54 protein-coding genes, 9 tRNA genes, 2 rRNA genes and 3 pseudogenes (1 of these 68 running past the window's edge) are annotated in these 57,671 nt (G+C 35.1%); 47 read left to right on the forward strand and 21 right to left on the reverse strand.

All coding sequences use genetic code 11. The features are described from left to right. The 22 genes from D2K40_RS11440 to D2K40_RS11545 all read left to right on the forward strand — a co-directional run. Positions 1–127 (forward strand): 23S ribosomal RNA (locus tag D2K40_RS11440); the annotation flags it as partial. 66 nt (positions 128–193) lie between these two features. Further along, positions 194–309: ribosomal RNA gene (gene rrf, locus D2K40_RS11445) — 5S ribosomal RNA — on the forward strand. 64 nt (positions 310–373) lie between these two features. Beyond that, positions 374–448: transfer RNA gene (locus D2K40_RS11450), tRNA-Asn, on the forward strand. Between the two features lie 4 nt (positions 449–452). Beyond that, positions 453–524, forward strand: a tRNA-Thr gene (locus D2K40_RS11455). 19 nt (positions 525–543) lie between these two features. Beyond that, positions 544–618, forward strand: a tRNA-Glu gene (locus D2K40_RS11460). A 3-nt stretch (positions 619–621) separates the two neighbouring features. Next, positions 622–697 (forward strand) — tRNA-Val (locus tag D2K40_RS11465). A gap of 3 nt (positions 698–700) precedes the next feature. Continuing rightward, positions 701–776, forward strand: a tRNA-Thr gene (locus tag D2K40_RS11470). Positions 777–785: 9 nt separating this feature from the next. Further along, positions 786–871 (forward strand) — tRNA-Tyr (locus D2K40_RS11475). A gap of 53 nt (positions 872–924) precedes the next feature. Next, a tRNA-Gln gene (locus D2K40_RS11480) sits at positions 925–999 on the forward strand. A gap of 6 nt (positions 1,000–1,005) precedes the next feature. After that, positions 1,006–1,078, forward strand: a tRNA-Lys gene (locus D2K40_RS11485). Between the two features lie 48 nt (positions 1,079–1,126). Further along, positions 1,127–1,202: transfer RNA gene (locus D2K40_RS11490), tRNA-Ala, on the forward strand. 234 nt (positions 1,203–1,436) lie between these two features. After that, a complete protein-coding gene (sigW, locus tag D2K40_RS11495) occupies positions 1,437–2,000 on the forward strand; it encodes an RNA polymerase sigma factor SigW (protein WP_117156069.1) in 564 nt (187 codons plus the stop codon). Positions 2,001–2,015: 15 nt separating this feature from the next. Next, positions 2,016–2,627 (forward strand): anti-sigma factor family protein, encoded by a 612-nt coding sequence (locus D2K40_RS11500; protein WP_117156071.1) that lies wholly within the window; start codon positions 2,016–2,018, stop codon positions 2,625–2,627. A 217-nt stretch (positions 2,628–2,844) separates the two neighbouring features. Beyond that, positions 2,845–3,669 carry a diadenylate cyclase CdaA gene (gene cdaA, locus D2K40_RS11505; protein ID WP_117156073.1) on the forward strand — a complete coding sequence of 275 codons (825 nt, stop codon included), beginning with the start codon at positions 2,845–2,847 and terminating at the stop codon, positions 3,667–3,669. Next, positions 3,662–4,903, forward strand: coding sequence for a CdaR family protein (locus D2K40_RS11510; RefSeq protein ID WP_117156075.1), 1,242 nt, complete (start codon positions 3,662–3,664; stop codon positions 4,901–4,903). Before cdaA ends, D2K40_RS11510 begins: the two co-directional genes overlap by 8 nt. 119 nt (positions 4,904–5,022) lie before the next feature. Then, positions 5,023–6,369 carry a phosphoglucosamine mutase gene (gene glmM, locus D2K40_RS11515; protein WP_117156077.1) on the forward strand — a complete coding sequence of 449 codons (1,347 nt, stop codon included), beginning with the start codon at positions 5,023–5,025 and terminating at the stop codon, positions 6,367–6,369. Positions 6,370–6,953: 584 nt separating this feature from the next. Continuing rightward, positions 6,954–8,756: a glutamine--fructose-6-phosphate transaminase (isomerizing) gene (gene glmS / locus D2K40_RS11520; protein WP_117156079.1), complete on the forward strand. Its 1,803-nt coding sequence runs from the start codon at positions 6,954–6,956 to the stop codon at positions 8,754–8,756. Between the two features lie 256 nt (positions 8,757–9,012). Beyond that, positions 9,013–9,765, forward strand: a complete 753-nt coding sequence (locus tag D2K40_RS11525; protein WP_162879200.1) for a TnsA endonuclease N-terminal domain-containing protein — start codon at positions 9,013–9,015, stop codon at positions 9,763–9,765. Further along, on the forward strand, positions 9,762–11,861 hold the full coding sequence (locus tag D2K40_RS11530) for a Mu transposase C-terminal domain-containing protein (RefSeq protein ID WP_117156083.1): 2,100 nt from the start codon (positions 9,762–9,764) through the stop codon (positions 11,859–11,861). Before D2K40_RS11525 ends, D2K40_RS11530 begins: the two co-directional genes overlap by 4 nt. Next, positions 11,851–12,783, forward strand: coding sequence for a TniB family NTP-binding protein (locus D2K40_RS11535; protein ID WP_117156085.1), 933 nt, complete (start codon positions 11,851–11,853; stop codon positions 12,781–12,783). The genes D2K40_RS11530 and D2K40_RS11535 overlap by 11 nt, the downstream gene beginning before the upstream one ends. 227 nt (positions 12,784–13,010) lie before the next feature. After that, complete coding sequence (locus D2K40_RS11540) at positions 13,011–14,822, forward strand: TniQ family protein (RefSeq protein WP_117156087.1); 1,812 nt, start codon at positions 13,011–13,013, stop codon at positions 14,820–14,822. Positions 14,823–14,825: 3 nt separating this feature from the next. Further along, positions 14,826–16,895 (forward strand): TniQ family protein, encoded by a 2,070-nt coding sequence (locus tag D2K40_RS11545; RefSeq protein WP_162879201.1) that lies wholly within the window; start codon positions 14,826–14,828, stop codon positions 16,893–16,895. Between the two features lie 284 nt (positions 16,896–17,179). Here the strand turns inward: D2K40_RS11545 and D2K40_RS11550 are convergent, their stop codons facing one another. After that, positions 17,180–18,445: a hypothetical protein gene (locus D2K40_RS11550; RefSeq protein ID WP_117156091.1), complete on the reverse strand. Its 1,266-nt coding sequence runs from the start codon at positions 18,443–18,445 to the stop codon at positions 17,180–17,182. 850 nt (positions 18,446–19,295) lie between these two features. On the opposite strand from D2K40_RS11550, the pseudogene D2K40_RS16865 reads away from it, so the two are divergent. The 3 genes and pseudogenes from D2K40_RS16865 to D2K40_RS11565 form a co-directional block, all read left to right on the forward strand. After that, positions 19,296–19,530: pseudogene (locus D2K40_RS16865) on the forward strand (HNH endonuclease signature motif containing protein); the annotation flags it as partial. A gap of 317 nt (positions 19,531–19,847) precedes the next feature. Further along, positions 19,848–20,381: an RNA polymerase sigma factor gene (locus tag D2K40_RS11560; protein ID WP_117156093.1), complete on the forward strand. Its 534-nt coding sequence runs from the start codon at positions 19,848–19,850 to the stop codon at positions 20,379–20,381. Next, on the forward strand, positions 20,365–21,012 hold the full coding sequence (locus D2K40_RS11565; protein ID WP_117156095.1) for a hypothetical protein: 648 nt from the start codon (positions 20,365–20,367) through the stop codon (positions 21,010–21,012). The genes D2K40_RS11560 and D2K40_RS11565 overlap by 17 nt, the downstream gene beginning before the upstream one ends. Positions 21,013–21,692: 680 nt before the next feature. On the opposite strand, the gene D2K40_RS11570 is transcribed toward D2K40_RS11565, so the two are convergent. The 3 genes from D2K40_RS11570 to D2K40_RS16840 all read right to left on the reverse strand — a co-directional run bounded on the left by D2K40_RS11570 (position 21,693) and on the right by D2K40_RS16840 (position 23,606). Next, positions 21,693–22,478 carry a peptidoglycan-binding protein gene (locus tag D2K40_RS11570; RefSeq protein WP_117156097.1) on the reverse strand — a complete coding sequence of 262 codons (786 nt, stop codon included), beginning with the start codon at positions 22,476–22,478 and terminating at the stop codon, positions 21,693–21,695. Between the two features lie 10 nt (positions 22,479–22,488). Then, complete coding sequence (locus tag D2K40_RS11575) at positions 22,489–23,022, reverse strand: hypothetical protein (RefSeq protein ID WP_117156099.1); 534 nt, start codon at positions 23,020–23,022, stop codon at positions 22,489–22,491. A gap of 428 nt (positions 23,023–23,450) precedes the next feature. Next, a complete protein-coding gene (locus D2K40_RS16840) occupies positions 23,451–23,606 on the reverse strand; it encodes an IS3 family transposase (RefSeq protein ID WP_117156101.1) in 156 nt (51 codons plus the stop codon). 310 nt (positions 23,607–23,916) lie between these two features. Here D2K40_RS16840 and D2K40_RS11585 point away from each other — a divergent pair. Further along, positions 23,917–24,057 (forward strand): annotated as a pseudogene (locus D2K40_RS11585) (IS3 family transposase); the annotation flags it as partial. 781 nt (positions 24,058–24,838) lie between these two features. Here D2K40_RS11585 and D2K40_RS11590 read toward each other — a convergent pair. Continuing rightward, positions 24,839–25,261: pseudogene (locus D2K40_RS11590) on the reverse strand (sugar O-acetyltransferase); the annotation flags it as partial. 74 nt (positions 25,262–25,335) lie between these two features. Between D2K40_RS11590 and D2K40_RS11595 the strand changes: the two are divergent. Beyond that, entirely contained in the window at positions 25,336–25,773 is a 438-nt protein-coding gene (locus tag D2K40_RS11595) for an Hsp20/alpha crystallin family protein (protein ID WP_117156107.1), read from the forward strand. Positions 25,774–25,921: 148 nt separating this feature from the next. On the opposite strand, the gene D2K40_RS11600 is transcribed toward D2K40_RS11595, so the two are convergent. From D2K40_RS11600 to D2K40_RS11620, 5 genes are all read right to left on the reverse strand, one after another. Then, positions 25,922–26,341, reverse strand: coding sequence for a VOC family protein (locus D2K40_RS11600; RefSeq protein ID WP_117156109.1), 420 nt, complete (start codon positions 26,339–26,341; stop codon positions 25,922–25,924). A gap of 290 nt (positions 26,342–26,631) precedes the next feature. Further along, a complete protein-coding gene (phnE, locus tag D2K40_RS11605; RefSeq protein ID WP_117156111.1) occupies positions 26,632–27,429 on the reverse strand; it encodes a phosphonate ABC transporter, permease protein PhnE in 798 nt (265 codons plus the stop codon). After that, positions 27,429–28,226 (reverse strand): phosphonate ABC transporter, permease protein PhnE, encoded by a 798-nt coding sequence (phnE, locus tag D2K40_RS11610; RefSeq protein WP_117156113.1) that lies wholly within the window; start codon positions 28,224–28,226, stop codon positions 27,429–27,431. The genes phnE (D2K40_RS11605) and phnE (D2K40_RS11610) overlap by 1 nt, the downstream gene beginning before the upstream one ends. Beyond that, the gene (gene phnC, locus D2K40_RS11615) at positions 28,219–28,995 is read right to left on the reverse strand and encodes a phosphonate ABC transporter ATP-binding protein (protein WP_117156115.1); all 777 of its coding nucleotides are present in this window, start codon (positions 28,993–28,995) and stop codon (positions 28,219–28,221) included. The genes phnE (D2K40_RS11610) and phnC overlap by 8 nt, the downstream gene beginning before the upstream one ends. Before the next feature lie 147 nt (positions 28,996–29,142). Further along, positions 29,143–30,018 (reverse strand): phosphate/phosphite/phosphonate ABC transporter substrate-binding protein, encoded by an 876-nt coding sequence (locus tag D2K40_RS11620; protein ID WP_117156116.1) that lies wholly within the window; start codon positions 30,016–30,018, stop codon positions 29,143–29,145. A 436-nt stretch (positions 30,019–30,454) separates the two neighbouring features. On the opposite strand from D2K40_RS11620, the gene D2K40_RS11625 reads away from it, so the two are divergent. Beyond that, positions 30,455–32,026, forward strand: a complete 1,572-nt coding sequence (locus tag D2K40_RS11625; RefSeq protein ID WP_117156118.1) for a bifunctional metallophosphatase/5'-nucleotidase — start codon at positions 30,455–30,457, stop codon at positions 32,024–32,026. Between the two features lie 215 nt (positions 32,027–32,241). Here the strand turns inward: D2K40_RS11625 and D2K40_RS11630 are convergent, their stop codons facing one another. The 6 genes from D2K40_RS11630 to D2K40_RS11655 form a co-directional block, all read right to left on the reverse strand. Further along, positions 32,242–32,856: a DUF421 domain-containing protein gene (locus D2K40_RS11630; RefSeq protein WP_117156180.1), complete on the reverse strand. Its 615-nt coding sequence runs from the start codon at positions 32,854–32,856 to the stop codon at positions 32,242–32,244. A 122-nt stretch (positions 32,857–32,978) separates the two neighbouring features. Further along, positions 32,979–33,839 (reverse strand): DUF421 domain-containing protein, encoded by an 861-nt coding sequence (locus tag D2K40_RS11635; protein ID WP_117156120.1) that lies wholly within the window; start codon positions 33,837–33,839, stop codon positions 32,979–32,981. Positions 33,840–33,866: 27 nt separating this feature from the next. Next, positions 33,867–34,073, reverse strand: coding sequence for a DUF1657 domain-containing protein (locus D2K40_RS11640; protein ID WP_117156122.1), 207 nt, complete (start codon positions 34,071–34,073; stop codon positions 33,867–33,869). A gap of 30 nt (positions 34,074–34,103) precedes the next feature. Beyond that, on the reverse strand, positions 34,104–35,114 hold the full coding sequence (spoVAD, locus tag D2K40_RS11645; protein WP_117156124.1) for a stage V sporulation protein AD: 1,011 nt from the start codon (positions 35,112–35,114) through the stop codon (positions 34,104–34,106). Continuing rightward, positions 35,114–35,593 (reverse strand): stage V sporulation protein AC, encoded by a 480-nt coding sequence (spoVAC, locus tag D2K40_RS11650; protein WP_117156126.1) that lies wholly within the window; start codon positions 35,591–35,593, stop codon positions 35,114–35,116. The genes spoVAD and spoVAC overlap by 1 nt, the downstream gene beginning before the upstream one ends. 77 nt (positions 35,594–35,670) lie before the next feature. After that, the gene (locus tag D2K40_RS11655; protein WP_117156128.1) at positions 35,671–35,874 is read right to left on the reverse strand and encodes a DUF1657 domain-containing protein; all 204 of its coding nucleotides are present in this window, start codon (positions 35,872–35,874) and stop codon (positions 35,671–35,673) included. A 211-nt stretch (positions 35,875–36,085) separates the two neighbouring features. On the opposite strand from D2K40_RS11655, the gene D2K40_RS11660 reads away from it, so the two are divergent. The 9 genes from D2K40_RS11660 to deoC all read left to right on the forward strand — a co-directional run bounded on the left by D2K40_RS11660 (position 36,086) and on the right by deoC (position 44,028). After that, complete coding sequence (locus D2K40_RS11660) at positions 36,086–36,727, forward strand: pentapeptide repeat-containing protein (protein WP_162879202.1); 642 nt, start codon at positions 36,086–36,088, stop codon at positions 36,725–36,727. 153 nt (positions 36,728–36,880) lie between these two features. Continuing rightward, positions 36,881–37,606, forward strand: coding sequence for a GntR family transcriptional regulator (locus D2K40_RS11665; protein ID WP_117156132.1), 726 nt, complete (start codon positions 36,881–36,883; stop codon positions 37,604–37,606). 506 nt (positions 37,607–38,112) lie between these two features. Beyond that, a complete protein-coding gene (locus D2K40_RS11670; protein WP_117156134.1) occupies positions 38,113–39,309 on the forward strand; it encodes a NupC/NupG family nucleoside CNT transporter in 1,197 nt (398 codons plus the stop codon). 20 nt (positions 39,310–39,329) lie between these two features. Beyond that, positions 39,330–40,634 carry a pyrimidine-nucleoside phosphorylase gene (locus D2K40_RS11675; RefSeq protein ID WP_117156136.1) on the forward strand — a complete coding sequence of 435 codons (1,305 nt, stop codon included), beginning with the start codon at positions 39,330–39,332 and terminating at the stop codon, positions 40,632–40,634. Between the two features lie 40 nt (positions 40,635–40,674). Continuing rightward, complete coding sequence (locus D2K40_RS11680; protein WP_117156138.1) at positions 40,675–40,839, forward strand: XapX domain-containing protein; 165 nt, start codon at positions 40,675–40,677, stop codon at positions 40,837–40,839. Positions 40,840–40,876: 37 nt separating this feature from the next. After that, the gene (gene deoB / locus D2K40_RS11685) at positions 40,877–42,061 is read left to right on the forward strand and encodes a phosphopentomutase (protein WP_117156140.1); all 1,185 of its coding nucleotides are present in this window, start codon (positions 40,877–40,879) and stop codon (positions 42,059–42,061) included. A 12-nt stretch (positions 42,062–42,073) separates the two neighbouring features. Continuing rightward, positions 42,074–42,907 (forward strand): purine-nucleoside phosphorylase, encoded by an 834-nt coding sequence (locus D2K40_RS11690; protein ID WP_117156142.1) that lies wholly within the window; start codon positions 42,074–42,076, stop codon positions 42,905–42,907. Between the two features lie 30 nt (positions 42,908–42,937). Then, the gene (locus tag D2K40_RS11695; protein ID WP_117156144.1) at positions 42,938–43,342 is read left to right on the forward strand and encodes a cytidine deaminase; all 405 of its coding nucleotides are present in this window, start codon (positions 42,938–42,940) and stop codon (positions 43,340–43,342) included. 14 nt (positions 43,343–43,356) lie between these two features. Continuing rightward, entirely contained in the window at positions 43,357–44,028 is a 672-nt protein-coding gene (gene deoC / locus D2K40_RS11700; RefSeq protein ID WP_117156146.1) for a deoxyribose-phosphate aldolase, read from the forward strand. A 229-nt stretch (positions 44,029–44,257) separates the two neighbouring features. Here deoC and D2K40_RS11705 read toward each other — a convergent pair whose 3' ends face one another. After that, positions 44,258–44,710: a DUF2188 domain-containing protein gene (locus D2K40_RS11705; RefSeq protein WP_117156148.1), complete on the reverse strand. Its 453-nt coding sequence runs from the start codon at positions 44,708–44,710 to the stop codon at positions 44,258–44,260. Between the two features lie 292 nt (positions 44,711–45,002). Here D2K40_RS11705 and desA point away from each other — a divergent pair, with 292 nt between their 5' ends. From desA to D2K40_RS11740, 7 genes are all read left to right on the forward strand, one after another. Continuing rightward, positions 45,003–46,025, forward strand: a complete 1,023-nt coding sequence (desA, locus tag D2K40_RS11710) for a Delta(5) desaturase DesA (RefSeq protein WP_117156150.1) — start codon at positions 45,003–45,005, stop codon at positions 46,023–46,025. A 112-nt stretch (positions 46,026–46,137) separates the two neighbouring features. After that, positions 46,138–47,259 (forward strand): sensor histidine kinase, encoded by a 1,122-nt coding sequence (locus D2K40_RS11715; protein ID WP_117156152.1) that lies wholly within the window; start codon positions 46,138–46,140, stop codon positions 47,257–47,259. A gap of 12 nt (positions 47,260–47,271) precedes the next feature. Next, entirely contained in the window at positions 47,272–47,871 is a 600-nt protein-coding gene (locus tag D2K40_RS11720; protein WP_117156154.1) for a response regulator transcription factor, read from the forward strand. Positions 47,872–48,495: 624 nt separating this feature from the next. Beyond that, on the forward strand, positions 48,496–49,440 hold the full coding sequence (mvk, locus tag D2K40_RS11725) for a mevalonate kinase (RefSeq protein ID WP_117156156.1): 945 nt from the start codon (positions 48,496–48,498) through the stop codon (positions 49,438–49,440). 38 nt (positions 49,441–49,478) lie between these two features. Then, entirely contained in the window at positions 49,479–50,465 is a 987-nt protein-coding gene (gene mvaD, locus D2K40_RS11730; RefSeq protein WP_117156158.1) for a diphosphomevalonate decarboxylase, read from the forward strand. A gap of 28 nt (positions 50,466–50,493) precedes the next feature. Continuing rightward, the gene (locus D2K40_RS11735; RefSeq protein WP_117156160.1) at positions 50,494–51,597 is read left to right on the forward strand and encodes a phosphomevalonate kinase; all 1,104 of its coding nucleotides are present in this window, start codon (positions 50,494–50,496) and stop codon (positions 51,595–51,597) included. Positions 51,598–51,666: 69 nt separating this feature from the next. Continuing rightward, positions 51,667–52,197 (forward strand): hypothetical protein, encoded by a 531-nt coding sequence (locus D2K40_RS11740; RefSeq protein ID WP_117156162.1) that lies wholly within the window; start codon positions 51,667–51,669, stop codon positions 52,195–52,197. Between the two features lie 153 nt (positions 52,198–52,350). Here the strand turns inward: D2K40_RS11740 and D2K40_RS11745 are convergent, their stop codons facing one another. Together D2K40_RS11745 and D2K40_RS11750 are read right to left on the reverse strand one after the other, a co-directional pair. Continuing rightward, positions 52,351–52,758, reverse strand: a complete 408-nt coding sequence (locus tag D2K40_RS11745; RefSeq protein ID WP_117156164.1) for a potassium channel family protein — start codon at positions 52,756–52,758, stop codon at positions 52,351–52,353. A 51-nt stretch (positions 52,759–52,809) separates the two neighbouring features. Then, complete coding sequence (locus D2K40_RS11750) at positions 52,810–54,180, reverse strand: aldehyde dehydrogenase (protein ID WP_117156166.1); 1,371 nt, start codon at positions 54,178–54,180, stop codon at positions 52,810–52,812. A 255-nt stretch (positions 54,181–54,435) separates the two neighbouring features. Between D2K40_RS11750 and D2K40_RS11755 the strand changes: the two genes are divergently transcribed. From D2K40_RS11755 to D2K40_RS11765, 3 genes are all read left to right on the forward strand, one after another. Then, positions 54,436–55,413, forward strand: coding sequence for a ring-cleaving dioxygenase (locus D2K40_RS11755; RefSeq protein ID WP_117156182.1), 978 nt, complete (start codon positions 54,436–54,438; stop codon positions 55,411–55,413). 133 nt (positions 55,414–55,546) lie between these two features. Continuing rightward, complete coding sequence (locus tag D2K40_RS11760) at positions 55,547–56,068, forward strand: sigma-70 family RNA polymerase sigma factor (RefSeq protein WP_162879203.1); 522 nt, start codon at positions 55,547–55,549, stop codon at positions 56,066–56,068. After that, positions 56,061–56,780, forward strand: coding sequence for a hypothetical protein (locus D2K40_RS11765; protein WP_117156170.1), 720 nt, complete (start codon positions 56,061–56,063; stop codon positions 56,778–56,780). Before D2K40_RS11760 ends, D2K40_RS11765 begins: the two co-directional genes overlap by 8 nt. Positions 56,781–56,822: 42 nt before the next feature. Here the strand turns inward: D2K40_RS11765 and D2K40_RS11770 are convergent, their stop codons facing one another. Next, entirely contained in the window at positions 56,823–57,446 is a 624-nt protein-coding gene (locus tag D2K40_RS11770) for a YczE/YyaS/YitT family protein (RefSeq protein WP_117156172.1), read from the reverse strand. A 19-nt stretch (positions 57,447–57,465) separates the two neighbouring features. After that, on the reverse strand, positions 57,466–57,671 hold the final stretch of the coding sequence (locus D2K40_RS11775) for a GNAT family N-acetyltransferase (protein ID WP_117156174.1). It continues 226 nt past the right edge of the window; the window shows 206 of its 432 coding nt (coding positions 227–432); its start codon lies off the right edge, out of view; its stop codon occupies positions 57,466–57,468.

The following is a 57,671-nucleotide window of genomic DNA, read 5'->3' on the forward strand; positions in this document are numbered from 1 at the left end:
CCCTCAAGATGAGACTTCTCATCATTTAGAGTAAGATCCCTCAGAGACGATGAGGTTGATAGGTTCGAGGTGGAAGCGTGGTGACACGTGTAGCTGACGAATACTAATAGATCGAGGACTTAACTATAATATTTATGTTGTCTTGTTGTACTTCTTATCTAGTTTTGAAGGTACAAACCTTCAAAAACCTTGATTTAGTGACAATAGCGAAGAGGTCACACCTGTTCCCATGCCGAACACAGTAGTTAAGCTCTTCAGCGCCCATGGTAGTTGGGGCTTTGCCCCTGCGAGAGTAGGACGTCGCTAAGCTGGTTTAAGAAAGTTTAAAAATAGCTTTGTGAAGCAGTAAGATATTTGCTTAGTCTAATATTGTTCCACAGTAGCTCAGTGGTAGAGCTATCGGCTGTTAACCGATCGGTCGTAGGTTCGAATCCTACCTGTGGAGCCATTATGCTTCCATAGCTCAGCGGTAGAGCACTTCCATGGTAAGGAAGGGGTCGCCGGTTCAAGTCCGGCTGGAAGCTCTGTAGCAAATTATAAACTGGCCCGTTGGTCAAGCGGTTAAGACACCGCCCTTTCACGGCGGTAACACGGGTTCGAATCCCGTACGGGTCACCATATGGAGGATTAGCTCAGCTGGGAGAGCACCTGCCTTACAAGCAGGGGGTCGCAGGTTCGAGCCCTGCATCCTCCACCATAAGCCGGCCTAGCTCAATTGGTAGAGCAACTGACTTGTAATCAGTAGGTTGGGGGTTCAAGTCCTCTGGCCGGCACCATTTTTAAATGGAGGGATAGCGAAGTTGGCCAAACGCGGCGGACTGTAAATCCGCTCCCATCGGGTTCGTAGGTTCGAGTCCTACTCCCTCCACCATTTTTTTAATAGAAGTTAATTTATCTAGCAGTGTATAATCACTGTTATTTTATTGGGCTATAGCCAAGCGGTAAGGCAACGGTTTTTGGTATCGTCATGCGCTGGTTCGAATCCAGCTAGCCCAGCCATTTTTTGAGCCATTAGCTCAGCCGGTAGAGCATCTGACTTTTAATCAGAGGGTCGAAGGTTCAAGTCCTTCATGGCTCATCAAGTAACATAAAAAGTGGATTTCATACATGTTTTCCACCTTTTCCTGGGGCCTTAGCTCAGCTGGGAGAGCGCCTGCTTTGCACGCAGGAGGTCAGCGGTTCGATCCCGCTAGGCTCCACCATACATATAATAACAAAAGGATTGAACGTTAATTTAATGTTTAATCCTTTTTTTTGTATTTTAGCAAGGGGTTAAAATGGAAGATAATATTTTAATTGTTAAATATGAAAAAATTTAAAATAAATGGAAAAATCTATTGTACACTTTTAAAAAAACTTTATAATAAAAAATGAAACCATTTAAGTAATTGGTTCGTACATAAATTAACCGCAATTATAGCGGAGGTATTTAGAAAATGGATGAAAAAATTAGACTGAAAATAAGACAAGTGAAAAAGGGAGATCAGTCCGCGTTTGAAGATGTGGTTACCTTTTATCAAGATAAGGTGTATCAAATTTGTTATCGAATGGTTGGTAATGCGTATGAAGCTGAAGATTTAGCGCAAGAAGCCTTTATTCGTGCTTATGTTAACATACACTCTTTTGATGATAAACGTAAATTTTCAACGTGGTTGTTTCGCATCGCTACCAATTTGACTATCGATCGAATTCGTAAAAAGAAACCTGATTACTTTCTAGATGCCGAAGTTCGAGGGACTGATGGATTAGATATGTATTCCCAATTAGCTAATGAGAACCCTTTACCTGAGGAGGAATTGGAGAGTTTAGAATTGCAATCTTATATTCAACAGCAAATTATGAGCTTGCCAACAAAATATAGAAGTATAATTGCATTACGGTTTGTTGATGAAAGGTCGCTTGCTGAGATAAGTGAAATTTTAAATATTCCAATTGGAACAGTAAAGACTAGAATTCATCGGGGAAGGGAAGCACTTCGTAAAAAGCTTCGGGATGTATAAAGGGGTGTGTGATCTATGAGTTGTAATAAAGAAATTATAAAGTTGATGCATAAATATTTAGACGAAGAACTGTCAATTACAGAAGAGAAAAAATTACGCTCACATTTACAATCATGTCAAGGTTGTCAAGACCACTTTCGTGAGTTAACACGTACTGTTGCTTTATTGAAAAGTTCAAGTAACATGCAACCTTCTACAAGTTTTACAGCAAATGTGATGTCCAATTTACCTAAAGAAAAGAAACACTTAAGTTATATAAGGTGGTTTAAATCACATTCATTTATAACTGCTGCAGCAATTTTTTTCTTGTTTATGTTAGGGAGTATATTTTCAATATGGGATGAAGATGGACAATTATCGGTCTCAAAGGATCATAATGTAATTATAAACGACTATACTGTAATTGTTCCTGAAGGTGTTATAATTGATGGAGATTTAGTTGTAAAAAATGGTGATTTGAAAATAGATGGGGCAGTCAATGGCAATGTTACTCTGATAAATGGTGAACACTTAATGGCATCTGCTGGTAATATTAGTGGTGAGATTGAACAGGTTAATCAAGTTTTTGAGTGGATGTGGTATCACTTAAAGAGGATAGGAAAAAGTGTGTTTGATTTAACGAATTAGATAGCTAAGCTTAAAAAAGAGTAATGGTACTATATTGTCACCGTTACTCTTTTTTTGAGAATTAAGTAGTAAATAATATTTATTACAGCTTCACTTTTATAAAATTTGAAGTGGAGAATATAAAGCAATATTAACTGATTGGAAATTATGATATAATAACTAAAGTGATTATTTTACAGATGGGAAGAAAAATTCATGGACAGAAGGAAGTGTAATCATGCTTGATGGGGGATTGGATTTGTTTAATCTATTACGTATAGGAGTAGATATTGCCCTTATCTGGTATGTTTTGTATAAACTTACTATGCTCATAAGAGGGACAAAAGCAATTCAGTTATTAAAGGGGATTTTTGTAGTATTAGGTATATATCTTATTAGTTATTTATTTAATCTACAGACGGTTCAGGTACTTATTGAACAAGTGATTGTTTGGGGTCCACTTGCAATTATTATCTTATTCCAACCTGAATTACGAAGGGCACTTGAGCAAATTGGTAGAGGGAGTTTCTTTACTAGAAATAGAAACTCTGAAGAAGAGATATTAAATCAATCAATTGAGGCAATTGTCAAGTCATGTAATTATATGGCTAAACGCCGAATTGGTGCTTTGATTACAATTGAGCGGGACACGAATATGGGAGACTTTATTGAAACAGGTATTCCAATTCACGGCCAATTAACAAATCAATTATTAACAAATATATTTATACCGAATACACCACTACATGATGGAGCAGTTATTATTAAACAGAATGAAATTGTTGCTGCTGCTTGTTACTTACCGCTATCTGAAAGTCCATTTATTTCTAAAGAACTAGGTACGCGTCATAGAGCAGCATTGGGTATTAGTGAGGTAACTGATGCGCTGACAATAACTGTTTCTGAGGAAACTGGTCAAATTTCTTGTGCCAAAAATGGTAAGTTACATAGAGATTTAGATCAAGATAAGTTAATGGATATTCTAAAGAATGATCTAGAAAGTTATTTTATGAAAGCCCCTATGTTAAAAAGTTGGAACTGGAGGGGGAAGAAAAATGAATGATTGGCTAAACAACCCCTGGGTCATCCGAATTATTACTTTGTTTTTGGCTATATTAATTTTCATGGTAGTAACATTTGATAATCAAGATAATCAAGCTGATGATGTAGGTTTTGAATTCCCTTTTAGCAGCTCACAGGAAACACAGGTAGTGGAGGATGTACTAGTAAATATCGAGATAGACAGAGATAGATATGTAGTAAGTGGTGTTCCGAAAAGTGTTTCTGTCACTTTAGAAGGAACCGTCAGTATTGTACAATCAACAGCTACACAACAGAATTTTGATGTGTTTATTGACTTAGAAGATTTTGGTCCAGGAACCTATACCGTTCCTTTACAGTATGATGGAATCTCTGATCGTCTAGATGTCAGTGTTGACCCAAGTGAAATTGAAGTGACAATAGAAGAACGCTCAGACGTAGAATTTGAGGTTAAAGCAGATTATATTAACGAAGATAAATTGGAAGCTGGCTATGAGTTAACTGAAGCTTCAATTGATCCTTCTACAGTTGTAATAACAAGTTCTAAGGGTGTGACCGATAGGATTGCTGTTGTCAAAGCTGTAGTAGATGTGGAAGGAATAGGTGAATCGCTCGAAATAGAAGATGTTCCGGTTCGTGTATATGATAGTGAAGGTAATGAATTAAATGTCCGTGTAGAACCGTCCACAGTGGATGTTACTGTGAACGTTGACAATCCAAATGAAAATATCCCGGTAGAAGTTGATACAATAGGACAACTACCGGATAATATAAGAATGGTATCCATTTCTGCTGAAACAGAAGAAGTACAAGTCTTTGCTGCACAATCAGAGCTGGATGATATATCGGAGATTATGACTGAAGCTATTGATCTATCAGAAATTACGGAAGACACCACTGTGGAAGTTGGACTTAACTCCCCAGAGAATGTTCGGCTTATTGAACCATCAACGGTCACAGTTAACATAGATGTAGAGCAAACAATTGAAGAAACTATTGAAAGTGTTGCAATAACAACCGAAAATTTGGACAATTCCTATACTGCTAGTTTTGTAACTCCATTTGATGGAGAAGTTGACGTAAGTGTGAAAGGCTTCGAGTCAGACATAGAGGATATCGGGTTAGAAGACTTTCAACTAACGATAGATGCATCTGGATTGGAGCCAGGAGAACATCAAGTTCCAATCTCTGTTACTAGTCCGAGTGATTTAAATGCTGTTCCATCAGTTGAAATTGCAACTATACGTATTGAATAAGACTAAATGTGTAAAAATAGTAAGTAAATGTGATTATATTTAATTAGTAAATTAAGAAAATATTAGATCGATAAATTAGATGTCTAGATTTTAACTAGGAAACAAAGGAGAGGTACATTATGGGCAAATATTTCGGAACAGACGGGGTGAGAGGAATTGCGAATCAGCAATTGACTCCTGAATTAGCATTTAAGCTGGGCCGACTCGGAGGATATGTACTAACCAAAGAAACTACAAAACCGAAAGTATTAATAGGTCGTGACACAAGAATCTCAGGAAATATGTTAGAAGGAGCGCTAACTGCTGGCCTACTATCAATTGGTGCTGAAGTAATGCGATTAGGAGTTATCACAACACCTGGTGTTGCTTACCTAACGAAAGCTACGAGTGCAGAGGCTGGTGTAATGATTTCAGCTTCACATAATCCAGTAGAAGATAACGGTATTAAGTTTTTCGGGCCAGATGGGTTTAAATTAACAGATGCACAAGAAAAGGAAATTGAAGCATTGTTAGATGAAAAAACAGATGATCTACCACGACCAATTGGAGCAGATATAGGACAAAGTAACGATTATTTTGAAGGTGGACAAAAATACATTCAATATTTAAAACAAACGGTTGATAATGACTTTGAAGGCCTACATATCGCATTAGATTGTGCGCACGGTTCGACATCATCTTTAGCAACACACCTTTTTGCAGATTTAGAAGCAGATATCTCTACCATCGGTGCCTCACCAGATGGATTAAATATTAATGATGGGGTTGGATCAACACATCCAGAAACACTGCAAGCTTTTGTAATAGATAAACAAGCAGATATAGGTCTTGCTTTTGACGGTGATGGCGATCGGTTAATTGCTGTAGACGAATTAGGTCAAATAGTTGATGGCGATCAAATCATGTATATTTGTGCAAAGCATATGAATGATAAAGGATTATTGCGTCATTCAACGGTTGTTTCTACGATAATGAGTAATATAGGTTTCTATAAAGCAGTTGAAGCACAAGGGATGAAGAGTGATAAAACAGCTGTTGGTGACCGTTATGTTATGGAAGAAATGCGCAAGGGTGACTATAATCTAGGTGGAGAACAATCTGGACATATTATATTCCTGGATTATATAACAACAGGTGATGGTATGCTATCAGCTCTACAACTTGTTAATGTAATGAAAGAGACAGGGAAAAAACTATCTGAATTAGCAGGAGAGATGGAAAAATTCCCGCAAGTTTTAAAAAATGTAAAAGTAATTGATAAGCATCAGGCACTTGTTCATCCTCGCATTCAAGAAGTAATAGAAAAAGTGGATGCTGAAATGGGGGACAATGGTCGTGTACTTGTGCGACCGTCTGGAACGGAATCACTTGTACGTGTCATGGTTGAAGCCCCAACATTGGAAAGATGTAATGAAGCAGTTGACGAAGTAGTTAATGTGATAGACGAATTATTAGGAATGAAATAAAAATAAAAGTGGTGCTTCTAATGAAGCATCACTTTTTTAGTAGGTATGAAAGCAGATGATCATCATATACTTATCCCGATTAACGGACAGTTATCCCCCTCGCTTATTAAAGTTTCATCTTATGACACCTACTTTTATTCACCCCTGTTAAGATAATGACATATGGTGAAGTACCGAGGAAATCAATGAAACCACTTGAAAATGGAAATTCAATTAAAAAAGGATTGCTAGATGGTATGTTCTCGGGTAAAATAGAAAGAGTCCTTATTCAGTAAGGACATTTATTCAAGAATGGAAAGGTGGGGAGAAGTCACTAGTAGTAAAAGCGCCAGGGCTATTTTTCGAGCGGTGAAAAATAGTTGACGAGGTGGAGGTTTATCGAATTAGTTCGGCGGATGCCTCCCGGTTGCACACATCTCCAACCGAAAAATTTTTATTCGAAAACAAAGAGGCGACTTTTTGAACAAGAATAAAAACCTGATGATGATAAAAAATCACGAGAAAGGGGCAAATGGACGCCCCTAAAATCAATTATAGATATAGGTATCGTTTGTTTGCCTCTTTCCTTTAGGAGGAAACAAAATATGTGTGGAATTGTAGGATATATTGGACAGAATGATACGAATGAAGTTTTATTAAACGGCTTAGAAAAATTAGAATATCGTGGGTACGATTCAGCAGGAATTGCAACGCTAAATGATGATGGATTGAATCTGTTTAAAGTAAAAGGTCGTATCGCTGTATTACGTGAAAAAGTAGATAAAAACGTAAAAGCAACAATGGGAATAGGCCATACCCGCTGGGCGACACATGGGGAACCGAGTGAAGATAATGCCCATCCGCACCAAAGCGCGTCTGGAAGATTCACACTTGTTCATAATGGCGTTATCGAGAACTATTACGAACTTCGTGATGAGTATTTAAATGATGTAGCATTAGTAAGTGAAACAGACACGGAAATTGTTGTACAGTTAATGGAAATCTTATTTAACAAATACAATGATGTAGCAGAAGCGTTTCGCCAAACGGTTGCTTTATTAAAAGGCTCTTACGCAATTGCTTTAATTGATGCCGAAAATCAGGAAACGATTTACGTGGCAAAAAATAAAAGTCCATTATTAGTTGGTCTTGGTGATGGTTTTAATTTAGTTGCAAGTGATGCGATGGCAACATTAAGAGAAACAGATCGCTATCTTGAAATTAATGATAAAGAAATTGTTATTGTGAACCGCGATTTCGTTGAGATTCAAAAACTTGATGGAGCAGCAGTAGAGCGCGAACCGTTTACTGCAGAAATCGATGCTACCGATACTGAAAAAGGCACCTATGATCACTTTATGTTAAAAGAAATTGATGAGCAGCCTTTTGTAATAAGAAAAATCATTCAAGAATACCAAGATGAAAATGATAATATCAAATTAGACCCAGCTGTTCGCCAAGCAATGATGCGTTCAGATCGTATTTATATTATTGCAGCTGGAACTAGTTATAATGCTGGTTTAGTAGGAAAGCAATTTATTGAAAAGATAGCTGATATCCCTGTTGAAGTGCATATTGCAAGTGAATTCTCGTACAACATGCCACTTTTATCTAAAAAACCACTATTTATCTTTATTTCGCAAAGTGGTGAAACTGCAGATAGTCGTTCTGTATTAGTTCGCATTAAAGATTTAGGTCATCCGGCGCTAACGATTACAAATGTTCCGGGATCTACCCTTTCTCGTGAAGCAGATTATACATTACGCTTACATGCAGGCCCTGAAATAGCAGTAGCATCAACAAAAGCTTACACCGCACAAATTGCTGTATTGTTTATTTTGGCTGTAGATATAGCACAAGCAAAGAAATTAAATTTAGATTTTGATCCATTACAAGAATTAGGTATTGTATCTAGTGTAATGGAATCATTAACAGATCAAAAAGAAGAATATGAAAAAATTGCAAAAGAATTTTTTACAGACACACGTAATGCATTTTTTATTGGACGTGGAGTAGACTATTTCGTCGTGCAAGAAGCAGCATTGAAGTTAAAAGAAATCTCATATATTCAAGCAGAAGGATTTGCTGGTGGAGAATTGAAGCATGGGACAATAGCTTTAATTGAAGAAGGTACGCCTGTTATTGCCATTTCAACACAAGAGAATGTTAATTATTCAATCCGCGGTAATGTTCAGGAAGTTGCTGCACGTGGTGCAAAAACTTGTATTTTAAGTATAAAGGGATTAGAACAAGACAGTGATACAGTTGTATTACCACATGTGCATGAACTTCTAACACCACTAATTAGTGTGGTACCAATGCAATTACTTGCTTACTATGCAGCATTACACCGTGATTGTGACGTAGATAAGCCGCGTAACTTAGCTAAGAGTGTTACTGTGGAGTAAAGGTGAGTTTGTAGTTTTTTTAAAATGTGAATTTTAATATAATTTGTCACAATCTTGAACATAATTTGTCATAGAATTTTAATATAAAATGTCATAGATCAGTAATAGCTTAAACTTTGCTATTACTGACTTTTTAGTTTGTCATGAAAATAATTTGTAATATTATCAAGATGAAATAGACAAGCTATTATAAACAATGATAACATGAAATTAATCTTAATATAAAATGTCATTTCTTGTAGTGAGGAGGGTGACTTTGGATTGGTCAAAGAAAACATGGGGAACAGAGGACTCTGAATTTGCTCCAAAGCGCGAAATAAGTAATAAGGGCAGTAAATATTTTCATCATTTAAGTGGTTATTTTTATAGTCCAAAAATGAAAAGGCAGGTTGGATATGAATCTCTATGGGGAGAGTGTTTATTTTACTATTACTTGGAGTTGGATCGGTTAACTATCAGATATTATGAACAACCCGTAGAAGTACCTATTGTGGTTTCTGGTAGTAAACAAGTTGTAGATTCTTGGCTGCATGTTCCAGATGTACTTGTTTTCAGGCAAAAATCTAAGCCACATTTATTTCAAATAAAAGGATCGGACGAAGAAATTGAAGCACCCAAGATGAACACTATAAACAAGTTCTGTAAAGCTTATGCACTTTCTAGAGGATGGGAGTATAGCTTAGTTTATCCTAAATTAATACCTGAAGTGGTGAAATCTAATGTATTGTTTCTTTGGAATTATATTAAGGAAAGAAGAAATTTCTCACTATGGATCCCTGAAATAACACAAAAGTTGCACTACTTAGATAAAGTGTCAGTTATATATTTGGCAAGAAGTTTTTCAGGAAGGACTGACTTCAGAATAATTTTACCTATCATTTACCACTTGATTGCAACTGGTCATTTTTATACTGATTTCTTAGTACCTATAAATGAAAAAAGTGTGATTTCTCTAGGAGATTTTTCTGGTCAGTTATTAGAATTTTTTGAACTGGAGGGGAACTCATGAGGGTTTGTCAATTAAAAATAGGAGATGAATTTTCTTATTATGGTGTGAAATACTCAGTGTTTTCTATAGACCCCCCTATGGTCTCTATTCTTCGGATTGATGGTGATAATCAGGTGAGAAATGTTACGTTTCTTTCTTTAGTGACGGATTCAAGTTTTAGTCCAGAGAATTCATTAAAGAAAAGAATTGATGATCATAATGAAAAAAATGCAAAAAAACAACGTGCTTTCTTAGATAGTCTACCTGAAAGTAAACGAGAAGAGGTTACCAAACGTTTTGAAATGATAAAACCAGTATTGCTATATGAAAAAAGTAGGGCCGGGGACTTTGTTTCGAGTGTAACTTTTAATCAAATCTATAAAGGATATCTTCAAAGCGGAGAAACGGTGTCAGATATATCTAAAGAAGAGCTATTACAGAGAATATCTAATAAATATGGCAAGTCAGTAAGACAGCTGAAAAGATATTTAGCTGCCTATCACCAACAAGAGAATGAATATCCTAATCATGGACTGGACGGTCTAATCCGTAAGAATGAAATGCATAAAAATCAAAGAACAGACGAAAATGCAATTGAAATATGCCACCCAAAGAAAAAGGAAATCGTTCTTGATGTTATTTATACAAGATTGGACAAAATGTATGTTCCAATAATGAAAAGTGCTATTGAACAACATTATCTTACGAAAAGGAAAATAAGTATTGCAAACCTCCATGAAATCATAGAGGTAATGTGTTATAACGAAGGACTTGAGCCAATCGACTACAATACAGTCTATTACCTTATTAAAAAGAAATTAAATCCCATGATTAAAGAGGTTTTAAGGAAGGGGATAGACGCTGCTAGTGAATTTCTCCCAACAACAAGAGGTTTCTCAGATGTTGCAAAGGCACCGTTACATATTGTAGAGATTGATCATACTCAATTAGATATCGATGTAATTGATGGAAAAAGCGGGGTGAATCTAGGAAGACCCTGGATTACAATGGGCATAGATGTTTTTACAAGAATGATTTGGTGTATGCATATTTCGACTGATGCACCATCTGCAGATAAAGTTAGAAAAGGTATCCAACACGGGATCTTTTTTAAAAACACAAAGGAACAGTATAATACCTTAAATGAATGGGATATATTTGGCATACCAAGAATCATTTATGTGGATAACGGTAAAGAATTTAAGAACGCAGAAGTAAAAAGAATGATTGAGGAAACATTGCAATCTCAGGTCATGTACCGTCCTATTGCAACACCAAGATATGGTGCAATAATAGAAAGGGTTTTTGGAACTATCAATAAAAAATTTATCCATCGATTAGCTGGGACAAGGAAAAGTAATCCGACAGATCTGGGTGAATATAATGCGGAAAAAGAAGCTATTTTTACGTTAGAAAATATCCAAGAGTTACTTACAACTTATATAACGGATGTTTATCATCATGACAATCACTTGGGTTTACCATTGGAATATCCGACACCTTCTGCAAGATACTATCATGCATTGGAAGTTATGGGATATCCAGAATTTGTACCAGTTGAGGAAGAGCCATTCTATCGAATGGAGCTATTACCAACAACTAAAAAAAGTTATACGAGAGATGGAATAAGACTTGATAATATTTATTACGCTTCGCAAGAGACTTCAAAGCTTATCAGTAAACAAAAAAACAAACACAAAATTAAATATGATGTTGATGATATTTCAAGAATATACGTATTGGATCCATCATTAAGTGAATATATTGAAGTGCCATCCCACAACCCACCTGCCAATGAAATTGAGAGAATGAGTAAAAAAATCTATAAATTGCTTCTCAAAGAATTACGTACACAAGGAAAACTTAATACGCATCAAATTCCAGGGTCTAGAGATATTGTAAAAGGAAAAGCATTGTTGGAAGAAAAAATGAGTAAAATGATTAAATCAAATAAAAGCGTTAGACAAAAAGCCTTGAAGGCTGGATTCTCTCTTAACTCGGGAGAGTTACCTAAAGAAAAGAAAGTTTCTACACAAACTAACAATAAGTTAGAAATTTTACGTGAACAATTAAATGATGAAAAACAAAAAAAGATGAGTGATCAAAATGACTTATAATAAATACAAGGCTTTTCAAAAAAGAATTATAAACTTATATATTGAGCACCCAGAGATAAAACGTATTTGGGATATGTTAGATTCACGGCGAATGTTTAGAACCATGGGGGTTGAAGAAGGTAATGATGATTCGCCAGTGCATTTATTTATTAAAGGGAAATCTCGCGTTGGTAAGACTCAAATGATGAAAAAATACGTAAAACTATCCGATAGATATGTTCATGTTGAGGAAGATGGTACAGAAATTGACGTTGTTCCAGTGGCATATATGGATTTACCCACCCCTTTTACCTTGGCGGGTTTTTATAATCAGATTATTACAAAAGGATTGGGGGCACCTAGATCACCAGGTAGACCTTTGGTAGAGGAATTAAAGTATAGAGCCTTTGAATTGTTAAAAAGGCAACAGGTAGAAATGTTAATCATTGATGAATTAGATTACCTTCTAGCTTCAACCTATGTCAATAAAAAACAAGCAATGGAGCAAATCAAAAATGTTGCAAATGAAACAGATATTTGTCTTGTTTGTGTTGGTACACCCGCTATTGAGGAATTACGTATATTAAATGATCAACATATTGGCAGATATCCTCCGACAACTATTCCATGGTTTAAGGAATGTGATGAGGACTTTTTAAATTTACTTAAGGACATAGAAGGTAAACTGGCACCAGAAGTAGAATTAGGGTTAGGAAATAGTAATAGTGCATATCCTTATATATTACACGAATTAAGCGGAGGTCTTATTGGTTGGCTTAAGCCAATTCTTCGTGAAGCTTTTATGTTAATCGGAGTGTTTGATCCTAGTTTTAATGATTTTTCGATTTTAAACAGATTGAATGGAGATGTCCTTTTACAAGCTAGAGATAATGTAATTGGAGAATTACAGGAACAAGAATTAAATAAATTTTTGGAAAAGTAGTGTTCAGTCATGAGTGTCATTCTACTCATTTTGTACTTTTGATAAAAAGTGCAGTGCTTCAACAGGTGAAAATGGACTTTTACCTTATAATAATTAAAAAATCTAGAAGATTGTATAAGTCAATGTCTTATCATAAATAAGCGAGTAGGTTGAATGAATTTAGCAAAAGAATAATCTGAATTTATTAAGACAAAATAGTAAAAATACTAACATCTAGGAGTAGGTAAATGAAGTATGAAATTTTTACTATAAGATTGAATCCTTTCAAAGGAGAAAGCCTTACAGGTTTTTTGATTCGTTTAGCAAATGTTAACGGGATGAATTTAATCCAACTGATCAAAATGATTAGTGATCGAACAACCCACTATTTTCAAAAGGAAGATAAGTTGTTATTAGATTTTAACCCCAGTAGTGTTATTAATTGCAACACCTTATCCAACTTTACTTGCAAAGACAGAGACCGAATATTTTTATGTTCCTTTTATTTTGTACTTAAACGGTTCTGTGGTGACAGAAAAATAGAGCATGCAAGAATAATGGCTGGAATGATAAGAGAAGATTTTTACTATTGCCCTTTGTGTATTAGGGAAGAAAAGCATCACAAACTTCTTTGGAGAATCAAAAGAATAAATTATTGTATTATTCATAATACCAAAATGATTGAATGCTGCAGGAATTGCAACAGGAAAATCAAATATAAAGATATGATAAATATAAATAGTTGTCCCTATTGCAATCACACTTTTTGTAGTCTAAGTATGGAGACCGTTTCCGATGAGGAATTAGAAGAGCAAAAATCGTTGTGGAGTACGTGGGAGTTCTTAGTGAAGTTAACGGACAGTTATAATCCACCCACTGAACTTGCAATGAAGATGTTATACGTTTTAAATGAAAGCGATATCTTTGATAAGAAAAAAATAGAATGCAATCTAAATGATAAGGGGAAATATTCAACCTTGTTACAGCATGCCAGGGGTTCACTTTCTCAGTTTCGGGCGCTCCACCTAGATTTCATTTTGAATATAGTATTTGAATTCGATATATCAATACAAGACCTTCTCAATATCCAGGTTCCCGAATGTTTCAGAAGTCAAATAGTAACTAAGACTCCTCTGAAGAATAATACGGTTGCTTGTTTAGCCCCTTGGTGTCAGTCCTTTGGTGAAGAGGGATCACTAGTGAAGTCAGGTACTTCCGTTAAGATTAAAAAAAATGGGAGAATTAATAAATACTATTTATTTTGCAATTCGTGTGGTTGTGAATACGCGTTTGATGAAAATAATAAGTTACTGGAAAGAACTTATTTTATAAAATGTTATAATGAAGTAAAAAGCTTGTCCGATGAAATACATCTTAGAAACTTGGAGATAAAAACAGGATTGTCTATGGAACAAATTAAAAGATGCTTTGCTTATTATCGGACCCGCGACGTCCTAAGTTGGGACATTATAGGAGAAGAAGTAATAGTACAGCCAAGCACACTTAATGATATTATAATGGCGTTAAAACAAAAAGAAAAATTAAATATTATTAAGAAATGGAACTGTTTTAAAAATTATACAGAGTATCTGACCTATAGATACCATCAAGACATAGTGACCATTTTACAACATAAGTATTCAAAACATAAAAAAGTTAAGCAAGAGGTAAGGAACATAGAAAAAGTTAATGAAATTTTGAAAGAAATGTTTACTAAAGATGAGAGTATCACGATTTTATCTGTTTGTACGAAGGCAGGTATTAGTCCTGAAACAGCTAGATTATGGGGGTGGAATACGTTTATAGCGCATGATAAGAAAAACCAAAAGTTGAAGAGAGAGTTAGACAGAAAAAATGAATGTTATCAATTGGTGGATGAACTTTTAGAAAGAAGCAACAGAAGAATAACATCCGAAGAAATATATCGTCATTTAGGTGTAGGTAGAACAGTACTATGGCGATTTGCCCCGGAAGTTACATCCTATATCACCAATAGGTTAAAAGGTCATAATAAATTCACAGGAGAGGACATGTGGAATTATCATACAAAGGGGGAGTAAATGTTGGAGAACATAATAGAGAATAAATTTACGGTTCGACCTAAGCCGTTGGAAGGAGAATCACTAACGGGGTATTTTATGAGATTAGCAAAAAATAATTACTTATCTTTAGATGAATTCTTTTATATTGTAAAGAGTGACTATAAGAAATCAAGCCGTCAGCTACACATAACTGACACTCTCCCTGAAAAAGTAATGAATATAGAGCTACTAAAAAAAATATTAAAGTGTTGTTCTAGCGATATTGAAAAAATGAGTTTTACTAATGTCTTTTATCTCTTTTTTAATGACAAAGAAGAGGCATTATCCAATTACCGTTCCGTCATGCCTGAGATGATTGAAAAAGAGAAAAGAAAATTCTGTAGTTATTGTCTTGAAGAGACAGGTACTTATAAATTAGTTTGGCAATTAAAAGATATTCAAGTATGTGACATTCATCAAATTAAATTACAATCTAAATGTCCAAGCTGCTCTAATGAGCAACCGTATGTATCATTAGAGTTAGCAAACTATTCCTGTCACTTTTGTCATTCCCCACTTACAACTCCTTCAATAGATACAACATATAGTGATATAGCTTTAATAAATGATCAATTACAAAAATATCAGGATTGGAACTTTTTAATGACTAGTGACATAACCCTCTCATTTGAAAATATTCCTGGGCTTCATAAAGAAAAACAACTAGCAATCTCTTTTATTTACTTATTTACAGGTAAAGAGAATACTTTTGACATGAAAACAATACCTAAGACAGAAAGATCGTATATTAGAGGGTTATTACGATTTTTAAATAATGGCGGTTCTAGATTAAAAGTTACTTTGCGAAGATTATTTAGGTTGATAGAGCATAGTAAAACAAGTATGAGAGAGTTTTCAGAAATGAGAGTTCCTGAAAGTTTTATAAAATCTTTAAAACTAACCCCATATAAAAAGGAAGTAGGGCCATGCCTTTGTTCATGGTGTAAATCAAACAAAAGTGATAAATCAATAAAAGAATTAACGAACATAGAGGGTAATAATAGTTACAAGTTTGTACAGGTTTCATATTCTAAAATATCTGTATGCTTAGACTGCTTTACAAGACATGGATATAACGATCAGAACAAATGGGTATCTATTAAAATGGGTAAAAATACTATTGGTGTAAATGTAGAACTAGCTGAGAAAATACTTTATCTATTTAAAGCAGGGTTATTGTTTACACAAGTTAAAGGCAATGTAAATGTTTCTAGGTTTTCATGCTATTACGCAGTTGCTTATCTTGTTAATCAAGGAGCTATTCCTTTACAATACTATATGCAAAAAGATGTTATTAAGCCAAAGGAATTAGTAGAGTGTTTCAAAAAACTAGTATCTTCATATGGCGAAAAACGACAAAAAGCAAAAGAATTATTTAACTGGACTGCTAAGGAATATTATTATTTTCTTACTACAAAGGAAGTCCAAACTTTTCTTCTAATGGAATCATACCGAATTAAAAAGCTCTCCCGAATAGGGTCTTCAAGTAATTGGAGGAAAAAGGTAAGCAGGGAGCTTAAGAAACAGGTTCAGGCTGAAACAAAAATTACGATAAAAGGGGTTGCAAATGCTTTAGGCTGTAGTTTGAAGGGATTACAAACCAATAATTTAAGAGGTATGATAGTTGCTGCAAGAGAACAACAAAAACAATTGTATATTAAAAGCTTTACCGATAAGACCAAGAAGAATGTTAAAAAATATTTAGATGGTAAACTGGATTTATTAGAGGAAATTTCAAGTGTTAAGGAAATTTACATATGCGTTGAAAAGAATGAGAATTGGGTAAGAAGAAATATTCCGGAACTGCATAACTGGATCGTTAATAAGAAAAGAGAGGTAAATATAATAATTAAGAAAAGATCCCAGATTAATTATAAAAGAGCTATTGAAGAAGCAGTAGATTTTCATATAGCTAATGGAATAGAACCTACATTTGAACGGGTTCTAAATCACATCGGTTTTAATATGGGTATCCTACAAAAGCGCCCAATAATTAGGGACATGATAATGGAGGCTAGGACAAAGCTAGGAACCATCCAAAAACAAAGGTAATCACACGAACAAATAAGATGATTACAGCTAATGAAATGTACCATTCTTGATACATATTTACCACTAAATTATAAATAATGTACCAATGAATGTCGACTGTTTACCATGTCATGAGGGACTCCTCTTAAAAAAAGAAATCTAAGTATTGACAATACGTTTTTAGCAATACTTAGATTTCTAGCTTATTGAACCTTATCGACAGAGATTGCTAAATCTAGAACCAATACTTAGCTTATTAGCTATTTAAAACATATCCCAAATAATAACCTTTCTATTATTAAGAATTAGTTATCGTTAATATGCAGAGTTTGTTTTTGTGTGAAATTATATTTAATTTGAAAATCTTTCTCAATATCAATATCTATTTCGCTGTTAGTATAAAAACGAGCATCGGATTCTTTTATTCTATACTCCATGCCTGTTTCACTAGTGAATTTTGAAGGAAGCCAAGCTCTTGTTCCACCACCATCCCAAACCCAAGAGGAATAAGTATGTCCATTTGCCCCTCCAGTATTGATATCAATCGTACCACCAGGAGAAAAAGTCCAATTAACTGAAGGGCCTTGTAGTCCTAAACTTACATTTATATTTCCCCAGGAGTTATTTGTATTCTGTGGTGAGGCTTCCAATACAACACCTTGGTCTGTGTAAGATAGGTAATTTCTAGTATAAACATTATCATTTTCGTAGCCATTATTATACAAATAATCACCGCTTGTTATAATGTCAGATGTCGCAAACCAGTAGTAATTATAACTGCTGTCGGCATCAGTTTGTCTATATAATTTCCCTGTACGTTGATACTTTAGCAAAGTGGTTCCGTCTGGATTTTTTGCATAATTATAAAAACTATAGCTTTTTATAATCGATGATCCAGATGGAGTACTTGTTAAAGCATAGGTACGCTGTGGACCAAAAGCAATGCTTGATTTATTGCCACCCACCTCATGAAAATTGTTCCCAGCATCCTTAATGATATCATTAATCAACTCATTTATTTCATTCTGTGAGTTTCCAGTTGGAATAACAGTAGTATGAGGAACTAAATCTATCATACTGATTCCAATAACATCGAAGGTTACAGTATTAAATTCTTCACCCTCAACCTGGCTGTTTAATCTCGTTTCGATATATTTATCTGTCTCATGCGATTCTTCAGATATATTTTTTTCAATTACATTAGCTTCTCCTATAAAAAGTTCTGCTGGATTTTCAAACCCTAAAGAAGTAAATATATCGGATTCTTTCATATCTTTTCCATACATAAGAATATGCTTACCACTTAAAATAGCAGCTTTTAGTTGTTTTTTAACAACTAAGTCATTTAAAAATGACTTATTAGCCAAGATAACATCATAATTATTTAAATTAATATTTTTGATATTTTTAATATCTTCTTTAACAACTGTTCCAATATTATAAGAAATTTCGCTTCCAACCGAGGACAACTTTAAGACCTTGGCTTCTTTTTCACTTGCTAATGTTGGTAAATTAATGAATGTTGTAACGAATAATACTAATGTGATTACAATATAAAATATTTTTTTCATTATCTACTTCTCCTCTCAATTATAAAGCTCTTTTTAGTTAATTACTAAACTCCTTCCAGACCCATTAAATTAATTAATAGATTCATACCCTATAATCCTTATACAAATCTAATTAATTTATAAATCTTAAGTAAAATAATACCACATTTATAGTTTTTTGTTATAATTTTAACAAAATTTTAAAAAAATGGGAGATATTTAATATAATATAATACCTGTAGTAAGGAAACTTAAAAAAGAGTGTTTTATCTACTGTTTTATTATTTACTAGAATTTCAAGATTATGGGGAGTAGGGATAACATGAGTAAATAATATTTACAACTACAGAGATAAAGTCACTTCAACAAAATCCAAATGTGCAACGTGTCAGTGAACGATCTTGACGAAGGGTTAAATAAACAAAAAGAACACGTTAATACAGAAAATGATACAGACTATAATAAATTTGAAGTTGAATTAGTACAACCATATCGCGGTGACACAATTTCTGTGATATATCAGGGCAACCGTCAATGTATAAGATTTTTGCTGGCAGATAGTTCTGAGACATCTCATGCGTATCTATGCGAACAATCATATAGATGAGAAGCAAAATAATTAACAAGAAATTCGGCAGTAAATTCCAAAAAGATTGAATTAGAATTTGATATTGATCCAAATAGGGATAAATATGGTCGATTATTGGTATGTTTACGTTGATAGAGAAATGATACAGGCAGACTTATTAACGAAAAGTCTTACTAGAGTAGCTTTTGTTTACCCACCGAACTCTCATTGAAAATTATGTTAAAATGGATTTCACCCGGAACTTAGGACTTAAAAATAACAATGACACTCTAATAAAATTACCCAAATCGGACAATTGAATATAACGACAATCGAATAAGTGAATTTATCGCTCAGTGGAGTAGAACTAGGTCTAAATGACTGGCATTGTCACCATAAGAATCCGTATCATCTTTCAAAAGATGATTCATTCTCTAATCTAGTAATACTGCATGAATCGGTCCACAGAATAGTACACATGAAAGACAATGATAAAATTATAGCATTAATAAAAATCTTAAATCTTTCCAAAAAGTAAATAGAAAAACTTAACGAACTTCGATTACAGTGTCATAATAAAGCAGTTTGAATGAATTGGATTAGTTGGAACGCTTATGCGGTGAAAGTCGCATGTACGGTGTGAACCGGGGGAAAAGGGAGATAACTTCTAACCCATACCTATCCGTATGAAGAAACGATTACAAATTATGAGTTGAAATTTTATTAAAGTGTAAACAAAAATCTTGAGTGAAAACACTAAGGATTTTATTGTTCAAATGGAGGTTTTATCTATATAGTGTAACATTTGCATTTGAACTACGTCTAAATATTGAATGTATAAAAGGAGGCTCGATTGTGACAAGTGAAAAACAAAGAGAAGCAGATATTTGTGAATGTTATGAGAGGTACGGGGATGCTATTTTCAAATACATACTCGTAATGATACAAGATTATCAACAAGCAGAGGATTTGACTCAGGAAACATTTCTTAAAGCCTACAGTTTCTATGACACCTTTAACCATAAATCATCGAAAAAAACATGGCTGTTTAGTGTGGCTCGTAATACTACTATCGATTATATAAGGAGAAGAAAACCTCTGTGGTTAATCAAAGAATTATTAATTTTAAGAAAAGAAGAAGCACCCTTACCTGAAGAGTTAGTGATAATAAAGGAAGATGTACAGGACCTTTATCAAGTATTAGGGAAAATGAAATCCAAACATAAAGAAGTCATTATACTTAGAAAAATCAAAGGATTCACCATAAGAGAAACAGCCGAAATATTAGATTGGTCAGAAGGAAAAGTTCGAACAACCTTATTTCGAGCAATGTCAGAACTTCAAACTCGACTAATTAAGGAGGGATTTGTAAATGAAAAGACTATTTGATAACGAGTGGGATAACAGCAATAGTTTGAAAACAATGGATGACAATATGTATTGGGACCATAGTCGAAAACAACAATTGGGTGATTCGATTAGAAAAGAAATTCGTAAAACTTATCACATTAAAAAAATCCAAAGGAATATGGTTTATTTAACAAGCTTGGCTGTATTTGTAACCATTCTATTCATCGGTTATCAATCAATTGCTTCATATATTGCCAATCATAATGCTGATGATTCTCATGAATTTATAGCAAGTACAGAAAATGAGAACCAGGCAACAACCAATCAAATTGAAGAAAAAAATAGTGAAATTGCCAAATTAACAGAAGAGTTGGAAGAAGAAAAAAAGAAAGTAGAAGAACTTCAGAAAACATTAGAAGAATCCGAGCATCCATATTACGTGAATGAAGACCCCGAGGTTCGTTCAGAAGATAACGAAAGACTAAGTTCCTATGCGTTTATCATCAAAGGTATCGCTAATCGTATAGCGCATATTGATGGACTTATGAAAGAAGGTCAATATAACGAACAACAACTTGACATATTGAAAAGAGAACGAGAATATGTTTGGCAACTGTGGAATGACTGGAAAGATAAGCAAAAAGAATTGATGGATAAAGTGGAGAATTAGTTAGGCTTGGATTGCTTATGAATTAAGAAAGGCATTTAGTTCATTCTTTTTAATGCTAAGCCTTCTTTAGATGATGGGCGAGCATTAGTTGACAGAACAATAAATTTCAGGAGGATAGATAAATATGAGTGAACCCTTAAGAATCTACATCGGACTAATAATAGTCATTCCGTTGTGTTTCTAACAAAGGTATTGGTAAGAGATTCTGGAGGACTAAGTGCCGTTCTATGTTTTTTTTCTTTAATTTCAACCCATTTAGTTGTTAATAAAATTCAAAGCTCTTTACTATTGGGGAGGATTGTTCAAAAAGGTGAAACAATCATTATACTGATGGCTTTCTTTCTTTCGTCTGGTTGTTGAATCTATTGAAACAATGAAATTACAAGAGCAACAGATTTCCAAAGGATAAATTATACCAGTGTATATGCTAAACTATTCTTGTCCTCCATTGGACATGCCTCCTTCTTTAGTGAGATTTGGTGGTCGGGAAACCAACCTTATCTTACCATGAAGAGAGGCTTTTTTTTACCCCACGCTAGAAGCTCTATGGAACCCCCGGCATAGCCAGGGGTTTTCAAAGACCATAATAAGTAGAATCTCAGCTCAGTGAACTGAGATTCTTTTTAACCTAACAGAGTGTTTGATATCAAGATGATTTGCCTCATAATATTTCTGAAGTGTTACCAAGGTGTATGGTAGTCGCCTTCCATAAGCTCTCTCCAAGTATTTGATCCCACAATACCATCACTGTATAGTCCATGATCTGATTGGAAATTTTCCGCGTCAGAAACATCTCCACTTCCATAATAACCAGATTTATACGGTGAATATCCATGGTAATGCAAAGCCATCTCTAGGGTAAATACATATGGATTTTTGGCGCCACTGTATAGTGTCGGAAACCCTCCAGAAGTAGTTCGAGTATCAGCATGTATTGCTCCTGATTTAGTATAAGCATAAGTAAATCCCCACACTTCCTCAGCACGCCAAGCCCAACTGCCCTCACTTCCACTCGGTACCCGAGGATCTATAGCCATTCCTGATTGATGTTGTGAATATAATGCAGCACTACTACCAATACTTCTATTATGATATGGGTCTCTCATTCCACTAAGTACTGTAATAGGACCCTTTTCATTTCTCATTTTTGTAAAAGCTTCTAAAAATCTTGTCGAAGTAATGACATAATTTGTGTAAAGTTTTTTATTGTTCGAACTCCAGCTTGCGTGTTCACGTACATATAAACCTGTAGTTAATTGATCAGAACCTTTAAGAATTTGTAAAGACCAATTAGATGTTGCTTCATCAAAAATCCATACTTTAAAATCCAAGTTATTTAAATCGCTCCGATAATTTACATATTTAGGATAAGTAGCATTAGTACCATTGTGATGCGCAAACCCTACTGATGAAAATAAAGATATAAAAAGAATAGCAGTTAACATAGTTATAACAATTTTTTTCATAGTCTACCTCCTATTTATGGTTATGGTCTGAATCAACTAAACCATATTGCTCCATCACTTTGACTGTTTCGTTTTTCTTCTCAAGCCATAAGTCAAATAGAGTGTCTCTTTCTTTTACTAGTTGATTTCGTTGTGCTTCTGTAAGATTTCCCTTACTTAATTCCTTTTCTACCTTACGGATATCCTTAGCTACTTTCTTTTCTTCCTTAACGTATGAATTAATTTTCTCTTCTTTTTTATTTTTTGCAGGAAAATTCCACCAATCATCTCTTCTTTCTTTTATATCTTCTGGTTTTCTATTTTCTTTAACTACATCTAATGCAGTTCTACCATTAAGATCTTCAGAATGAGCAATGATTTTTACTCCCTCTTTTTCCATTTTTTCAAGAATAGGTTTATCTATAAATTTTTGATTTTTATCGGTGCTACTTTCTTGTGAAGTTGCATCTTGATTACTTTGGGTGTTGTCTGGGTTTGCTAATACAACTGAAGAAAGTACACTCATTAAAAGTATCGTAGTAATTGATATTATTCTTAGTTTCATATTATTTTAGCTCCTTTATAATTTATTTTTATATGTGAAAGTTGGCCAGAGTCTATCATCAAAAAAAGTTCCATAAAATGCATCTTAACTGTCGATAGACGATGGTCAGGAGACTTTTGGTCTTCTTCCAGCCAAACATCCTGCCTCCAAGCTTCGGTAATGTAACCGTTGTGTTCTTGAAGGATTTTTCTCCCAAGTAATTGAAATAAACTTACATGATGTTCTTAAGGTTCATACGGTAAATCAACATCAATAACAGTGCTCTCGCCTTTGTCCAAAGCTACTGATTCTGATTCTGAAAACTCAGATATTCCTAGTAAAGCCACAAGTATTAATATCGCTGATAAATTCTTTATCTAACCACCTCCCTAAACCAGGTATTATTAAACTTATTATGAAATTTATGTAAATTATATTATACTGGTTTGTCAACAATAAATCAAACAATTTTTTAAGGGTGTGTTTCGATAGGAAACTGGACTTACACAGCCAAGTGTGCCGTGCATTCGTAAATTATTGTAACAATGGACGTAATCAAAAAGTTCAAGGCCGAGCTGTTCAGGGGTGTTAAAGTGCCCTTCCATTTATCAATTCATTTTTAGTATCTTAAATGTTTATTTGGATAAATCCAGTAAAAAGCAAACATAGTTCCATTGCTTTCCTACGCGAACATAGGTTAAATCACTCACTAATACGGACATCGATTCATCGACATCAAAGTTCCTGTCTAACAGATTTTGAACATCTTCATCATTTGGTTGTGTGATCATAGGTTTAAAGGTTGGTTGTGCATAGGGTGACTGCTGGCACGATGTTATTGAGCTAACGAGCAGGCGCGACAAGTTCTGTAATAAGCGTTTCAAGCGTGAAATACAGGGAACTCACTAGATGGATTCACGTGAACAAGCTAAACGAAGCATATTTACTTATATTATGACCTTTTATAATTATAAACGTATTCATTCAGCTATTAATTATATGTCACCATTACAGTATGAGAAAATGTATATTCAACAGTTAAAAACAACTGCATAAGTAGAATTTAATACCCTCTCCATTGACGGAAGGGGAAATGCCCTTCCGTCAATGGAGAGGCCAGCAAGCGAAGCGCGGTAGAAGCTTTAGTGATATTCAACATTTTGTGTGTCCAATTTCTTGACATAGATCCAACCCTTACCAATGATAAAGAAGCAATGAGAAAGGTATTAATGGGAGAAGCTCCTTTAAGTGAACTTACGAAAGATTTACTTTAATGATAATACTTATGCAGTTGTTTAACTTATCGTATAAATTACATGATTTATCAATGTAAAATTAGTAGTTCAAATATTAGATATTACATAACTTATAAAAACTAAACAAATTGTTGTTTCTCCTGAAAAAGGAAAACTGTCACTTGCTCGCTTAGAAAAAGATGTTCTAGAAGAAGCAAAAAAAATTAGTACAAGCCTTGTTTGTAAATAAATGGGTGGGAGTTTGCACATTACACTAGATTTTGTCTGAAAATCAGTTCCAATGAGTATTAGAAGTATATGCAGGTTGTGAATTTTTTGATCAAACTTTTTTACAAATCTACATCTGGTAATTGTCAAACTTCTAAACAACAACATATGACATATTAAGCTAGATATGCTACGATAAATGACATTTAATATCAAAATTTATGACATCTTTAAATGAGGAAAATGTATGTTTTCATAGTGAATTTATGACAAAACATATTAAAATTCACATAAAAAAACAATTTTAAATAAATTTTGACGAAAATAACCTCTTCGGCTGTGAGCCTAATAAGAGGTTATTTTTTTGTTAGTATTTAACTGTAATCAAGTTTTTTTATAATTTTTGCTGGATTACCACCTACTACTACATTCTCTAGCACATCTTTAGTTACTACAGCACCTGATGCGATAACTGCATTATCTCCTACTTTGACACCAGGATTTATTATTGCGCTACCACCAATCCATACATTATCTCCAAAAGTTATTGGTTGAGCGTATTCTTTACCTGAATTTCGTTCAGTTGGATTAAGTGGATGTGTTGCAGTATAAATTTGCGCACCAGGTGCAAGCATACAATTATCTCCAAATCGTACTTCACATACCTCTAAAATGGTGCAGTCAAAGTTGGCAAAAAAGTTTTCACCTACATATGTATTGTATCCATAATCAAAACGTATATTTGGTTCCATATATACGTTCTCTCCAGTTGCACCGAGTAAATCTTTTAGTAATTTCACTTATGTTTAACTCATTTACAATTTGGTAAAAAGATTAATGTAAAAGGAATTCTTATTTGGAGGTGGTTTTCATGGCAAATCTATTTCCAAGCAAACGCGACTTTACCGGTTGGTTACCAGATGTCTTTAATAACAATCGTAATGGAGATTCCTTATTTGGACAAAAATTTGGTCTACAAATGCCTAAGGTAGATGTGAAAGATAAGGGTGATCATTACGAAATTGATGCAGATCTACCTGGATTTACTAAAAATGATGTTGTTGTCGAGTACCAGGATAACTACTTGACTATTCAAGGCAAAAAAGAAGATTCTTTTGAAGATAAAGATGATGATAACTATGTACGTCGTGAACGTTCCTATGGGTCATTCCAGCGTAGCTTTTACGTCGGAAATATCGATGAACAAGACATCAATGGTAACTTTGAAAATGGTTTGCTGAAGTTAGACGTACCTAAATCAAAAGATGAACTTGAGGGTTCTTCAGGTTATCGAATTAACTTAAAATAATAAGGAAAACGGGGCAGAAGTGCGATGCTTCTGTCCTTTTAGTTTTTAAAAAATGGAAAGTGTGAGTACTGTAATTATCGTTATTAGGTAGTGCCACTTCCCGATTTATGTTGAATTCATTCGACAAAATACGGGAAGTGACAGGCACCTACAAACAATGAGGATAGTCGCAATATTCAATAATGGTTCCTTCCGTATCAGCGGGGTTTAAGTAGATTAAGCGCCGACCATGTTTGTTAGTACGTAATGTATCTGCTAACACACGAACTCCTCTAGCTTTTAATTCGACTAGTGCATCATCTAAATCATCTACTTTGTAAGCTATATGATGAACACCTTTTCCCTTTTGTTTAATGAACTTGGCGATAGGAGATGTTGTGTTATTTGTAGGTGCTAGCAATTCTGTTCGAGCACCATTCACTTCCATGATAGCAATCTCACTTTCCACACCAACTGCGTCACTTTTATAGCGATCAATTAGTTCTGCTCCTAAGATATTTTTATAAAAAGAAATACTATCGTCTATATTTCTAACTGCAACACCAATATGATCTAGATTTTTTTTCATGATGGTCTCCTTAAACTTAATTTTGCTTCATTATAACATAGAATAACAGCGTCTTTTTCATAACATTTTGGTGAAAATATAGAAGGAACTATAGGGGGGGATCTTTCTGTACTATTTAAATGCTTATCAATTACATGGAATATCTGAATACATTGTGTCACACACTTGATTTGATTAACCACTGCACAATTTTTACCCATTAAATTGTGTGTTTACCCATGTAATGGTAATACAAGGAATTAATAGCGCAAAATAACTACTCCAAAGAAGAGAGTAGTTATTTTAAAATTTTATACAAGACGTCGGCGTACATAACCTGAGATTTGATCGATAATTGTTACTGTAATAATGATAATCAGTAAGATCATACCAACTTCATCCCAGTTACGATTTGAGTATGCAAATTTGATTAATGTACCGATACCACCAGCACCTACGATACCAAGGACAGAAGACGCACGAACATCAATTTCGAATCGATAAATTGCATATGATAAGAATTCAGGAAGTACTTGTGGCATAATGCCGTAAAAGAGTATTTGTAATTTATTTGCACCACTTGCTTCCATGGCTTCAATAATGTTCATGTCAATTCCTTCAATTACTTCAGAATATAACTTTCCTAGCATTCCTGTTGAACCTATTGCAATTGCAAGTACACCGGCAAAAGGATTTGGTCCAACAGCGGCAACGAAAATGATTGCAAGAATGATTTCTGGGAATGCACGTACTGCTCCAAGGATCCACATACCTATCGTGTTTAAGAATTTATTACGGACCATGTTAGTGGCACACAAGAATGCAAGTGGCACTGCAATGATTGCAGCTGCCAAAGATCCAGTATAAGCAATGAAGATCGTCTCTATCATTTTTATTAAAATAGTCCCAGTTTCCTCAAAGGCAGGATCAAAAAACTTTGGGATAATGCGACCAAAGTTATCTATGGTTCGCTGACTGAAGATTTTACCCCAATCAATGTTTATACTAGTAATTGTCCAAACGTAAAGGGCAATCACTGCTATTGTAATGATTAATCTTTTAACTACTTTAGCAGTGCTCTTGGGTTTAGGTGGAATTCGATTGCTCATTATACTAGCCCCTCCCTTAATTTACCGCTGATCCAGTCAATTACTACAACCACTGCAAAAATTACGAGTACTGTAGTTAATACGGCTTGGTAGTCCATAAAGTTAATTCTTTGGTTAATTAACTGACCAATACCACCTGCACCAACTAATCCTAATACAACAGATGCTCGAATATTTATCTCAAACACATATAGACTAAAAGAAATAAACTGAGGTAATACTTGTGGCACAACGGCGAACCAAATTGTTTGAAGCGAGTTACCTCCTGAAGCCTTAATTGCTTCGGAAGGGTTCATATCAATAGCCTCAATAATTTCACTCATCAGTTTCACCAAAATACCAATTGCAAATATAATCAAAGCAATAATACCTGAAAATGCACCAATACCGAATAATGCAACAAAAACAACTGCAAGTATGATATCTGGAATTGTCCGAATGATGTTAAGGAGCATTCGCATAAAATTATAAATCCATTTATTTGTAGTTATGTTACTCGCCGCTAATAAACTAAAAGGGATACTTATGATCACCGCAACAGTTGTAGCGATAACAGCCATGTGAATGGTTTCAAATAGCTTCGGATAAATAATGCTGATGTAACTCCAATCCGGTGGAAAGAAACGTTCTACTAGATCTGTAACGTTGCTAATTTTTAGAAAGAAATTAATGATAAATGATTCAGTTGTAATTGAAGTAACTAAATAGAACCCTAGAACAACAATGAAAGATAATGATAATGTGCGTTTCGTCTTGGCAGGATAGAGACTATTGGGTATGAAATCTGGTTTATTCATCTTCCTCGCCTCCCCGCATATCTTCCTCGCGGATCGCACGACCATAGATTTCTTCAAATGTTTGTTCTGTTACTTCTGAGGCAGGGCCATCATATACAACTTTACCATCTCTCATACCGATAATACGATCTGCATATTCCATCGCCATATCAATAAAGTGCAGGTTAACAATCGTTGTGATCTTATCTTCTTGGTTAATCTGCTTTAAATATTTCATGACCTGATGGGATGTTGGAGGATCCAAACTTGCAACTGGCTCATCTGCTAAAATAACTTTAGGTTTTTGGGTCAAAACGCGAGCGATACTAACACGTTGCTGTTGTCCACCACTTAATTCGTCTGCACGGTTGTATAGTTTATCTGCAATATTTACACGCTTTAAGTTTGTGTAAGCTAGCTCCATATCTTCTTTAGGGAAGATATTAAAGATACTTTTTAATGTACCTGTATAACCTAGACGACCAGCTATTACGTTTTTTAATACTGTCGAGCGTTTTACAAGATTATAGTTTTGAAAAATCATTCCAATTTTTTTGCGTAGTTCTCGAAGGGATCTACCATTATGATGCAGTATGTCCTCTCCGTCTACTATCAATTCACCTTCTGTTGGTGTGACAAGTCTGTTAATACTTCTAATAAATGTAGATTTTCCTGCGCCAGATAAACCAACAATTACAACAAATTCACCTTCGTTAATTTTAATATTAATATTTTTAAGTCCTTTTGTCCCATTAGGATACGTCATTGACAAATTTTTGAATTCAATCATATTTTACCTCCATATTAACTATGATGTAGTCTGCGAAGTTGCTATCTATAAAAGATTAATATTAATTCATATGGTAAAACAGGAGAGAAGCTAGCTTCTCCCCTGTACAACTATCCTATGTTCTTCATATTTATTTTCTTGATTCTATTAATCTAGAGAAATTGATTCCCCGAATTTATTGAATGTATTACGTACAATATCGTATTCACTATCTTCAGCTTCGATGATTCCAGTCCAATTATATACCTCGTCCATAACTTCGATCATTTCATCATCGTCATTAAAGCTTAAAAATACATCTTTGATTTCTTGGACAAGTTCATCATCTAATTCTTTTGTTACAGAGATTGTATCATTTGGAATTTTATCGGAATAACCTAAGATTTTTGTTTCATCCATAATTTCTGGATAATCTTCTGTAAGACCGGTTCTTACGTCATCAAAAGTTGTTGCAACATCAGCTTCACCTTGTAGTACAGCTATCGCAGATTGATCATGACCGCCAGTTTGAACAGAATTACCAAAGAATTCAGTTTCTGGATCTTCAACACCAAACTCATCCATGATTTGTGCAGCTGGGAATAGATAGCCACTAGTTGAAGTAGCATCTCCATATGCCCAAGTCTTTCCTTCTAAATCAGCTAATGTTTCAATTCCTGAGTCAGCACCTACAATATACTGCGCAACATAGGTACCACTACCATAACGTTCAGATTTCAGAATTACTTCCACACCATGCTCTTGACTAGCTAATACATATCCAAATGCAGGGATAAAACCAATTTGAACTTCATTTGTTCCCATTGCTTCAACAAGTGCAGTGTAGTTAGTCATTACTCTTCCTTCTACTTCTCTACCAAGTTCTTCAGATAGTTTTTCTTCCAATGGTTCAATTGTGTCTGCAATTTCATCAGAATCTTGAGATGGTACAAATCCCATTACTAGTGTGTCGTCATTTCCACATCCAGTGATAAAAAGTACGGTAATTGATGCGAAAATAATTGATAAAAGCTTTTTCTTCATTTGATTGTTATCCCCCTTAGGTTTTGTTTTCTTAAATAACAATTCTTATTATGCATCATTTAACGAACTATGGCTAGTGTATTTACAAAAATTTAATGATTTTTCTTCATAAAACATTATATTTTTATAATTTAAGTTGTAAATGTTCGTGTTTTATAACTTTTATAAAAATGGAAATGCACTAGCATGCTTAGTTGGAACACCCTTAGTATATCAATTGCATGAAAAGGGAGTGTGAAGAGAAGATTAAGATTATGTAAAAATTCCCTTAGAACAATAAGGATACGAGACTGAAATTGAATAACTTCATAGATAAGGTTTTGTTGGCTTGTGATATCGATTAGAATTATACTATAAGTAAAAGAACAAGCTTTTTAAAATGTGTTTTAATCCTGAAAGATAAAGAAGGTGTAGTAAAGTAATAGGGGGTAAAGCAATGGTAAATAAGAAAAAACTATGTTTATTAGTGACAAGTGATGTACACGGATATGTGTACCCAACCAATTATAGTGATCGGCAGGAACGTCATCTCGGATTAGCAAAGATCGCTACGCTTGTGAAAGAAAAAAGAAAGACTTCGAATGTGATTCTATTGGATAATGGTGACCTTATTCAAGGTAGTCCTCTGACATTTCACCATGCTAAATACCAAAAAGATACACCGAATCCATTAATAAAAGTTGCCAATCATATGGGCTACATAGCATCTGTTTTGGGGAATCATGAGTTTAATTACGGTTTGGATTATTTACAACAAGTAGTTGAGCAGTCTGATTTTCCATGGCTATCCTCTACTGTGTTAAACAAAAAAGATCATAATCCTGCTTTTGGAAGGCCGTATCTGATTAAGAAGATAGACGGAATAAAGGTAGCGATTTTAGGTGTTACAACCCATTACATACCAAACTGGGAAGACCCTAAGAATATAAAAGGATTAGCTTTTGAAGATGCATTTGAGACGACAAAAAAATGGGTTAAATACATAAAAAAAGAAGAGAGGCCTGATGTTTTAATTGTATCTTATCATGGTGGATTTGAACGAGATTTGGAGACAGGTGAGCCAACTGAAGTATTAACAGGAGAAAATCAAGGATATCAAATGTGTAAGGAGATCAAGGGGATAGATATTCTTATAACAGGTCATCAACATCGTTCCATAGCAGATAAACTGAATGGTGTTACCGTTTTGCAACCAAGCAATAACGGCCAAGTATTAGGAGAAGTTGAAGTAGATTTTGAGTTAGTAGATGGTCAATGGACGTACACGAATAGTGATGCATTACTTCATCAAATTACTGAAGGAGTAGAAGCAAATAAAGAGGTGCTTCACTTAATTGATGAATACGAGCAAGATACACAAACTTGGTTGGATCAGCCGATTGGTGAAGTTGATGGAGATATGATAATAGATGACCCTTTTCACGTTCGATTAAAAGAACACCCGTTTATCGAATTTATTAATAAAGTACAAATGGATATTGCGAAGGTGTCGATTTCAAATACGTCATTATTTAATGATGCTTCACCGGGTTTTGGTTCTAGCATAACGATGAGAGATATTGTATCTAACTACATCTATCCAAATACATTAAAAGTCATTCAGGTATCTGGTAAGGATATCCGAGAAGCTCTGGAAAAGTCGGCAACTTACTTCATGTTGAGTGATCAAGGACAAATTACCGTAAATCCTGCGTTTGTCAAACCAAAACCTCAACATTATAACTATGATATGTGGGAAGGGATCGAATACGAACTTAACATTTCTCAGCCAATTGGAGCACGTGTAACGAAGCTGAACTACAAAGGTAAACCAATCGATGAAGCGGCTTTGTTTGATGTGGTGATGAACAATTATCGTGCAGGTGGTGGAGGTAACTTTCATATGTACCAAGGGAAAAAAGTGGTTCAAGACATCCCGACAGATATGACAGAGTTAATTGCCAATTACATTTTAGATAGGAAGAAAATAAAAGCAACCTGTAACAACAATTGGCAAGTAGTGAAATAATAAAATAAAAGAAAAAATAAACCCTCCTCAAGAAAGTGATTACTAATCACTTTCTTGAGGAGGGTTTTTGTTGCAAGGATAGTGCCTGTCATCCATCAGTAAAACCAATAAGTAATTGATCATAGGATCTACCATTTCTGCTAAATCAGCATTAGGTATTCAACTCCAACCTGATGGAATAAAAATTGCAGTAATACCCCAAAATTATAAATTGTTTAGATTCCGTTTCCTTTTCCTGTATCAATTACAAGAGAATAATCTGTATCTCGAACGTAAGCATAAAATATAGTGTTTAATTTTGTGAAACCAGCAGATTTAATTTGGTTTAACAGCCATTGCTTATCTTTATGTATTAACTTTAAATTTTTATGCTGAATCTCTCCTTCAATTACTACAGCAATAGGAAGGCCTTGATATTGTCGTTCGTAACCTAACATCTCAGGTGTTACAGGCATCAGTTCTTCTTTAGGCATCACACTAATGTCTCCGTTAGGCTCAAGTATGGCATATTGAATATCACTTATATCTGCATAACCTTTGCTTCTAATACTTGATAATAATTCTGCAAGAGAAAATCGGCTCTTTGTTAGGTTAGGTTTGATTAGTTTTCCGTGTTTAATCATGATAGTGGGTTCACCTATGACAAATCGATTAAGTCGATTATAAAGGCTTAATTTTGAGAGTGTTATATGTACAGTAATGATCACCAGAATACCTATAAATGAATAGCTCATCCCTTTTACTTCTATCGATTTCATAGCGATGGTTACAATAAAAAAGATAGCTGTTAAGTCATGTGGTGTAAATTGGGCTAATGCCGTCTTCCCCATAAACCGAACAACTACAATTGTTACCATGAACAATAAAATTAAGATACTTATAAATGAAAGTATATGATCACCTCTAATTTGTCGTCATTTAGGGTAGTTTTTTTATTAATTTTTAAATCCTCTTAACTTCTTAACAGAGGAGTCACCTTATCAATTGCTTTTTCAAGCTTCTTACTGTTCTCACTAAACATTTTTTTAGCCTCTTCACCATTTGTGGAAAGGGCAAAAAGCTCTAAATCAGCCTGGCATTTTTTCATGGTAGCTAATAGTAAAGGTTTTTCTGAAGGCTCTGGAATTTTAATTTGATCATCAAAAAGGTCAACAGCTAATTGACCATAGGAATCTACTTCGCCAAAAAAAACATTTTCAATGGTTACTCCTAATTTTTCCAACTCTGTTTTTAACCAATTCCGGTTTAATCCAATTGTTGCTAATGGTTCATCTAAAATTTCACCATCCATGATAACAATCTGGGGCTCTTTAGTGGGAGGTACGTTAACACCTAAATCTTTAGCTGTTAATGGTTGGTTCTCTTTCTTTAATAGAACATTTAAATCGCCTGATGATTCTAAAATGGCAAACTCCACGTCGGAAACTTGAAATACATCTTTTGCTCGAAGTAATTCCATCATTTCATCAATAGTATATCTCTCTTTTTTTAGATTTTCTTCCATTATCTTTCCGTTTTTTATGAAAACTGTTCCTTTTCCTTCAACAACATCGCGGACAGCTTTGCTTTTTAAGGAAAGCAAACCAATTATAAAAGGGGTACCTCCAAAGATTAGAACACCGATGAGTCCATGATAAATATTGTTTTCAAGACCCATAGTTACTTCGCCAGCAATGCTACCAATGGTAATACCACTGACATATTCAAAGAAGGAAAGCTGAGAGATTTGTTTTTTACCCACCAATTTAGTAATAAAGAAGAGAGTTAACAGAAATATCAAAGATCTTACAACAACATCTAACCATTCAGGCATAATAGTATTTCCTTTCTCCTGTAAAGTCTAAAACCCTTTGTATTGCTCTTCTTCAAGTTCCAGCTTGCCTACTCTTTTTTTTAAGTCCTCTATGATTTCAGACATAGTTGTCATTGTTTCAGTAAAAATTGCTTTCATTTCCTCATCTTCTGCATGTTCTTTCAATCTTGCCAAGCCACTCTCTGCTGATTTTACACTTGAGAGACATTGTTTTACATCAGAAGCCACTGTCATTTAAAAATCACCTCTTTAATTTTGGTGTTGTTATACATCCTCGTTTTCAATGGAAACTGCATGTGCAATACATGGAATCGTTTCATTTTGTTGAACAGTTAACGGAGATAATAAAGCACCTGTTGCAACAACTAACATACGTTTAATTTCACCTTTTTTCATCCTGTTTAATAGGTGACCGTAAGTTACAACGGCAGAACACCCTGTACCACTCGCGCCTGCAAAGACAGGCTGTTTTTCTCTGTATATCATAAGACCACAATCTTGATACTTCTTTTCATCGATTGCCACCCCATGTTTTTTCAGTAAATCAAAAGATACTTCTCTTCCTATGTGTCCTAAATCACCCGTTGCAATTAAATCGTAATAAGAAGGATCAATACCTCGTTCTTTTAAATGTGTTTCAATTGTATCTACAGCAGCAGGTGCCATTGCTCCACCCATATTAAACGGATCACTTAAGCCCATGTTAACCACTCTGCCAAGTGTTGCAGAGGTAATAGAAGGGCCTTTTCCATGATCACTCACAATAGCTACACCAGCTCCAGTTACTGTCCATTGAGCGGTAGGTGGTTTTTGTCCACCGTACTCAGTAGGATATCTAAATTGTTTTTCAACGGCTGAATTATGACTGGATGCCCCAGTTAATATATAATTAGCACCTTTTGTGTTAACAATGTAGGCTGCTAAAGCAAGTCCCTCCATTGATGTAGAACATGCTCCAAATAAACCGAAATAAGGGGCACCTAAAGTTTCTGCAGCGAAACTTGTCGGTGTAATTTGGTTGATCAAATCACCAGCTAAGAATAACTGTATTTTTTCTTTTTCCAGATCACCTTTGTTTATTGCTTTTTCACATGCTTCTTCAAGCATCACTCTATGGGCTTTTTCATAAGAATCTTGTTTTAACCACAAATCAGAATGAAGATAGTCAAAATCGTCAGCTAGCATACCTTCTGCTTCAAAAGGTCCACCGACTGTACCAGTAGAAATAATTTTAGGTTTTTGGTCAAAAATCCATGTTCGGTGTCCTTTTAACATTAAAAGCCACCCCACTGAATAATGATTGTTTTAATGATTGCTATAACAAATGCTGAAAATGTACCGAATAAAATGACTGATCCAGCTAATTTAAACATGTTGCCACCAACGCCTAGTACTAAACCTTCTGATCGGTGTTCAATGGCTGCTGAAATCACAGCATTTCCAAATCCAGTAATCGGAACTGCTGAGCCAGCTCCACCAAATTGCGCTATCCGATCATATACACCAAACCCTGTAAGAAGCATGGAAATAAAGATCATTGTCGCTACAGTAGGGTTGCTTGCTGTTTGTTCAGTAAAATCAAAGTTGTAGATATAGAACAATGAGATTGCCTGACCAATCATACAAATTATTCCACCGGTTATAAATGCTTTAACGCAATTTTTAAGTATAGGTCTTTTTGTTTCTCGATCCATTTCAAATGTTTGGTATTCTTGTTGAACAGGTGTCAAATTCTTTTTTTTGTTATTCGCCATGGGAATGGACCTCGCTTTCATTATGTCTTAATAGATTTAAAAGGGTTGGACATTATCCAACCCTATATAAAACAATTTCATTCTTTATATTGTGGTTCTTCTGCTTCAATCTCTTGAACGCGTGGAGAAACACTGTCTACTAATTGTTGTACTTGTTGAGCGGCATTTTGATACATTTGTTTTGCTTGTTGATTTTCAGCTGCTAAAGAAAATCCTTCAAAGCTGGCTTGAGCACTTTTTAAGTTGGCCATTGTTGTTTTCAGGTCACTTGCTACAGTCATAATGATCGCTCCTAGTAAGTTTGTGATACACGTTATAGAATAACTCAAATAATCGTTATTATTCATAAGGGAAAATCATTATATTTTTTGGGGAATCATAGGAATTCGAGTCGAAAAATAAATATTTCAATGCTATAATAGTAAAAAATTAGAACATGTTATTTAAGAAATTCGTTATAAACTACTCATATAAAGAATAGAAGGGGATAAATTGAACGATAAAATAACGAAACCAAAAGTGCTAGGTGAGTTAAGAAACGCAACATTTTGGGACGTGTATGATGAAACCGATCCTTATATAAAAAATGTGATTATCCAAGATTGTTCAATAGACCCCGTAACAGCTGAGTCAGTAGAATTTATAGAGGTTATTTTTAGAAATGTCCGATTTGAGCAAACGGGGTTTTCTAAAATGTTTTTGCGAGATGTTATATTTGAGAAGTGTGACTTATCTAACGTGCAATTTGAGGAAGCAACACTGCAACGCGTTGTATTTGATAATTGCCAGATGACGGGTATTAACCTTTCTGAGGGACGCTTTACAAATGTTTCATTTTATCAATGCAATCTTCAATTCGCTATGTTAGGTTATAGTAAGCAAAAGTTGGTAGCATATCAAGATTGTCTATTAAAGCAAACGGATATCTATGAAAACCTACTGAATAAGGTGAAATTTGAAACCTGTGATATGAATGGAATAAACTTTTCGCATACTGCATTAAATGGGATTGATCTTAGTAGTTCTTTTTTTGATCATATAACAGTTGGTACAAACAACTTAAAAGGTTGCATAGTTAACCAAGAACAAGCAAAGACACTTTCACTTTTGTTAGGTTTAGTTGTGAAAGACTAATGGATAGTATCAACACCACAGAGGCTAGTCTCTCTTAGAGGTCTTAAATACATAATGAATACATGCTATAATCATTATAGACGATAGTGGATTTTTATTTAATATTCATTGAAAGCGCAGACAAAAAAGTTATTATATATAGGGGGAAACCAGATGGACTACAATTACCAAACACCGCGTTATCTTCATGTCATTGAACAGATAAAAACAAAAATAAATGAAGGGGAATTAGAGCCAGGTGAACGCTTACCTTCAGAGACAGAATTTGCTAAAGTCTTACATGTATCCCGTAATACATTACGAGAGGCACTGCGTATTCTCGAAGAAGAGAATGTGATCATCCGAAAGCATGGGATAGGGACATTTGTTAATAAAAAACCAGTTTTTTCTGGTGGGATTGAAGAGTTATTTAGTATTACCGATATGATAAAAAGAGAAGGTAAGACACCAGGGACAGATGTACTGTTTACTGGTTATGTTGATCCACACAGTGATGATATTACAGAGTTGCTGTTGGATAAAACAGAAAAGGTCTATCTTGTGAAAAGAGTTCGTACAGCAGATCAGGAACCATTAGTTTATTGTATAGATAAAATTCCTGCCAATTTACTAAGTGAAGGCTATGAATTACATGGTGAGTCAATGCTAACATCTCTACATGAAGATGCTAGTATTACGATAAGTTATGCAAAAGCAGATATTAAAACGATCGGATATCATAAAGAAATTTCAGAAATATTGAAGTGTGATTCAGACATACCTTTATTAATTCTTAAACAAGTTCACTATGACTTAGCTGATAACCCAGTGCTATATTCACTTAATTTCTTTAGATCTGATCAGGTAAGCTTTAATGTATTTAGAAAGCGGATTTTTTAAATGTTTTATACAAATCTGAACTTGATAACTAATTGGTCTGCTAATGACAAGTTGGTGTCAGGTTTTTTTGTGTTTTGTTTACTATTCTAAATGCGGACTTGATATAAAATGCGCAATAACTAATAAGTTCTGTGGGCCTTAATCAGTCTTTTATTATGAAAATAACGCAACTGTGATCCCTTTTATTTAGTTAGGCAGATTGGCGGTTCCTCATTCCGCTATCCAATATTACTTGCTTCCTTAGCGAGTATGTCTAAGACTTTATTACGCATTGTATATAAATTGTGTCATAAGCAACAATCTTTTAGAAAGCAATAAAAGGAAAAGTAAAATAACGGTTGACTTGTTGGACGTCTAACCTATACAATATATTTATAGTACCTGTAAAGGGTTACATTAAGTTTTAGTTGTTGGACGTCCTATCACATAAAGACAAATATGAATAGTTCTCCAATACTTGATCATATTAAAAAAAGCTATATAAAAATAGAAAGAGAGTGACAGCGATGAATTTTTTGTGGGGGATTTTCGGTATACTTGTAGTATTGTCAATTGCATTTCTTTTTTCAACTAAAAAGAAAGCGATTAATTTAAGGACTATTCTTGGTGGTTTATCCATTCAGATTTTCTTTGCCTTTATTGTTTTGAAATGGGAAACAGGTAGGGAAGGTTTAAAATGGTTCACATTACGTGTGCAAGACGTAATAGATTATGCAAATGAAGGAATTGGCTTTTTGTTTGGCTCATTAGCTAATAGTGATGAATTCGGTACTATTTTTGCATTTCATATTTTACCAATTATTATTTTCTTTTCAGCACTGATTTCCGTATTATATTACTTAGGGATTATGCAGTGGTTTATTAAAATTGTTGGTGGTGGTTTAGCAAAGTTATTAGGTACAAGTAAATCAGAATCAATGTCAGCGGCGGCAAATATTTTTGTTGGTCAAACTGAGGCGCCTCTTGTAGTACGACCTTTCATTGCTAAAATGACAAACTCAGAGTTATTTGCAGTTATGACTGGTGGACTTGCTTCTGTTGCTGGTTCAGTATTGATTGGTTATTCTTTGTTGGGTGTACCATTAGAGTATCTGTTAGCTGCTAGTTTCATGGCTGCGCCAGCAGGTCTAATAATGGCCAAAATCATGATTCCAGAAACAGAAAAATCAGAGACAACAGATAAAATTGAATTAGAGAAAGATTCAGATACAGTAAACGTTATAGATGCAGCAGCAAAAGGTGCTTCAGATGGTTTAAGCCTTGCCTTAAATGTAGGGGCAATGTTATTAGCATTTATCGCATTAATTGCATTAATTAATGGGATCCTTGGTATTTTCGGAGGGATCACATTACAAGATATTCTTGGGTATATCTTCTCACCACTAGCATTTGCAATTGGTGTACCATGGTCAGAGGCAGTTACAGCAGGAAGTTTTATTGGGCAGAAAATTGTCCTAAATGAATTTGTTGCCTATGCAGATTTTGCTTTAGAAATGGATTCCTTATCAGCTAAAACAAATCTAATTGTTAGTTTTGCGTTATGTGGTTTTGCAAACCTTAGTTCTATGGCTATATTATTAGGTGGATTAGGTAGCTTAGCTCCAAATAGAAGAAAAGATATTGCAAGGTTGGGTATAAGAGCTGTAGCGGCAGGTGTTCTAGCTTCATTACTAAGTGCAGCAGTTGCAGGGATGTTCTTCTAAAATAGAAAGGATGATGAATGATGAGAATGGTTGATATTATTGCCAAAAAAAGAGATGGTCAAGCGTTGACAAAAGAGGAGATTGATTTTGTAATTGCAGGGTACACAAATGATGAGGTTCCAGATTATCAGATGTCTGCATTATCAATGGCACTTTACTTTCAAGGTATGACAACGGAAGAAAGAGTTAATTTAACAATGGCGATGGTTGAATCAGGTGACCAGATTGATTTATCTGATATTGAGGGGATTAAAGTAGATAAACATAGTACTGGTGGTGTTGGCGATACAACTACACTTATCCTGGCGCCACTCGTAGCGGCTCTTGATGTTCCGGTAGCCAAAATGTCAGGTCGTGGTTTAGGACATACAGGTGGAACAATTGATAAACTTGAATCAATTGAAGGTTTTCAAGTCGAATTAGACGGGGAAACATTTAATGAGTTAGTAAATAAAAATAAAATAGCAGTTGTAGGTCAAAGTGGGAATTTAACTCCTGCGGATAAGAAACTTTATAGTTTACGTGATGTGACAGCAACGGTCAATTCGATTCCACTTATTGCAAGTTCCATTATGAGTAAAAAAATCGCATCTGGTGCAGACGCAATCGTCTTAGACGTTAAGACTGGTTCAGGTGCATTTATGAAAGATATGGATGATGCGAAAGAATTAGCAGAAGCAATGGTTCGGATTGGTAATGGAGCAGGTCGGAATACAATTGCGGTTATCTCGGATATGAATCAGCCACTTGGTTTTGCTATCGGTAATGCATTAGAGGTGAAGGAAGCAATTGACACACTAAGAGGTAATGGTCCTGAAGATTTACATGAATTATGCTTAACACTCGGAAGTCAAATGGTTTATCTAGCGGGTAAAGCAGATTCCATTGAAGATGCTCGCGCTAAATTAGAAGATGCAATCAGTTCAGGTCGAGCAATTGAGAAATTCAAAACATTTATCGCATCACAAGGCGGGGATGCATCTGTTGTTGATGAACCAAATAAATTACCTACTGCAGCTTACAAATATGAAGTGAAAGCAAAAGAAACTGGCTATATTTCAGAGATTATCGCAGATGAAATTGGGATTGCTGCTAGTATGTTAGGTGCAGGGCGTATTACAAAGGAATCAGAAATAGACTTAGCTGTCGGCTTAGTTTTACAGAAAAAAGTTGGAGACAAAGTACAAAAAGGTGATACCCTTGTTGTGATTCATAGTAATCAGGAAGCAGTAGATGAGGTAGAAGTGAAAATCCAAGAATCTTACAGCATTTCTACAGAAATAGTTGAGCCGAAACAATTGGTTTATGGAGTAATTGATAAATAAAATTTCAGGTAGTTTAAAATGTAATAATAGGAGAGACATGATGAAGGAAATAATATTAGCTTTAGTAGCAGGTATAGCCGTAGGTGTTGTATTTAAATTTTTAAGATTACCATTACCAGCTCCACCAGTATTAGCAGGAGTTATTGGTATTGCAGGTGTATACCTCGGTGGAATGATAGCGGATCAAATAAAAACATTATTTTAGAATAGAAATCAATTGGTGAGAGAAAGGATGATGAACTGTGAGTGTACCATTTAAACGTGTATTTCTAGTTGTGTTGGATTCTGTAGGAATTGGTGAAGCTCCGGATGCCTCAGAATTTGGTGATGAAGGTTCGGATACGCTAGGGCATATTGCTGCACACATGGGCGGGCTAAATATGCCAGCAATGGGTAAATTGGGCTTGAGTAATATTCGTGAAATTCAAGGAATTGAGAAGGCAGAAAAACCACTTGCTTATTATACAAAAATGCAAGAAGCCTCTAATGGGAAAGATACGATGACTGGTCATTGGGAAATCATGGGGCTGCACATTGATCAACCTTTCCAAACATTTCCTGATGGTTTTCCAGATGATTTATTAAAAGAGATTGAAGAGAAGACTGGACGCAAGATTATTGGAAATAAACCAGCTTCTGGAACTGAAATTATGCAAGAATTAGGACAAGAGCATATGGAAACAGGCGCTTTAATTGTGTATACTTCAGCTGATTCTGTCTTGCAAATAGCGGCTCATGAAGATATTATTCCAATTGAAGAGCAATATGAAATTTGTGAAATCGCACGAAGCCTAACAAAGAATGAAAAATACATGGTAGGACGTGTTATTGCACGCCCGTTTGTTGGAGAGCCTGGAGCTTTTGAACGTACTTCTAATCGTCACGATTATGCGCTAAAACCTTTTGGGCGTACAGTTATGAATGAGTTAAAAGACAATGGGAATGACGTTGTCGCACTAGGTAAGATCGCGGATATTTATGATGGTGAAGGTGTAACGGAGTCTATTCGAACAGATGATAATGACGATGGTATGGAGAAATTCATCCAGTCAATGGATAAAGATTTCCACGGGTTGAATTTCTTGAATTTAGTTGATTTTGATGCGAAATATGGGCATAGACGTGATCCACAAGGTTATGGTGTTGCCTTAGAAACTTTCGATAAACGCTTGCCAGAAGTATTGCAAAAACTAAAAGAAGATGATTTACTAATACTCACAGCCGATCACGGAAATGACCCAGTACATCATGGAACTGATCATACACGAGAATTTGTACCGCTTCTTGTGCATCATAAAGGAATAGAAACAGGTAAAGAATTGGCAATACGCAAGACATTCGCAGATATTGGTGCAACTATCGCAGATAATTTTGGAACGAAAATGCCTGATTATGGGCAAAGCTTTTTACAAGACCTGAAAAAATAAGGAGGAGTGTATATGCAAATCAACCAAATCAATGAGGCAACTTCCTTTATTAAGGATAAAATTTCTGACCTTCCTAAAGTAGGACTTATTCTAGGATCGGGTTTAGGGATGCTTGCTGATGAAATCGAAAATCCAGTAAAAATTAAGTATGACGAGATTCCGGGTTTTCCAACTTCTACAGTAGAAGGACATGCAGGGCAACTAGTTAGTGGACAATTAAAAGGGTTACCTGTACTTGCAATGCAAGGAAGATTTCACTTTTATGAAGGGTACGGCTTAGATGCTGTTACATTCCCTGTTCGTGTAATGAAAGCTTTAGGTGTAGAAAAATTAGTCGTTACGAATGCAGCTGGAGGAGTGAATCCTAATCTAGTTCCAGGTGACTTAATGTTAATTACAGATCATATAAATAATACAAGTCAAAATCCATTAATGGGTCCAAACGATTCTGATCTTGGCGTTCGCTTTCCAGACATGTCAACAGCTTATGATCGTGACTTGCAAAATGTTGCCCGTAGTGCAGCAAGTGAGTTAGATATGAACTTAAAAGAAGGTGTTTATGTTTGGAACACTGGACCAAGTTATGAAACACCAGCTGAGATAAAAATGTTGCAAACTGTAGGTGGGGATGCAGTTGGTATGTCAACAGTACCGGAAGTTATTGTAGCACGTCATGCTGGTATAGACTGTTTAGGAATTTCATGTATCTCAAATATGGCTGCTGGAATTCTAGACCAACCACTATCTCATGATGAAGTAATTGAAACGACAGAAAATGTAAGACAGACATTTCTCGACTTTGTAAAAGAAGTATTACTACGTATTTCTAATGGTGAAGGGCGTTAATTTTATTCCTATTTCTAAGGAGGATCTCTGATGACAGTGGAACAAATGATTGATGAAGCGATAAAAGCAAGAGAAATGGCATATACTCCTTATTCCGAATTTAAAGTTGGTGCAGCTTTACGTACTAAGGATGGAGAAGTATACCACGGTTGCAATATTGAGAATGCAGCTTACTCCATGTGTAATTGCGCAGAGCGTACAGCATTATTCCATGCCTATGCTTCAGGTAAGCGGGTATATGATTTAATGGTTGTTGTTGCAGACACAGAGCGTCCTGTATCTCCATGTGGTGCTTGTAGACAAGTGTTATCGGAGTTATGTGAACCAGATATGAAGGTAATCCTAACAAACTTACAAAAAGAAGTACAAGAAACTACTGTTGGAGCATTGTTACCGGGCGCCTTTCAATCAGACGATTTAACAAAAACAAAGTAATGGAGGGAAACTAAATGGTAAATCAAATAGCAAATAAGATCGACCATACAGCATTAAAAGCTGATACAACTAGCGATCAAATCAAAACACTGTGTGAAGAAGCAAAAACACATGGCTTCTTCTCAGTTTGTGTTAACCCAACATGGGTAAAAGAAGCAGCAAAGTTATTAGCTGGTTCTGATGTAGCTGTTTGTACAGTAATTGGCTTTCCATTGGGTGCATCTACTTCAGCTGTAAAAGCTCTGGAAACAAAAGATGCGATTGAAAATGGAGCTACTGAGGTTGATATGGTTATCAATGTTGGTGAATTGAAAGATGGCAATGTTGATGCTGTGAAATCTGATATAGCAGCAGTTGTTAATGCAGCAAAAGGACATGCACTTGTTAAAGTAATTATTGAAACAAGCTTATTAACAGATGCTGAAAAAGAAACAGCATGTAAGCTTGCTGTTGAAGCTGGCACAGATTATGTTAAAACATCAACAGGATTTTCTACAGGTGGAGCAACAGTTGAAGATATCCAGTTAATGCGTAAGACAGTAGGGCCCGATATAGGAGTGAAAGCTTCTGGTGGCGTACGTGATCAACAAACTGCAGAAGCAATGATTGAAGCAGGTGCAACAAGAATTGGTGCTAGTGCAAGTGTAGCAATCACAAAGGGCGAGACTTCAACAAGTGATTATTAATAAAGTTTGCTAAACAGCAAAAGTGAAAAAGGATCTACCTTTGTATTTTAAGGTAGATCCTTTTTCGCGCAAATATATCGGTCGTCACGCAAATATATCGGTCGTCACGCAAATATATCGGTCGTCACGCAAATATATCGGTCGTCACGCAAATATATCGGTCGTCACGCAAATATATCGGTCGTCACGCAAATATATCAAGTAGGATCTACTCAATGGGATGACCTAATTAAGAATAATCACGTTGCTCTTGTATCTCGCCATTTTGCTTATGAATAACCACGCCAGTACCTTTATTTTTCGCAATTTCCTTTGCCCGGTCAACTGCTTCTTCTTTCGTATCAAATATATTTGAGGCTTTTTTTGCATCTTGTGTTTTAACTGCCCATCCACCTTCGTGTACCACAACATGTTCTCGCTTCTTTATCAATTCGGGTCGACTATTTACATCGCCCTCACCTCTGGCACGAAGTTCCTCATTACTGATTTGATGAACTCGATTAACTTCATCTTCAGTAGCGTTGTCATACCATTCTTTAGCCTGCGTCGTTGCGATAGGTATCGCACGCTCTTCTTCATATCCTTCATCGACCATCGCATTAGCAATATCAATTGCCTTATTTCGAATAGCTGGATCTAAGTTTTTTAATGATCTAGGAAAATCTTTTTTATCCCAAGGCATTTCAATTCCTCCTTTGTTAAGTTTATTACCTGGATCACAAAAAGCTAAACGCTCAATAGTTGTTTATCAGAAATGGAAGCAGTCAATAATAAAAAACAACATGCTATACAAAGTCTAATGTGATTATTGTTTATAAGCTTAATTAGCTGTAATCCTTTAATGGATAAAGTACCACATCAAGTGTATTACATGACATTTGTCATACCATACACTTGATGTTTGTATCTGTTAGGGGAGTTGTTTTCCTTCTATAATAGAAGAAGAAAAAGCTTTATCTGCTAAGGAGGATATTATGAGTAAACAAAAGCAAAAACAACTTAGAAAAAATGTCGCCCCTTATGAAAAGGCGGATCAAAAATCGAGTATTAAGCAAATTTTAAATACAATTATCCCGTTTCTAATATTATGGTTTCTTGCTTATCAAAGCTTGAGTATTTCTATTTGGTTATCGTTTGCTGTAAGTGTTTTAGCAGCGGGGTTTGTAGTCAGGACGTTCATCATATTCCATGATTGTGCCCATCAATCTTTTTTCAAAAATAAGAAGGCAAATAGGGTCCTTGGAACTGTTACGGGTGTTATCACTCATTTTGCGTTTGAAAAATGGAAAAGAAGTCATTCCATCCATCACGCGACAAGTGGTAATTTAGATAAACGTGGTATTGGTGATGTTTGGGTAATGACTGTAGAGGAATACGTACATGCATCACTTTGGAAACGGATAGCTTATCGACTATACCGTAATCCATTAGTTATGTTTGGGTTTGGGCCATTGTATCTATTCCTTGTCTCAAATCGTTTTAACCGAAAAGGTGCCAAACGTAAAGAACGATGGAATACGTATATTATTAATTTATCTATTATATTAATCTATGCTGGTTTAATTAGTATAATTGGATGGCAGGCGTTTTTACTTGTTCAAGTTCCAATATTGTTTGTGTCTGGAGCACTTGGAATTTGGTTGTTTTATGTCCAACACCAATTTGAAGATTCCTATTTTGAAAATGAATCAGAATGGGATTATGTAAAGGCTGCTGTAGATGGTAGTTCATATTACAAGCTTCCTGCTTTATTACAATGGTTGACTGGTAATATTGGTTTCCACCATGTACACCATTTAAGTCCACGAGTTCCAAATTATCATTTAGAAAAAGCACACACATCAACACCACCATTACAAAAGGCAACAACAATTACTCTGAAATCTAGCTTACAATCGATTCGCTTTCGTTTATATGATGAAAGAAACCGCATGTTTGTTAGTTTTAAACAAGTAAGTATGTTATTGCGTATAAAAAAGACGTTAAAGAGTTTGTAAGCTTCATAATCTACACCTTCCAAAAAAATGGAGGGTGTTTTCGTTATTGTCTTACTCTTATCATTTTTTTGATATACTAATAAAAAAGTGCTACATAAAAAAGGGGTTCACTATGCAAAACTGGTATCAAATTTTCCCTAGGAACACAGGTTTAAGTATTTATGCCTGGATTATCTTCTGTATCTTACCATTCTATTTCATTTTACGATCTTCTAACTTATATGAGGTTATATTTGGCATTCTTATGCTAATTTTATTTTTTGTCTCTTATCGCTTATCTTTTTTATCGAAGGGCTGGCTCGTTTATTTATCTGTTTTAATGGAGACCACGATTAGTGTTGTAATGATTTTATATTTTGTTTACGTCTATTTTTCATTGTTTCTTGCTTTCTTTATAGGAAATATTCGAGATCATGTGAGATTTTGGACATTATACGGTATTCACATATTCACTACAGTTCTAGCTGTAACGATTGGCTTTTTTACAAAAACAGAGATGTTCTTTACGCAACTTCCATTTATTGTTATTAGTGTACTTGGTGTTATTTTGCTTCCGATTAGTATGCATAATCGAAACAAACGAGAAAGATTAGAAGGTGAACTAGAGGATGCGAACAAAAAGATTTCTCAATTAATTGTACTGGAGGAACGACAACGAATTGCACGTGACTTACATGATACACTAGGTCAAAAACTATCATTAATAGGCTTAAAAACAGACTTAGCAGGGAAGTTAATTGATAAAGATCCTGAAGCGGCTAAAAATGAAATGACTGACGTTAGACAAACAGCTAGTACCGCATTGAAAGAAGTACGTGAAATGGTTACCGACATGCGTGGCATTAGATTAGTTGATGAAATAAATCGGGTAAAAGAAATAGTAGATGCAGCAGAGATGAATTTTCAATTAACTGGCACTGCAAAGTTGAAAGATACACCATTGCTTGTTGAAAGTGTTCTTAGTATGTGTTTGAAAGAAGCGGTCACAAATGTAATCAAGCATAGTCAAGCAACTAATTGTGAGGTAGTAATTCAGCAAACTACTAATGAAGTGAAGATTCAGGTGAAGGACAATGGTGTAGGAATAGATATAACAGATAACCAAAATCAAGGTACAGGTTTGCAAGGAATGAAGGAAAGACTAGATTTTGTGAATGGTAGTCTTGATGTTATAAAAGAAAAGGGAACAATACTAATTATTCGCGTACCTACGGTTATTCAAGAAACTATTTAGGGAGGGTTCAAAATGATACGTATTGTATTAGCTGAAGATCAAGGGATGCTACTTGGTGCCCTAGGTGCTTTACTTGATCTAGAGGAAGATATGGAGGTTGTTGGTAAGGCAAGGGATGGGGAAGAAGCTTTAGCACTAGTAAAAAAAGAACAACCGGATGTATGTGTAATGGATATTGAAATGCCAGTTATGACAGGGTTGGATGTAGCTGAATCCCTAAAAGAGAGTACGTGTAAGGTAATTATTTTAACGACCTTTGCGCGGTCGGGTTATTTTGAACGGGCACGAAATGCTAAAGTAAGCGGCTATTTGCTAAAGGATAGTCCAAGTGAAGATTTAGCAAATGCAATTCGAAAAATTATTGATGGTCAACGTATATATGCACCTGAATTAATTGATATGGCTTTTGGGGAAACCAATCCTTTGACAGATCGGGAAGAACAGGTCATTCGTTTAATGGCAGAGGGAAGGAATACGAAACAAATCGCAAGTCAACTTTTCATTACAAATGGTACAGTTCGCAATTATATATCAGTTATTTTAGCAAAATTGGAAGTTACTAATCGAATTGAAGCGATTGAAAAGTTTAAAGAAAAAGGGTGGTATAAGTAGTCTTTTTATGTTTTCCAGTCTTGTGCTGCTGCAGAAAACACTCACTGTGCTTGTCTTCAGGTTGTAGCTTTCCCACAGGTCAAGGAAAGCTATGGAAGCATTTTTCTACAACAATCCCTCCTTTATCAGGTATGAACGTAAAAAAGGTTACATAATTTATAATTTTTTTGAAAAAAGGACAACTAAACGTTTTGGTATACTTATATTGCTAATCGTTTTTAACTGAATTATAATAAAATTCTAGTTTCAAAAGGTTAGCCCTTTTGTACGGATTTACTCTAATTATGCATTTTTATTAAATAAACAATTTTAAGTATAATGTCGAAAAAATACATGAATTCCTTTGCCTCTAGGGCCTGATTTGCTATACTAATACATGGTTTACGCATACAGAAGTTTAGAAGACTGTTTTACAATTTTCATTTCAAATAGATGTTTAGATAATAGAGCGAAGTTACACTTTGGCTGTCGCTTAGGAATTATTTATGGTGTACAATTTAGGATGTGTTCTATACACACCATTGTTGAGTAGTAATTTGGCAGGTTTTATAATCGAGATAAAAAAACTATTATATTTTCATGCCCCAAAAATTTGGCGTGTAGCTTAAAAGGAGAGGCATCATTATGTTAGAACTACCACAAAAAACAGCAATAGGTAGTGCACATAGCAAATTAATTTTAGTCGGAGAGCATGCAGTAGTGTATGGTGAACCTGCTATTGCATTACCTTTTCCCGAAATACAAGTAAAAGCAATGATTGACCCAGTTCATGGGCCAATTCGTATTGATAGCAGTTTTTACACAGGCCCTTTGAGTAGCATGCCTGAAAAATTACAAGGCATTGCTGTTTGTATTAAGAAAACATGTAAAAAAATAGATCATGATGCATCAGGTTTCAGAATCCAAATTACTTCAACCATTCCAATTGGGCGTGGTCTAGGATCAAGTGCCGCAATTGCGATTGCAATTGTGCGAAGTTTATATGCTTATTTTGAAGAGGAATTGGAAAGAGACGATTTAATGGAACTTGTTGATATTGCAGAGACACATGCACATGGCAGTCCAAGCGGCATTGATATGGCAGCAGCGAGTAGTGAAGTGCCAATTTGGTTTGAAAAGGATAAAGAAATAGATTACGTTCAAATAAGTGCGCCACTTCATTTAGTGGTAGCTGATACCGGCCGTATTGGTGATACACATGCAGCGGTAGCAAGTATTAAGGAAAAGTATAAAGTCGAATACACTGAAACAAAGCAATCTATAACTCATTTAGGAGAGCTGACAGGTCATGCACGAGAAGCACTTCAGAAAGGTGATCATTCATTATTAGGATCTATAATGAACCGAGCACAAGACGAGTTAGTTAAACTAGGAGTGAGCGATGAAAGTATTGATCGTTTAACTAAAGTCGCACAGAAGTCAGGCGCCCTCGGTGCAAAGTTAACTGGAGGAGGACGTGGAGGCTGTATTATTGCGTTAGCGAAAAGTATAAAACATGCAAAAGAAATAGCGGATGCATTACTTGTTGGTGGAGCTGATCAGACTTGGTACTTTACTGTAGGTGAGTAATTGTTTATCCCTAAAAAGCAATAAAAAGGAGTTTATATATGAAAGCTACAGCAAAGGCACATACAAATATTGCATTAATTAAATATTGGGGAAAACGCGACGAACAACTTTTTTTACCAACGAATAGCAGTCTTTCTGTAACATTAGATAAGTTCTATACAGAAACTTCAGTTCACTTTTCTCCAGATTTTCATGCTGATCGTTTTATTTTGAATGATCAACAAGCTGATCCGAAAGAAATGGAAAAAATCACTACATTTCTTGATCGAATTCGAAACTTATCAGGAAAATCACTTTATGCAACGATTGATTCAAAAAATTACGTACCGACAGCAGCAGGTTTTGCCTCTTCTGCATCGGGATTTGCTGCTCTGGCCGCTGCTGCAACGAAAGCAATCGGACTTGATGTGGATTATAGACAATTGTCACAAATTGCGCGACAAGGATCTGGTTCAGCTAGTCGATCAATTTATGGGGGCTACGTAGAATGGCAAAAAGGGGAGAAAGCAGATGGGTCTGACTGTTATGCACTTCCTATAATCTCAGAACAAGATTGGGATATCCGTGTTTTGTCTGTTGAAGTCACTACAAAGGCTAAAAAAGTACTAAGCAGAGAAGGTATGAAAAGAACGGTTGAAACTTCACCCTTTTATTCTGGATGGCTAGAAGCAGTTGAAAAGGATCTTATCACCGCGAGAGATGCTATAAAGGAAAAGGATTTTGAAAAGCTAGGGCATGTTGTGGAAGCAAATGCACTGAAGATGCACGCAACTACATTAGGAGCAAATCCACCGTTTATGTACTGGCAAAGTGCTACTGTTGAAGTAATGCAAGAAGTCGAAGAATTACGAGCGGCAGGCATTGAAGCTTATTTCACGATAGATGCTGGTCCAAATGTGAAGGTGTTGTGCCAACCCAAAGATGAACATGCGGTTCGTGATAAATTAAGCTTATTGACAGTAGTGCGAGAGATTCACCATTGTCGTCCAGGTCCAGGGATTACGTATTTACCAATAGAAAAGTAGTGAATTTTTATAGGAAGAGGGGCTCACCATGCAAAATACAACATTTGATGTAAAAGTACCAGGAAAATTAATGATTGCCGGAGAATATGCCGTAACAGAGCCCAATCAAGCCTCGATTGTTGTTGCAGTTGATCGTTATATTAGTGCTAAGATTACTGTAAGTGATCGAAATAAGCTTACTCTTCCACAACTAGAATTGAATGATGTTACCTGGGATATCACATCAGGCATGGTGGACTTTCAGGAATATGATAATCGTCTTCGATTTATTAAAAATACCTTTCAGGTCGTTTACAACTATCTACATGAACAGAATATGGATATAATCCCATTTCATTTAGCTGTTACAAGTGAGTTAGATGATCCGTCTGGAAGAAAATATGGACTTGGCTCAAGTGCGGCTATTGTTGTTGCAGTAGTCACAGCAATGTTGAAGTTACATGAATCGGAAAAGGAAATATCTAATCCTGAAAAAATATTTAAGTTAGCCGCAATAGCACATTTTAAGACACAAGGAAATGGTTCTTGTGCAGATATTGCAGCATCAACTTTTGGTGGATGGTTACACTACACTGCTTTTCAAGCGGACTGGTTAATCGAAAAAATACATAAAGAGAGTAGTATTTCTGATTTGTTAACTGTGGATTGGCCAATGTTGTCAATTTCTTCAATTACACCTCCAAAGAACCTAGCGTTTTATGTTGGTTGGACAGGTGAGGCAGCATCTACTGCACCAATGGTAACGAAAATCCAGCAGTTTCGTAAAAAGAATCCAACCGTTTATCGTGCTTTTTTAGAAGAAAGCAATCGTGCTGTTGCTTTAATTGTGAAAGGTTTTAATCAAGATAACGCAACATATGTGTTGCAAGGAATAAAGCAAAATCGTCATGTGCTTTGCCACATTAGCGAGCAAGCCGATACTATAATTGAAACAGATCAATTACGTAAGCTAGCTAACATTGCAGAGGAATACGGAAGTGGCAAATCATCCGGAGCTGGTGGTGGTGATTGTGGTATTGCTTTTGTTAGTGATCGGTCACAAGTAAAACAGTTAAAAGCGGACTGGTTGGAAGCCGAAATAAAACCTCTAAATTTACAAGCTTCAGATCAGGGGGCTTTCGTTAGTTTCTGATATGTGTAATCTTTTAAAGAATAGGGAAAAGATAAGTGGAATTAAATTTATCCGAGAGGGTGATTACTAGTGAGGAAATTTCTATATTTACTCTTTATCATAACAATTGGTGCATTTTTCATTGTGGCTTGTTCACCAGCTGAAGATTCTGATGTAACAACTGATCCAGATGAACAAACAAATGAAGAAGCAAATAATGATTCATCTACAGATCAAACGGAAGATGACAACTCAAACAATAATGATTCTGATGAGAATACAGAAGGCAGTGGGGACAATGAAGATTCTGAAAATACCAATGAGACCGATGAATCAGATGAATCCAGTGACTCTGACGAGAACCAAAACTCGGAAAATGAATCAAATACGGATAAAAAGGAAGAAATAACGGAAGAAGATGCAGTAACGATCGTTCGTGAAAAACTTGATATCAGTGTACAATCTGAGACAATTGTAGAAGTTGACCATCGTGATGATCTTGGTGATTATGTTGTACATGTTTATGATATAGTTGAGACAGAAGAAGCTTCTCATACGGCAACCATTGGTTGGTATATAGTTGATGCAGAGGATGGAACAGTAGAAAATATGATGGAATAACGAATTAAAAGGAGACGATTTAATCTATCGTCTCCTTTTAAATTTAGTTATTTTTTTGTCATATACGCATCGCTCCATGCGACGCAGGTGAATTTTCAACCTGCTCCTCCAATCCCTTTCCGTAGGTAAAAAAAGAATAGCATATTTTTTATGCTATTTTTCTTTTCCTTGCTTGGATTGATCTAGTGCTTTGATAAAATAAGCGGTTGGTAATAGGACACCGATTGCAGCTTCAAATAAAGAAAAAAACCGGGCCGGTCCAACCGGGATGAGGTCCCCATACCCAATTGATAAAATGGTAACACCACTGAAGTATAAAAGATTTCCAAAACTATGATTTGCTGGTTGTTTTTTTGTAATAGTTTCGACCAAAATAACTTCTTGTAAAGATAAGGCGTAGTACAAGACTGCGAAACTAATTGTAATTCCAGTTAAAACAAAAAACAATTTTAGAAATAATGCTGTACTAAAATAACTCTTTTTGTACGTTTTATTAGTGAAAAAGTAGTATAGATTAATCAATATAAAGATAAGTGCAGCTCCTACCAAAAAATTTGCCATTTGCTTTCACCTCTATAGATATATCACCGAAATGGAAAGAGGTTAAACACATTACTTTAGTAGGCGACGTACCCATTTTAATCCGTTTTTTGTATTTGGATAGCGAATTGGTATATCAAATCGAGTCGTTTGTTTTAATACACTCTTATGATGAGAAAAAGTATCAAAGCTACTCTTTCCATGATAAGATCCCATACCACTATTGCCAACACCGCCAAACGGGAGATATGGAGATGCTAGGTGGTAAATCGTATCATTAATACAGCCGCCGCCAAAAGATATTTCAGCTAATATCTTGTCTTGTACTGCTTTATTTTCTGTAAATAAATAAAGGGCAAGTGGTTTAGGTATGTTCGTTATTTCATCAATCATGTCTGGTAATTCATCAAAAGTTAATACAGGTAATATAGGTCCAAATATTTCATCGGCCATGATTGGATCGTCCCACTTAATGTCTGTTAAGACCGTTGGTTCAATTGCTTTTTTATTTGGATCGGTTTTACCACCAAACCGAAGTTTTCCATTGTCTAAAAATGCAGTTAAACGATTAAAATGTTTTTCGTTAACGATATGGGTGTATGCTGTGTTGTTAAGTGGTTCCTTACCATATAACTCTTTGATTGCTTGTTCAAAAGCCTTAAGAAAAGGCTCTTTTATGCTTTCATGCAAGTAAAGATAATCTGGTGCTACGCATGTTTGTCCTGCATTAATAAATTTCCCCCATGCAATCCGCTTAGCGGAAAGCTTAATGTCTGCATCTTCATGCACAATTGCTGGGCTTTTCCCACCTAATTCTAAGGTAACAGGTGTTAGATGTTTGGCTGCTTGTTCCATAACGATTTTTCCAACAGGAACACTTCCTGTGAAAAAGATGTAATCAAATGTTTTTTCTAGAAGTGATTGACTTGTTTCAACCCCGCCTTCAACCACACTTAAAAAGTCAGGATTAAATGTTTCTTGCACCATATGTCGGATTAGTTCTGATGTATGTGGTGTTAGCTCCGAGGGTTTGATAATGGCACAATTACCAGCAGCAATAGCACCGATTAGAGGTGCAAGTGCTAATTGAAATGGATAATTCCATGGTGCAATGATTAAAGCTACGCCATAAGGTTCAGGGTGAATAAAGCTTTTTGATCCTATATGTGTAAGTGGCGTTTTGACACGTTTTGGCTTCATCCACTTGCGCAAATGTTTCTTAACATATTCAATCTCTGTATAAAGGATTCCGACCTCTGTCATAAAAGATTCAAACTCGGATTTGTGTAGGTCCTTCTGTAAAGCTTCAATTATTCTTGGCTCATTTTTTTTGATTGCATCATTTAATTTTTCTAATGCATCTAACCGATGTTGAATTGATCTTGTCTTTCCTTGCTTATAATAATTCTTTTGCTTTTCAAATAAGGTGTTGATTGATTCCATTCGTAACATCTCCTCCATACCTATTATAACGTATTGTGTAATCATACAAAGAATAAATGCATAAAACTTTGGTCATATTCCATGCTTTAAGATTATTATTTCATTATTAATAAATATAGTAGATTCCAGCAATTCAAACAGATTAATTGACTTCATTTTATTGCGCATGCTATATTTATCTCGAATTAAAGATAAATTAACTGGATAATATAATAAATTAAGATGAATATATAAGTTGAGGAGGAATTGCTAATGATTACAAGCTTAAAAGGATTGCATCATGTTACAGCAATTACAAGCAGTGCAGAAAAGAATTATGAATTTTTCACATATGTTTTAGGTATGCGATTGGTCAAAAAAACGGTGAATCAAGATGACATTCAAACCTATCATTTATTCTTTGCAGACGATAAAGGAAGTCCAGGAACAGATATGACTTTTTTTGATTTTCCAGGGATTCCAAAAGGGTCACACGGTACGAATGAGATTTTTAAAACTGGATTTAGAGTACCGAATGATGCAGCAATTGAATATTGGGCGAAACGGTTTGACCGATTAGGTGTAAAACATAGTGGAATTAAAGAACAATTCGGGAAAAAGACACTTTCGTTTGTTGACTTTGACGATCAACAATACCAACTTGTGTCCGATCAGAACAATAAAGGAGTGGAATCTGGAACACCATGGCAAGATGGACCAATCCCATTAGAGTATGCAATAACTGGGTTAGGACCGATATTTGTTCGTATCGCACAATTTGACTACTTTAAAGAGGTATTGGAGAAGGCGATGTTGTTTACAGAAATTGATCAAGAGGGTTCTTATCACTTATTTGAGGTCGGTGAAGGTGGAAATGGTGCACAAGTTGTTGTGGAACATAATGCAGTATTACCTCAAGCGCAACAAGGATATGGTACAGTACACCATGCAGCATTCCGTGTAGAAGATCGTTCTGTATTAGAAGAATGGATCGAGCGGATGCCAAAGTTTGGTTTCCAAACATCTGGATACGTAAATCGTCATTTCTTTGAATCTTTATATGCACGAGTAGCACCACAAATTTTATTTGAGTTTGCAACAGATGGTCCTGGCTTTATGGGTGATGAGCCTTATGAAACATTAGGGGAAAAGTTATCACTACCGCCATTTCTAGAACCAAAACGAAATGAAATTGAAAAAAGTGTTCGATCAATTGATACAGTCAGAAGTACGATTGAGTTCAAAAAAGAATAGACGTTTTAAAATCTCGCTACTACTTATATGTAGCGGGATTTTTTTAGTATGAAAATAAATAGAAAAAATATATAATTGACTAATTATAAAAACCAAACACGAGCCTATCTCGTCTAATAAGTGAGGTGAAATGATGAAGGGCTTTTTTAGAATTGCAGGTATGAATTATGAAGATGTAATCACTGAATATGGAACAGGTATTAAGCAGGTTGCCTATTCTTATGTTAAGGATAAGCAGATAGCAGAGGATATAACGCAAGAAACGTTCATTAGATGTTTGACAAAAGGAAACAAGTTCAAAAGAGAAGCTTCATTAAGAACATGGCTATATCAGATAGCAATTAACTTATCTAAGGATCATTTGAGAAATGTATACAACAAACGGGTTACGACAAATAATGAACTTGTCCAATCAATAGAAAATAAAACCCCTTCAGCTGAAAGTATAGCCCTTACTAATTCCGATAAAAGAGACATAACTGACTACATATTAGCATTACCAGAAAAATATCGGGAAATTATTATACTATTCTATTTTAAAGAGTTTAAGACAATTGAAATAGCCAAAGTTTTAAACATATCAGAAAATACAGTAAAAACTCGTTTACGTCGTTCAAGAGAATTACTAAAAGAAGGGATGGACAAGAATGAGTGATAAAAATTTTATTAATATAAAACAAGAATTAGAACAGTCTAGTCATTTCAATGAATTAACATATACAGAGAAAAGCAAAAAAGGCATCTTAAGAAAGGTATATATGCGAGAGGTGATTAGTAGAATATTTGTATTTTTTATTTCTGTATTTTCTATCTTCCTATTCTTAACAAATGATAATTGGTTAGGTTTTCTCTATATAAATACATTTGTGTTTTTTGTTATTTTAATTCTGGTGGTTGGATGTGCAATTTGGCTTGGAATTCGTTTAGATTATTGGATGGATCGGCTTCGATTCCAAGTTTGGATTCAGGTGTTTTTCAGTTGTTTGATCATTCTATTTTTAACCTATCAACTTTTTACACCCTATTTCTATTCGGATCAGTATCTAAAACAGATTGGAGTTGAAAAGATCGAGTCGTATTATCAACTATCGGATAAGAAACTAAGTCAAGAAGAGCGTGAACAGATTGCTGAAAACTCCTTAAGTAAAGGGCTCGCTTTCTCGGTAATTTTACTTGAACACTATCCAATGGGGGAGTTAAAACGACTAGAGGTTGTTGATAGTAGACGTAACTACTACTTGTATTACTTGACAGTAGAAGTTGAAAAGCAAATTGATTCTCGTATTGAGAAAAGTATTTATCGTTTTGAATTTAACAAAGAAGATGGTGAATTTAAAATAGATGGTTCCGTCAGCTTGAATGAATAATAAACAAACGATCTGAAGCTTCATACTATCGGCTTCAGATCGTTATTTAAATTGTTCTACTTGGTGTATTTTCTTTCGTTCAAATTTGGCTACAAAGGGCATAAAATAGTTGATTACGAGGCCAGACAATAACGCATAAATCAATGTTCCAATACCAATAGCTCCACTGAAAATAAATGCGAAAATAACAAGCACTATACTCAATAGTCCTCGTGAAACAAATATGTTTAATCCAGTTAATTTGCGGATTACGAGCATTGAACGATCCATTGGATTTGGTGCAAAGTCAGCTTGCAGGTTAACAGCAATCCCAAGACTACTAACAATCATTCCAGTTAATAGAACAATCATTTGCATGAAAAATACCTCAGGATTTATCAGGTCGTTTAATAGTAATAACCAAAAATCAATACATGCCCCCGTGATAAAGGAAGTAATTAGCGCAAAATACTCAGGTCTACGTTTCTCAGCTAGTGCATTGGATAGCACCATGATTGAACCTAAGACAATTTCCCAACTACCAACAGTGAACCCGAATGTCCGGTGTAAGCCAACAAGGAGCGCATCAAAAGGACTCGCGCCTAGCAGGGATTGAATGGTTAAGGCAATTCCAAGAGTCATTATAAAAATTCCTAATGTATAAAAGATAAAACGTTGCAATACCATCAAAAACCTCCCTTAACTGCTACTCTAAGTTCTTCTCCATCACAATGTGCGGTATACCGTCTTCGATAAATACATCTGAAACTGTTTGATAGTTTAATGATTGGTAGAATCCTTCTGCATGCGTTTGACCATGTAAAAAAACAGCTAAAGCATTTTTATCGCGTGCTATAGCCTCCAGGTTTTTAACAATTAGTTTACCAAGACCTTTTTTACGAAAAGATAAAC

This window comes from Paraliobacillus quinghaiensis (assembly GCF_003426025.1).
In the GTDB taxonomy this organism is placed as follows: Bacteria; Bacillota; Bacilli; order Bacillales; family Amphibacillaceae; genus Paraliobacillus_A; species Paraliobacillus_A quinghaiensis.

Bases quoted from the DNA above. Each gene is read 5' to 3' on its own strand.
- sigW (WP_117156069.1), top strand. From the start codon at position 1,437: ATGGATGAAAAAATTAGACTGAAAATAAGACAAGTGAAAAAGGGAGAT.
- D2K40_RS11500 (WP_117156071.1), top strand. From the start codon at position 2,016: ATGAGTTGTAATAAAGAAATTATAAAGTTGATGCATAAATATTTAGAC.
- cdaA (WP_117156073.1), top strand. From the start codon at position 2,845: ATGCTTGATGGGGGATTGGATTTGTTTAATCTATTACGTATAGGAGTA.
- D2K40_RS11510 (WP_117156075.1), top strand. From the start codon at position 3,662: ATGAATGATTGGCTAAACAACCCCTGGGTCATCCGAATTATTACTTTG.
- glmM (WP_117156077.1), top strand. From the start codon at position 5,023: ATGGGCAAATATTTCGGAACAGACGGGGTGAGAGGAATTGCGAATCAG.
- glmS (WP_117156079.1), top strand. From the start codon at position 6,954: ATGTGTGGAATTGTAGGATATATTGGACAGAATGATACGAATGAAGTT.
- D2K40_RS11530 (WP_117156083.1), top strand. From the start codon at position 9,762: ATGAGGGTTTGTCAATTAAAAATAGGAGATGAATTTTCTTATTATGGT.
- D2K40_RS11535 (WP_117156085.1), top strand. From the start codon at position 11,851: ATGACTTATAATAAATACAAGGCTTTTCAAAAAAGAATTATAAACTTA.
- D2K40_RS11540 (WP_117156087.1), top strand. From the start codon at position 13,011: ATGAAGTATGAAATTTTTACTATAAGATTGAATCCTTTCAAAGGAGAA.
- D2K40_RS11550 (WP_117156091.1), bottom strand. From the start codon at position 18,445: ATGAAAAAAATATTTTATATTGTAATCACATTAGTATTATTCGTTACA.
- D2K40_RS11565 (WP_117156095.1), top strand. From the start codon at position 20,365: ATGAAAAGACTATTTGATAACGAGTGGGATAACAGCAATAGTTTGAAA.
- D2K40_RS11570 (WP_117156097.1), bottom strand. From the start codon at position 22,478: ATGAAAAAAATTGTTATAACTATGTTAACTGCTATTCTTTTTATATCT.
- D2K40_RS11575 (WP_117156099.1), bottom strand. From the start codon at position 23,022: ATGAAACTAAGAATAATATCAATTACTACGATACTTTTAATGAGTGTA.
- D2K40_RS16840 (WP_117156101.1), bottom strand. From the start codon at position 23,606: ATGGAAGGGCACTTTAACACCCCTGAACAGCTCGGCCTTGAACTTTTT.
- D2K40_RS11595 (WP_117156107.1), top strand. From the start codon at position 25,336: ATGGCAAATCTATTTCCAAGCAAACGCGACTTTACCGGTTGGTTACCA.
- D2K40_RS11600 (WP_117156109.1), bottom strand. From the start codon at position 26,341: ATGAAAAAAAATCTAGATCATATTGGTGTTGCAGTTAGAAATATAGAC.
- phnE (WP_117156111.1), bottom strand. From the start codon at position 27,429: ATGAGCAATCGAATTCCACCTAAACCCAAGAGCACTGCTAAAGTAGTT.
- phnE (WP_117156113.1), bottom strand. From the start codon at position 28,226: ATGAATAAACCAGATTTCATACCCAATAGTCTCTATCCTGCCAAGACG.
- phnC (WP_117156115.1), bottom strand. From the start codon at position 28,995: ATGATTGAATTCAAAAATTTGTCAATGACGTATCCTAATGGGACAAAA.
- D2K40_RS11620 (WP_117156116.1), bottom strand. From the start codon at position 30,018: ATGAAGAAAAAGCTTTTATCAATTATTTTCGCATCAATTACCGTACTT.
- D2K40_RS11625 (WP_117156118.1), top strand. From the start codon at position 30,455: ATGGTAAATAAGAAAAAACTATGTTTATTAGTGACAAGTGATGTACAC.
- D2K40_RS11630 (WP_117156180.1), bottom strand. From the start codon at position 32,856: ATGGGGAAGACGGCATTAGCCCAATTTACACCACATGACTTAACAGCT.
- D2K40_RS11635 (WP_117156120.1), bottom strand. From the start codon at position 33,839: ATGCCTGAATGGTTAGATGTTGTTGTAAGATCTTTGATATTTCTGTTA.
- D2K40_RS11640 (WP_117156122.1), bottom strand. From the start codon at position 34,073: ATGACAGTGGCTTCTGATGTAAAACAATGTCTCTCAAGTGTAAAATCA.
- spoVAD (WP_117156124.1), bottom strand. From the start codon at position 35,114: ATGTTAAAAGGACACCGAACATGGATTTTTGACCAAAAACCTAAAATT.
- spoVAC (WP_117156126.1), bottom strand. From the start codon at position 35,593: ATGGCGAATAACAAAAAAAAGAATTTGACACCTGTTCAACAAGAATAC.
- D2K40_RS11655 (WP_117156128.1), bottom strand. From the start codon at position 35,874: ATGACTGTAGCAAGTGACCTGAAAACAACAATGGCCAACTTAAAAAGT.
- D2K40_RS11665 (WP_117156132.1), top strand. From the start codon at position 36,881: ATGGACTACAATTACCAAACACCGCGTTATCTTCATGTCATTGAACAG.
- D2K40_RS11670 (WP_117156134.1), top strand. From the start codon at position 38,113: ATGAATTTTTTGTGGGGGATTTTCGGTATACTTGTAGTATTGTCAATT.
- D2K40_RS11675 (WP_117156136.1), top strand. From the start codon at position 39,330: ATGAGAATGGTTGATATTATTGCCAAAAAAAGAGATGGTCAAGCGTTG.
- D2K40_RS11680 (WP_117156138.1), top strand. From the start codon at position 40,675: ATGAAGGAAATAATATTAGCTTTAGTAGCAGGTATAGCCGTAGGTGTT.
- D2K40_RS11690 (WP_117156142.1), top strand. From the start codon at position 42,074: ATGCAAATCAACCAAATCAATGAGGCAACTTCCTTTATTAAGGATAAA.
- D2K40_RS11695 (WP_117156144.1), top strand. From the start codon at position 42,938: ATGACAGTGGAACAAATGATTGATGAAGCGATAAAAGCAAGAGAAATG.
- deoC (WP_117156146.1), top strand. From the start codon at position 43,357: ATGGTAAATCAAATAGCAAATAAGATCGACCATACAGCATTAAAAGCT.
- D2K40_RS11705 (WP_117156148.1), bottom strand. From the start codon at position 44,710: ATGCCTTGGGATAAAAAAGATTTTCCTAGATCATTAAAAAACTTAGAT.
- desA (WP_117156150.1), top strand. From the start codon at position 45,003: ATGAGTAAACAAAAGCAAAAACAACTTAGAAAAAATGTCGCCCCTTAT.
- D2K40_RS11715 (WP_117156152.1), top strand. From the start codon at position 46,138: ATGCAAAACTGGTATCAAATTTTCCCTAGGAACACAGGTTTAAGTATT.
- D2K40_RS11720 (WP_117156154.1), top strand. From the start codon at position 47,272: ATGATACGTATTGTATTAGCTGAAGATCAAGGGATGCTACTTGGTGCC.
- mvk (WP_117156156.1), top strand. From the start codon at position 48,496: ATGTTAGAACTACCACAAAAAACAGCAATAGGTAGTGCACATAGCAAA.
- mvaD (WP_117156158.1), top strand. From the start codon at position 49,479: ATGAAAGCTACAGCAAAGGCACATACAAATATTGCATTAATTAAATAT.
- D2K40_RS11735 (WP_117156160.1), top strand. From the start codon at position 50,494: ATGCAAAATACAACATTTGATGTAAAAGTACCAGGAAAATTAATGATT.
- D2K40_RS11745 (WP_117156164.1), bottom strand. From the start codon at position 52,758: ATGGCAAATTTTTTGGTAGGAGCTGCACTTATCTTTATATTGATTAAT.
- D2K40_RS11750 (WP_117156166.1), bottom strand. From the start codon at position 54,180: ATGGAATCAATCAACACCTTATTTGAAAAGCAAAAGAATTATTATAAG.
- D2K40_RS11760 (WP_162879203.1), top strand. From the start codon at position 55,547: ATGAAGGGCTTTTTTAGAATTGCAGGTATGAATTATGAAGATGTAATC.
- D2K40_RS11765 (WP_117156170.1), top strand. From the start codon at position 56,061: ATGAGTGATAAAAATTTTATTAATATAAAACAAGAATTAGAACAGTCT.
- D2K40_RS11770 (WP_117156172.1), bottom strand. From the start codon at position 57,446: ATGGTATTGCAACGTTTTATCTTTTATACATTAGGAATTTTTATAATG.